Below are 56,424 nucleotides of genomic sequence, written 5' to 3'. Positions count from 1 at the left end.
TTTTCGAGGAAATTGGCGATGTACGGATGGCCGGAGGGGATCATCTTTTCGTAGGCGGCATTCAGCGAAAGCCCCAGGGCCTGGTAACCCAGCACCAGGGTGATCAGCAGGCAGATCAGCGTAATCGCCAGGCGGTTGTTGAACAGCAGCCGTTCGGCGAAGGTGCCCGAGCGCTGATCGAACTTGTTCAAATCGGCAATCACTGCATCGGCAGGTAGGGACGGCATATGGCTCATGGCTTGGCTCCGGCTTCAATCGCCTCGGACTCGATTCGCGACATTCCCCGCGAACTGGAGAGGATCAACGTACCATCGCGCGCTTGCACCAGACCGGTGATCCCGGTGCCTGGGTGCAGGGGCAACGTTGTAAAATGGGCGGCGTTGTCGGTGCTGCGCAGCAGGCGACCGCTCTCGTCCGCCAGCAACAGCGAACCGTCGCGCAGGCGCAGGCCGGCGCTCAGCGTCACCGGCTGGCCGATCTGTGCCTGCTGCCACGTCAGGCCATCGTCCAGGCTGCGCCAGGCGTTGCCGCGCAGGCCATAGGCGAGCACAGCGTGGTCGTCGAGTATCAGCGCACCGAAGAACGTTCCGCTGTAGGGGCTACGGATTTCGGCAAAGCCGCGCCCGCCATCGGTGGAACGGAACAGCGCGCCCTGCTCGCCACACAGGAGCACTTGTTGGTCGCGCAACCGCACCTGATACAAGTGCCGGCCACGCGGATTCGGCACCTGCCCCATCAGCGACTGCCAAGTGGCGCCGCCGTCGTGCGTTTGCAGGGCCAACCCATAGGCGCCCACCACATAGCCCTGGGTGGCGCTCACGAACGCCACATCGAGAAAGGGTTTATCCGGGCCATCCTCGACCAACGCTTCAGCGCTGCGCAGCCGCTGATCCGCCCCCGCCTCGCCTGCCGCCGCGCGCTCACGGGCGTCCTGCACAACGATCTGCGCGACCTGATTGCCTTCCAACTGGCGCGTCCAGCTCTCGCCGCCGTCCGTGCTGTGCAGCACCACGCCGCTGTGGCCCACCGCCCAGCCTTCGCTGGCAGAGACAAACGCCACCGCGGTCAGCGCCACACTCACTGGCACGTGCCTGGCCTGGCGCCAGGTGCGCCCGCGATCGTCGGAAAGCCGCACGATACCGCGCTCGCCCACCGCCACCAGGCGCTCACCGGCAGCGGTGACGGCCAGGTGCAGTGCCTGTTGGGCGCGCTGGCTTTCCAACGCGGGAAGCTCCAGCAGATCGGGAACGGATGGGGTGTTGGCAGACTGGGCAACGCTCGACACGGCGGCGATGAAAAGGGCAACGGCAGCGGACAGCGAGCGCCGCAAAAGCGGATTCTGGGTAAGCATGGTACGTACTCGACTTCAAAACGTCCCCGCGACGTCGCCGCTGTGCGCGGCGCCGGCGGAGCGAGTCATGGCAATGGAACCGGCAACCGGACACGCGCAGGATGCCGGAACCGCAGGTAATAACGGCCTTAGCGCACGCCTTCGGCGGCGACCGCGTCCCCGGTGAAATGGGCCTCGGGATGGCGCGGGACAAGCGTGTAGGTCGCGCCATTGAGCGACTGCGTCGAGCTCATGGTGTTGGCCTGCAAGTTGAAAATATTCGCCGGTTTCATCGCCAGCATCGGCACTTGCGGCAATACGAACGGCGTCACCTGGCTGGTGCGCCAGAGCTTGCCTTCGCTGTCGTAGCCATCGACCAGCAGCACCATCCACGAGTCTTCGTCGATGTAGAACTTGCGCTTGGGCACCGCGTGGCGCTTGCCGCTGGCCACCGTGGCTTCCACTTCCCAGACCCGATGCAGTTCCCAACGCAGCTTGTCCGGGTTCAGGTGATGGGAGCCGTAGGCTTCATCCACCGAAGCGGTGACCAGTGCGTTGTCGTTGTACGGCACATACATCTCGCGCTTGCCGATCAGTTTCCAGTCGAAACGATCCACATGGCCGAGGAAGCCCAGCACCTCGTCAAAGTAGTTGGCGCCGGAAGCGACGAAGTCCGGTGTGTCATAGGCCACGGTCGGCGCGCGACGGACCCGACGCTGCCCGACCAGATACTGCCAGGCCTGGCGCGACTGCTTGACGTCGATGCTGTCGCGGAACACCAGGGATTCACCCGACTTGAAGGGCGGCGCGATGGTGCTGAAGCGCTGGAGGAAGTACTCGCCGTTCCATTTTTCCGGCGAACCGTCTTTGTAGTAATACGGGTATTGGTTGGACTGGTCGTTTTCCGTGGCGATGGTGCGCGAGCCGTCGGCGGTCAGAATGACGTTCTTGAAACTGGCGACGTCAGTGGCTTCGTTCTCCACGCGCAGCAAGTGGTTCCAGATGACTTCTACGCCTTCCTTGGGAATCGGAAACGGCACGCCGCCGTAACAGCCCTGCATCGATTTGCCGCCATCCTTGATCTGGCACTGGGTGGCGTTTTTCGCGGTGTTGTCGTACACGAACTGCGGGGCGAGGCCGGTACGGTGGGTCGGGTACACGTCAAGACGAAAGCTCTGCGCATACTTCTTCAGCAGCGCCTGGGTGCCTTCCGAGAGCTTGTCGGCGTATTGCGCCATGTTCTGCGCATTGATTTGCAGCAGCACTTTTTCGTTGCCGAACACCTGGGTGGGAATATCGCCGACCTTGGCGCTGGCCGCCGCTATCGTCGGGGTCGGGCTCCACGCCGGGATGCTGCCGTCTTTGTTGCCGGCACGCTCGGCCCCCATGGGCGTCAGGGTGGTTTTCAAGGTCGCAGCCTCTTGGGCGCTGACCGCCGCCTGCGCACCGTTGGCAGTGCAGATCAGGGCCGCGAGGGCCAGATAAATCGCTGTTGTCTTAGGCATTGTTATTATCCTTAAACCTGGGAAGGCCCAACTCAAAACGTGCGTTGAATCGACAGCGAAACGAAATCGCGGTCACCGTGGAAGTTCTTGTAGGAGAGCTCGGGCGCAGGGGTGTCGTAGCGGATGATCGAGCCAGCCGGACCGTAGTAGTGAGTGAAGTTCAGGCTGGCCTGGACGGTCTTCTGGTACTCGCCTTTGATGCCGAAGCTGACATTGCCGCCATGCTCGGAAGGAAACAGCACCCCGTTGACCGACGAACGCCCGGACAGCCCGTAACTCACGCCAACAGGGAGTTGCACGTCGAGGCCCGGGAGCACCTGGAAGTACTCCGGCGAAAAGATGAATTGCAGGGCCGTGGCGTCACGGGTGGCTAGCGGGTCGAGTTGGTCCTTGTTGTCCGTGATGCTGAGGCGCCGGTTGAAGGCGATCTCACCGAGAAAGGAGGCGGCGTCCCACATCGGACTTTCGCTCAACACGGAAACGGCCGAGAGGTTCATATGCAGAGTGCGACCCACCGGAAACGCGGCGTGCCTGTAGCCATCAGCCCCCGCGCTCTCGGGCACGATGACGGTGTTGCCGGACGCAACCAGCGGCATGTTGTCGCGAAAGGACATCTCCGCCGCCACGTTGGTTTCGCCCACCAGTGTGCTCACGCTGAAGCCGACGGTGCGAATGTCCTCGCCGTAGACCTGCTCGTACACACCGGTATCCGGGTGCAGGTAGAACTGCGGCATCTTGTCGTGGAACTGCGCGGCGTAAAGGCCGTATTCGAAGTCACCCGACTTGACCTTCAACTGCAGGCCGCCCTGCCCCGAGTTTTTGGCATCGATGTCATCACCGCGCCGCGCGCTGACGCCCGGCCCGAGAATCAGCGTCTCGCCGCCCTCATCGACAAAGTCGGCAAAGCTGAAATAACTGCCCGCGCCAGGCAGCCGGCTCTTGCGCCATTCAAGCTGGTAGTAGGCGCCGATCGACACATCGGGCGTGATCTGCAACTGGCCGGAAAGCTGCCCCACCGGACGCAGGATTTCCTTGAATTGGGAGTTGGGCACCGACAGGGCCTTGATCAGATCCAGGGAAGTCTGCGCTGCTGCGATTCCGTTGCTGCCAAAGAACAGGCTTTCCCCATACAACTGGGTAAAACGCCCTGCTTTGAGATTGAGGCCCATGTCGCCGGGGGCAAAACTGCCGTAGAGAAACGCATCCAGAAACTCGGCCTTGCGACCGTGCAGTTTCTGGGTGGCGTCGGTGAATTGGTTGTAATTGACCGACTTGGAATTGACCAGCGCGCCGGGGTTGTCGTTCGACTTGTTATAGACATCGTCGTACCAGGCTGCGCCACTCAAGCGCAGCCCATAGTTACGCTTGTAGCGCAGGTCGAACTCGGAGAGCAGGTCGAAGCGGTTGGAGATCAGCCCCTTGCCAAAGTTCTGGTCACCATCGTTGGTGTTGGCCTGCACGCCAACTGAATTGTTCGCCACGCTGCCCTTGGCGCCTTCGACGCGCCAGGCCGCACTGTATTTAACGGTGTTGTCCAACGACATACGCAGGTCAGGGTTGCCAGCATCTATCTGGAAAGCAAGGGCCGGTCCCGTGGCACAGGCGCTGGCAAGGGCGAGAACGGTCGTCTTGAGGGGGAATTTGGGCAGACGGGCTCCATGCAGCATGTTGAGATCCTCGACTTGTTATTTTTATGTGGGGGGTCACACACCTAGAAGACGCGTGGCGCGCCTGCTGGTCTGTGCTCTCACTGCACAAATTATTACCGCCGAGGATTACCGTCCAATACCATAAAACCAACGGCTCGATACCTTTTAGGTATCTAGATAGATAGACCAAGACGGCCGTTCACGGCGCTGGCTGGTTCGCGTAGTCTGCTCGAAACGGCTCGCGCGATTGCTTGCAGCGCGCCCGATTCCCCCAGAAAAGGCCTGCCCGATGGACCTTCGTCACCTTCGCTATTTCGTCGCCGTCGCCGAGGAAAAAAATATCGGCCGCGCCGCCGTTCGCCTGCACATTTCCCAGCCACCGCTGACCCGCCAGATTCAGCAACTGGAAGAAGACCTGGGGGTGCAACTGTTCAACCGCACGCCACGCGGGATGGAGTTGACCCCCGCGGGCGAGCTGCTGCTCGAAGAGGCGCGCAACATTCGTTCGGTGGTCGAACAGGCCACCGAACGCACCCAGCGGGCGGGCCAGGGCAAGCTCGGGCGGCTGGACATTGCGGTGTTCGGCTCGGGCATTCTCGATGCGATTCCCAAGCTGTTGCTGACCTTCAGCCGCGCGTTTCCGGACGTGAAGGTGGTGCTTCACAACATGAACAAAGAGGCCCAGATTCAAGCCTTGCGGCAAAAGCGCATTGACGCCGGCTTTAACCGGTTCATCTCACCGTTGAACGACATCGCCAATGAGGTGGTGACGACCGAACGGCTGCTGCTGGCGGTCAACGAAACATCGCCGCTCGCACGCCAGGCATCGATCCCGCTTCGGGTATTGGCTGACTATCCGCTGATCGTCTTTCCGTCCGGGCCGCGTCCCAGTTTTGTCGACAACGTCATGAGCCTGTGCCAGCAGGCGGGCTTCACGCCAAACGTCGCCCAAGAGGTGGGCGACACGGTAACGGGGGTGGCACTGGTAGCGAGTGATTTCGGCGTCTGCCTGGTGCCGGAATCCGCCACCGTGCTGGCGCTGTCCGGGGTCGTGTATCGCCCATTGACTGACCTCCCGGAAAACGCGGGCGTCGACCTGAACTGTATCTATCGATTCGATGACCCCTCGCCGCTACTCAAGTCATTCTTGGACACTGTTCGAGCGTTTCGCAGAGACAACTAAGCAAGATGTGATCCGCCCCAAGGAGGAACCCTGGCCAGCGTTCCTCTCAGGCCACACAAGATCACAGTCACGATCAACGCCCTTGATTTAACGATGGTTCAGATGGTGTGTGGTGTCGCCCCCGGCCCTAGGTCACTTCCTGACGCGGGGCACGGCCCAGCGACCAACCAAAATTCATGCCTGCCGCCGCCAACAGGATCGCGCTCGCGCCAAGCACTTGCAGGGCGCTGAGCGGATGGGCGAAGGCAACCCAGTCGACCAGGATGGCGACGATCGGATAGATGAACGACAGTGCGCCGACCAGCGCCGTGGGGATTTTCTGGATGGCGCTGTACAGCAGGGTCGACATGAGCCCGGTATGGACCACGCCGATAATGATCAGGTAGGTCCAGGCGCCCTCGACCGTATCGACCCTGCTGAAATCCACGAACGGGGCCAGGACCAGCACGCCGACCACCATCTGGATCAGCACGATCAAGTGTGCGGGCAAGTCCTTGAGGCGCTTGGTGATCGCCGCTGCCACAGCGTAGAAAAAGGCCGAAGCCAGGGCCAGGCAGACGCCGAGCACGTAGTCGACGCCGGTGGCCTGCCCACTGCCCTTGGCGGACACGATCAGCATCAGCCCGGCGAAGGCCAACAGCAGCCAGCCAACCTTGGCGGCGCTGAGGCGTTCAGCGAAAAACAGCACACCCAGACCGACCAGCATGAACGGCTGAACGTGGTAGACCACCGTGGCAATGGCGATAGAGGAATGTTTGTAGGCACTGAACAGCAGCACCCAGTTAAGGATCAGCGCCACCCCGCCCAGGCACACCAGCATGAACTGCCGGGCGATGATCAGGGAGCAGCGCAGCACCCCAAGCACCAGGCATGTGACCAGCATCGCCACGGCGCCGAACAAGCAACGCCAGAACACCACGGCCTCCGGGCTCTGCCCCGACATGATGACGAACCAGCCCACCGTGCCGGAGATGACCATGGCCGAAATCATTTCGAGCGTCCCACGGGTTTGCGACTTCATCACTCACTGCTTCCTTGCCGTCGACATTGCCGTAACCTAAGCCGCCGTTGGCAGGGATTGGCTCGGCAAAATGAACTTTATAATGAACTTATGACCATTATAATGAACAATGCACCCCAGAGCGTCAACCCACTTAAGGATGATCTATAAAACAAATGACCGACATAACGAACAACCTGCTGAGAAGTAATCCGAGCCGAATCGATCTGCTGGCGCTTTCAATCAAACGCGAACGCTTGGCCGCAGGACTTTCCTTGACCGAGCTGGCGAAGCGCGCCGGGGTGGCGAAGTCGACCTTGTCTCAATTGGAGTCGGGAATCGGTAACCCCAGCATCGAAACCTTGTGGTCGCTGGCGATGGCAATGGGTTTGCAAGTCACCCGGTTCTTCGAGCAACCCCAACAGCCGTTGCGGGTGATTCGCGCCAACGAGGGCATGACCGCCTATGCCGAGACTGCCGATTACGCAGCGACACTGCTTGCCGATTGCCCGGCGGGAGTACAGCGCGACATCTACCGGCTCAAGGTGCAGCCCGGCGAAGTTCGGCTGTCTCAGCCTCACCCACCGGGAACCGTAGAGCACGTAGTGCTGTGCAGCGGCAGCGCCCATATTGGCCCGGCGACTGGGCCTGTATTGCTGAATGCCGGCGACTACATCAGCTACCTGGCGAATGTGCCTCACGTGTTCGAAGCACTTGAGGCGGACACTACTGCAGTGATGGTGATAGAGCATTCCTGAGGTAGGCGTCATTTTTCGTTCGCTCGTGTATCACGAGCGACCTGGGGGCAACATTGGGGGCATATTTGAAATTTTTCTGCCTGAAAATGTTGTCCTAGAGCCCGGTCAAAATGTTTTTTGGCGATCCTGAGAGTCTTTAGGCGTCGTCGGGCTGGCTGTTCATCTGATCATTTCTGCGTTTTCACGCGCCATGGAGACCCATTCACTTCCAGTGGATTGTCACACGCGGGGGCATATTTGAGGGCGTGCTGTATTCGCCGTTACCCTACCGCGCTCTCCTTTTACCAGTGTGCGCAGTACTCACTACCAGGTAATCGACTGGAGGATTACTGAATAACGCCCTCTCCTCCCGATCTTCAACGGCAACCGCTGCCCGCATGACCGTGTTGTAGCCGAGCTACGTTCTGATCAATACGGTCTTGGATCGTGCGCAAGGTGTCTCGGGTAATCACCTGTGGGCATACGGCGATGGTTGCAAATCGGCTCGCTACATCACAAATGACGTCAACTCGCCAGCGTCTCCATGGAGCACTTGCTGCACTTCGGCGACAAGCTGTTCCAGCGGGATCCTGAACATACGGTCCACCAGCAACATGTTTATATCCTCGACGCTTGAGCAGCAAAAGTTGACAGACCGGTTCAACGGCAGCGTGCTACAGCAAGACACTTTCAATCAACGACACACCCTGTTAAGCACGGACGCTCTACGGCGCCTGCCAACTGCTTTTATTGCGCCAGGCGGAAAACACCGTTACGTCTTTGCCCCCTAATAACGATCGCTCACTATTGTTGCGAAAACGGTAACTAGGCATTCCAGAAAGCAGCATGGTGCCACTCAAAAGCACATGCTAAGTTTCGCGCCCTGTAACAATTTGAAATACTTTCAATGGCCTGAGTGCGTCTAGCTCAACCATCAGACACTCCTTCGCTCAACTTCCCAGGCACTGCCATGCGCTGACTTGCACGGCAGTTGAAAGGCGCCCATGAATCGAAATGAACTGCGAAAATCCGACATCAACCTGATGGTCATTTTCGAAGCGCTCATGCAGGAACAAAACGTCACCCGCGTCGCCGAAAAAATGTATTTGGGCCAACCAACCGTCAGCACAGCACTGGGGCGGCTGCGAACGCTGTTCAATGACCCCCTGTTTGTTCGAGTAGGTCACCGCATGGAACCCACTCGCCGCGCCGAAGAAATCATCCGGCATCTATCGCCCGCCCTTGATGCCATGGCCACAGCGCTCAGCCTCGCACACCAGTTCGATCCGCTGGAAAGCCGCCTGACTTTCAAGATCGGCCTTTCCGACGACGTCGAATTCGCCCTGCTGCCGCCCTTTCTGGCGGCGCTGCGCGATGAAGCCCCCAACGTGGTCGTGATCATCCAGCATGCCGACTATTGGCGCATTCCCGACCTGTTGGCGTCTGGCGACATCACCGTCGGCATTACCGAGACCCGCGAACTTCCCGCCAACGCCAAGCGCAAATTGCTCAGACGCATCGAACCACGCATCCTGCGCGCCAATAACACTGACACGCCTCTGACCCTGGACGAGTTCTGTACCCTCCCCCATGTTCAAGTCTCCTACACGGCCAATGTCCACGGCATCGTCGATGAATGCCTGGCTAAAATCGGCCGCGACCGCAAGGTGGTACTGTCGATCCCGCAGTTCAGCTCGCTGCCGGCGGCCCTCAACGGTACCGATCTGCTGGCGAGCTGCCCCGACTATGCGGCGAAGGCGTTGCTGGGGTGGGGCAACTTGCGCGACGACCCCTGCCCGTTCGAGGTGCCGCCGCTGGAGTTGTCCATGGTCTGGCTGAGCCTGACGGACAACGACCCGGCCGAGCGCTGGTTGCGCACCCGGCTGGAGCAGCACATGGGTAACCTGGCGACCACTGCTGCCCCTTAGCCGGCAATTCAAGGCGCGCTGCCCAGCGTGTTGAAGTCACGCAGCTTGGCCGGCTGGTGGGGGTCACCAATCAGCAGCCGGCCTCGGCGATAGGCCGGGTTGACGATACTTTTCCACGGTTCGAACGTGTCGAAGCGCAGCCCTGCCAGATCCGCCCAGGTGTGAATGAAGTGCGACGTGGTCCACTCGCGGTGCAGCGCATCGTGCAGATCGAGGGGGCTGTCCTCCTTCCAGCTCGGCGAGCGCCATACCAGGAAAGGTACGGTGTACATTGGCCACGTCGGCGCCTCTTCATTGCGCCCCAGCATATGCGGGGCCACCGGGTCGTACACCGACTCACCATGATCTGACAAATACACCAGAAAGCCATGGGGGTTGGTGCGCTTGAAGCGATCAATCAACGAACTGACTACGTGATCGTTGTAGAACACGGCATTGTCATAGTCGTTGTATTTGTGCAGCGTCTTGTCCGTGATATAGCGCGGCACCTCGGCGCGGTCCTGGAAGCGCGCGTAGTTCTTGGGGAACCGGTAGCGGTAGTTCATGTGGGTGCCCAGCAGGTGCACGACAATCAGCTTGCGCGGTGCCTCGTCCTTGAGGATCTGGCTAAACGGCTCCAGCACGTCTTCGTCGTATTGGCTGGTGGAGTTCTGATCCCGGTTGTTATTCAGATAGACCTGCTCGTCCGCCTGCTTGGAGAAGGTGGTGAGCATGGTGTTGCGCTGGGTCATGGTCTGCTGATTGGTGATCCAGAACGTTTTGTAACCGGCCTGCTTCATCACGCTGATCAACGAAGGCGTCGTCAGGTACAGGTCCGGATGCTCCTGGTCGGCAAAGGTCAACACCTGCTGCAGCACTTCGATGGTATACGGTCGCGGCGCTACTACCTGATCAAACACGTCGAGCTCGGGCAGCAAGGCATCCAGTTGTGGCGTGGTCTGGCGAGTGTAGCCGTACAGACTCATGCGCTGGCGGTCAGTCGACTCGCCGATAACCAACACCATTGTCGCTGGCTGCCCGGCATGGGCATCCCTCAGATGCTGCAAGGGCGCAATGGCTTTCCAGTCCTCGAACATACTTGCCATATCGGCCAATTGCTGACGGTACTGCGTGTAGCCAATGACCATCTGCCAAGGCGACGCCGACTGCAGATTCTGCTGAAACTTACCGATGCGCATGTCCAGGTCGCCACGCTTGCGGTACTCATGGAGGGCTGAGTAGCCCACCGATGCAAAGGCAATCAGCAGGCACACCACCACCTTGGCACGCCCCGAGAACGCAACGGGGCGAACCTTGAGCCATAACCCCAGCGCGATGACGGTGTAGGCAAGCAGCGCGGCCAATTTAGACCAGGAAAAATACTGGGAAATATACTCCCTGGACTCACTCATGTTGGATTCGAACATGATGAAGATCGCGCTTTGCGAAAACTCCTGGCCATAGATCAGGAAGTAGGCCAGCGCGGTCAGCGAGCACATCCACAACACCAGCCCTGTCAACCCGACGATGGGCCGTGTCCAGCGCGGAAACAGCAACGGCGGGATCAGCCACAGCAGGCTTGCCGCGCTGGCTTGCCAGAAGCCGCCAAGGCCGGCGACACCGGCATGGTAGATCAACCATTGCAGGGGGCCGGAGAAATACCAGAAAAACAGGTACATGACGGCCAGAGAGCTGGCACTGGAACGGCGCAGGAGCGGTGTGCCAGAGGCATTCGCAAGGGGCTGGGCGCCGAGATGGGGCATAGGCTTATTCAACGCGTGTAACCTGCGGTTCAAGAATTGAGGAAAAGTCCGGGGTCTCACTGAGCAGTATTTCGATGACCTGACGGCAAATGGCGTGCACCTGGGCCTGCGGCAAGCGCGCATCCACCTCGACCACTCGCGCCCCGGGGAACGTCAAGGCCGCAGTGGCGGCCACCTTGCGCTCGATCAGGGCCAGGTCATGGTCGGGCTTGCGCACCCAGGCCGTGTGGGCGTCCACATTGAGCCGGATGACCAGCGTGGGCGGTATCTGGGCCATCTCGATGTAGAGATCGCGCTCACGCCGAGCCAGCCACGCGCTGAACCAGCCCGTGGCGTGGGCGGCCGACAAACCTGGGCCATCGTTGAGCCCGGCGATCTGCGCCTGGGGGTAGCGGTCACAGATCACCAACCGCCCGCTCTCGCGCACCCGCAGCATGCGCAGGAAACGCCGCCAGCGCAGCCGGCCGAACAGGTAGATGACCGCGGCCGTGACAGGCCCGGGAATACGCTCGCCGGGCGTTCGAGCCCGACGGGCCTTGGCGGACAGATGCCGCTCCAGCATCGCGCCTATCCATGGCAACTGCCGGATCTTCAGCCCCAGCGCCCCGGAGCCCAGCCCCAGATAGGCATATTGGCTATTGGCAATGACCGAGCACAGGTAGTGCGCCGTGGTGGTCTTGCCAGCACCGTCCGGGCCGATGATGGCGACCAAGGGCGCCAGGCGCCGGAAGGCGCTAAGGCTGGCCATTACACGGCGCGCTGGCGGGACAGGCATGCGCTGATGGCATGCTTGGCCTGGTCGATGACGGTGTCCAGGGGCTGGGTACTGTCCAGATCAATGATCGGACTGCCCTGGTATTCCAGCTGCGGCACCAACGCGATCTTGGCGGCCAACGACGCGTAGCGGTGGTCCGGTTTGCGTTTGTAGGCCGTTTCCAGATCGACATTGAGCCGAATCACCACGTCAGGGCGATAGCTCACCATGTAGCAGTACAGCAAGCGTTCGCAACGTGCCAGGCAGCGCACCAGCGCATTGCGATGCGGTAGGCCACTGAGGCCCGGGCCATCAATCTTCATTTTGGCCACGGCAATTTGCGGAAAGCGATCGGCGATCACCGCAACACCCTGGCGTCGCAGCGACATCATCTTCTGATAGCGCCGCCAACGCCGCACGGACAGCAGAAAAATCGCGGCCGCCGCCAGGGTACTCGGCGCCTCGATCGAGCTTGGCGACGCTTCGCCTGGCGACACTGTTTTCGGCGAGTTTTTGGCAATCAGACGCTTGAGTACGCCCCCCACCATCGGCAAACCCACCAGCTTCTCGCCCAGAGCCTTGGATTGAATGCCCAGATGGCAGCTTTCAACCTGTCCGGACTCGCGCATCCACGCCAGGATAGCGTCGGAAACGGTGGTCTTGCCCGCTCCGTCGCAGCCGACAAAGGCGATCACTGGTGCCAATTCGTTCTCATGGTTCATCGACATTTCAGCGACCTCCCGTGCCGTGGCTCAGAACAGGACGCGGCACTTGCGCATGCCCACCTGTCACAACTTTGAATTTACCCTCGACCAGCTCGACAACCTTGTCCGCCACCTCGATCAGGCGCGGCCGGTGCGACACGGCAATAATGGTGATGCTTGGCGTCAACGCCTTGAGCGTGGCGCAGATGTCGGCTTCGGATTCGGCGTCCAGTGCACTGGTGGCCTCGTCCAGAATCAGCAGGCTGGGCCGGTGCGCCAGCGCGCGGGCGATAATGATCCGCTGGCGCTGACCACCGGACAGTTGGCCGCCCCGCTCCCCTACCCGCGTGTACAGACCTCGATCCAGGCCCAGCACGAATTCCCAGGCGCCGGCCTGACGCAACGCATGCTCGGCATCGGCCTCGGTCAGTGACGGTTCACCCAGGGTGACGTTGGCCAGCACACTGTCGTGCAGCAGCAGGGTTTCCTGGGTCACGTAGCCGATCATCCGGCGCCAGCTGCGCCGTTGCAGATCGGCCAGCGCCTGACCATCCACGCTGATGCGGCCGTCCTGAGCCACCAGCAAAGCGCACAGCAGGTCAAGAACCGTGGTTTTGCCGGTGCCCGACGGGCCGACCAGGGTTGTCATCGTCCCCACCTCGAAACTCACGCTGGCCTCATCAAGGATGCGTCGACCGCCGTAGGTAAACGAAACCCGATCGAACGCAATGTTCCGCGCCAACGTTGGCTGGAGGCTGCCGCCGGCGGGTTCACGCTGGGCCTCGGCTTCTTCCACCGCCTCGCGCAAGGCCCAGAATGCGCTCTCCTGCCCGACCATGCGGTGGTAGCGCTGCTGGGCCTTGTGCATCAGCCCAAGCACGCGCACGACCATGAAGATCAGCACCATCACCGAGGACATCGGCAGCTTCCAGATCACCAGGCCGGCGTACAGACCGCCTGCGGCCAGCAGCGCCAGCAGCGGCTCCTGCAGGGCGCGCAGGGTCTCGCGGCTGTTGACTTCCTTTTCCATGGCGGTGTTGAGCTCAGTCGCCTGGCTGCGCAGCAGCGAATCGGCGATGTCCTCGCGGGCCATGGCCTTCAGCGGCTTGACCGAACCCAGGGTGTCGCTCAGGTTGATCAGCAGTTCGCGCATCAGCCCGGTCTGGCTTTTGCCGGCCTTGCGCGAGGTTTTCACCAGGCCCCGCAAGGCCAGCAAAATGACCAGGCCCAGGGCAATGCACACCAAGGCGGCCTGCCAGGACACCACTAAGGCAATGATGGCGTAGGCAATGGCCTGAATCGTCAGGGCCATCATATTGGCGGCGTGCTCGTAGGCCGTCGCGGCACGGTACGCCTCGGTGGCCACGGCGTTGGCCAGGGCACCGCCGGGCTGACGCAGGTAATGCTCCCATCGGCTGCCCAGCGTGGCATTGATCAGGTCGACACGCAGGTCCGTGGCGACGCGTGCCACGGTGTAGCCCACCTGACGGTTGGCCAGCAGAATCAACAGGCTGGTCAAGGACATACCGGCCACGATAATAATCAACAGGACGGTGATGGTGGGCTCCAGTCCCACGCTGTTCAGCACACTGGCAACATGGCTGGCCACTATGCTTGAGTGGCCGCTGTCACCCAGCACGACCGACACCAGAGGCAGCATGGTAGTCAGGCTCACGCCCTCCACCACACCGGCAACCACCAGGCTGAGCAGCATCAAAATTGTGCGAAGGGGGTAGGATTTACCGAACGCCAGGATGATTCTCATGCCACCGACTCCAGGATATCGCTGTCGCGCAGGGCGGCGAAGGCCTCCACCATGGCGTCGATTTCCTGTTCCGAATGGGCCGCGCTGACACTGCACCGCACCAGCGTGATGCCCGCAGGCGCGGCCGGCGGCAGCACCAGGTTCACGTAGACCCCGTGCTCGATCAACGCTCGCCAGAAGCGCATGCCCTGCTCCTTGGTGCCGATCATCACCGGCACCACCGGACTGGCATGCGGGCCTACCTGATAACCCAACGCTGCCAGGCCGTTGTACAGACGATGGGCGTTTTGCCACAGCTTGTCGCGCAGCTCAGGGGCTTGCGCAATGGTCTGCAGCGCCGAACGCACGGAGGCAATGGCCGATGGCGATGGCGAGGCGGTGAAGATATAAGGGCGACTGGCATAGCGCAGCACTTCCATGCCGCGGTCATTGCCCACCGCGAAGCCGCCGATGGCCGCGAGGCTCTTGCTGAACGTCCCGAGGATGATATCGACGTCCTGCTCGACGCCCACCGCCTGGGCCAGGCCACGGCCAGTCTGGCCCATCACGCCGAAGGAGTGCGCCTCGTCCACCAGCAGGTAGCCACCCAGGCGGCGCTTGATCTCGACGATGTCCTGCAGCGGCGCCACGTCACCGAGCATGCTGTAGATGCCTTCGACGATGATCAGCGCATCCTTGGCCTGTTCGCCGAGGCGCACCATGCGTCGCTCAAGGTCCGCAGCGTCGTTGTGACGAAAGCGGATGATCTGCGCCCCGCCCAGGGCGCACGCATCGTAGATACTGGCGTGGCAATCGGCATCGAGCAGCACCACCGCCTTGGGAGTCGCCAGGGCGCTGATGACGCCCAGGTTAGCGACGTAACCGGTGGAGAAGACAATGGCGGATGGCCGCTCGAAGAACGCCGCCAACTCCTGCTCCAGCGCCACGTGCCCGCCGTAACTGCCGTTGGCCATGCGCGAACCGGTGGTGCCAGTGCCCTGCTCGACCAGGGCAGCCTGGGCGGCGGCAATGGCCTGAGGGTCAAACGTCAAGCCCAGGTAGTTGTTGGTACCGGCCAAAATGACGCGACGATTGCCGATGCTCCCCTGGGTGGCGGAGTGGACCTCATCGATGCAGGTGCCAAAAGGGTTGAGGCCGCCGTCCTGGAACGCTTCGCGCTCCTGTGCCAGGCGGGAGAAACCGTCATACAACCCCATGATGCTCCTCCAGGTAGATCATCAGTGCATCGGTGAGGTCGGCGGGCGTGCTGACATCGATCAGGATATTGATTGGGATAGACAGGTCGAACTGGTCTTCCAGCATCATCAGCAAGTCCATGATCTTGATGGACTCAAGGCCCAGGTCTTCGATCAGGTTGCTGTGCAGGCCTACTGGCCGTTGCTTGTCGGCGGTCAAGCCGCTCAGGCATTCCAGGATGTAGTCGGTGACGACTTCGCGCTTCAACATAAAAAGAGTCTGATATCTGTATGAAAGTGGGATCAAAACAACCGTTCACGCAACGCGTGTTCAAGCTCGATGGCCGGGTACCAGTCCAGGTCCTTCGAGATAAGGCGGTTGCTGGATGACCAGTCGGGATGGATAAGCTCGTTGACCTTGCTCGGCGTCAGCATGGGCTCGCCACCTGCCAGGCGATGCCAGGCCAGGTTCAGGCGTGACAGCTGCAAGAGTAAGGCGGTGGGAACACCGATCAGACGCACCGGCCCGCCGCGTATCAGCGCCCCCATGGCTGCCAGTTGCTTCCAACCGTAGCCATCTTTGGCACCGTCATTGATTTCGTAGCGCACGGCATGAATGGCCTCCGCGTCCAGCCAGTGCAGGGTGGCCTGGACCAGGTCTTCCACATGCAGAAACGACAACCGTGCATTGGCATGGCCAAGTCGGGGCAGCCAGCCACGCAGCAGTGCCGACAGCACCGGCTGCAATTCGCTGTCGCCTGGGCCATAGACGGCCGTAGGCCGGAAAACACTGATGGGCATGTCGGCGGCCGCCTGGAGGGCGGCGACTTCGGCATCGAACTTGGACTCGGCGTACCACGACAGGTGCGGGTACCTGGCAGCCAGCGAAGAAAACAACAGGAAACGCTCGCAACCGGCGGCCTTGGCTGCCTGCACCAGGCGCCGGGTGCCCTCGACGTTACAGCGCTGAAACACTACGCGGCTGCGACCACGCACCTGGCCAGCGCAATGGATGACTGCACTGGCGCCGCTGACCAGCCTGGCCAGCGATGCCTCATCTTCCAGCGACCCGCGCACCCATGTCACGGCGTCCAGGCTCGCCACCGCTCGGCGGGTCAACGCACGCACGGCGATACCGCGCGCCAACAAGGCGTGCAGAATGCGCCGGCCGATAAAGCCGGTGGCGCCCGTAATTGCCACGGTCTGGCTCATCAGGCGATGGCCGCGGCAGGCAACGCGAGACCGTCGAGCATGCTCAGGTAGCGACGTTTGGCCTCGGCACGTGCCGGTTTGCCGGACGAGGTACGCGGGATGCTTTGCGGCGGTACCAACTGAATGTCGACGCTGACGCCGAACTCACTCTGGATGCGCCCCGACAGCGAGCGGACCATGTGCTCGCGCGATGCGGGCGAGGCCACCCGGCACTGGATCTGCATCACCACCACTGGCTCGTCACCACGCGCCGTCACGAAGGCGATTGCATCGCCCGGGCGCACGCCGGGCTCGCCCTCGGCCACGTGCTCGATATCCTGAGGCCAGATGTTGCGCCCGCGAATGATGATGAGGTCTTTCTTGCGGCCGGTGACATGCAGATCGCCCTCGAACAAGTAACCCAGGTCGCCGGTACCCAGCCATTGGGAGGCCTGCAGTTGCGAGTCAGCGTCGCGGAAATAGCCACTCATCAGGCTGGGGCCGGCAATGAAGATCTGCCCCACCTCGCGCTCGCCGAGGACCTCACCCTGAGCGTTGCGAATTTCCAGGCGGTGCCCGGGCAGGGCCGCCCCGCAGTTCACGAACGTGCTGACGGCACGTGTGCGTGGCGTGGGCGGTACGGCCTTGGCGCTGTGCTCCAGTACATCGCGATCGATCACATCGGCCCGCAGGCCTTTGGTGGTGTCGGCAAAGCTGACCGCCAGGGTGCTTTCCGCCAGACCGAAGCACGGCATCAACGTCCCTTTCGCGAAACCGGTTGCCGCAAAACGTTCGGCAAATTGCGCCAGGGCCTCGAACGGTACCGGCTCGGCGCCCACGCCAGCAACCCGCCAACTGCTCAGGTCAAGCTCGGCCAGGTCCTTGTCGCTGCAACGCCGCAGGCACAGGTTGTAACCGAACGGTGGCGCCACGGACACCGTGCCACGATTGCGGCTGATCAGCTTCAACCATTGCAAGGGGCGCATGGCGAAGTCCTGCGTGCGCAGGTAGTCGACCGACAGTTGAGTGGCAACGGGCGTGAGGACGAACCCCACCAGCCCCATGTCGTGATAGAAAGGCAGCCATGAAACGCAGCGGTCGCCTTCGCGCAGCTTGATGCCGTCACGACTGATCACCTGCAAGTTGGCCATGACCGCGCGCTGGGTAATCACCACGCCACGAGGAAAGCGGGTGCTGCCCGAGGTGTACTGAAGGTACGCGACATCGTCCGCGCCAGGCGCCTGCAGTTCGACCTCGGCCTCTGGCAGCGCGTCGATGTCGACGCCACTGAGCAAGGGCATCGGCGGCAGATCGGCGGCGGCCTCCCGCACCAGGGGGAGCCATTCCTCGCCACCGCACACCGCAGCCGGGCTGCAACTGCTCAGCAACCCACGCAGCTTGTCCACGTAGGATGAATGCTGACCAACCCCCATGGGAATGGGCAACGGCACGGGGATCAGCCCCGCGTATTGGCAGGCGAAGAACACTTCGACGAACGTTGCATTGGTGTCGGCGATCAGCGCCACCCGGTCGCCCCGCACCAGCCCCAGGCCGAGCAGACGACGTGCGCCCATCAGGGCGCGCCGTTTCAGCATGCGGTACTCGAATGAACTGACCAACTGACTGCGTCGGTCATAGAAGTTCATGCCAGTCTGACCGGTGGCAGCATAATCCAATGCTTCTACCAAACTTTCAAAGTTTGCGTGACGCATGGGTATGGAATGATTTGAGCTTGTTTCTGACATATACAACACAGCCATTAGATGTGAACCTTCGGCCTGATCGCATGACGGCAAATCCACCCGCAATGTTTCATTTGGACGATGCATTTATCAGGCGAAAATAAGATAGGAAACAGCGCATTTGCGCCGCAGCCAGCAAGCGATAGTTGCCTGCGCAGTGTTCATGTTCTGGTTGAATTTAATTCGGCGCGAAGATTAACAGGAGTTGATTTCTGAACGACTATTCATTTATCAGATACCCGCCATCTGAAACAGCGATGAAGATTTTATATACAAACTTAGTTAATAACGGTTTCATTTACGCCGCCGTTGCGGTGATCAGCCGTGCATTGCGTTAATTGAGTTAATGCCCCCTCGAAGTTAGTCGGATTTAGATCAGCCATGATTTCCATAGAACAGGTCAGCGACAAGGCTGGTTTGAAAGCCTTCATCTCCCTGCCCTCCCACTTGTACGCAGACGATCCCCACTGGGTCCCCCCCCTGCATGTGGAACGTATCGAGCATCTGTCGGCGAAGAACCCGGCATCGGACCACATTCACTGGCAGGCCTGGATTGCGCGACGTGGCAATGAAGTGGTGGGCCGTATTACCGCTCAGGTTGATTCGCTGCATCGTGATCTGCACGGCATGGACACTGGCCATTTCGGCATGCTCGACGCCATCGATGACGAGGCAGTGTTCAGCCTGCTGACTCATACGGCGGAAACCTGGCTGCGCAAACAGGGCGCCCACCGGATCACCGGCCCGTTTGGCTTGAACATCAATCAGGAAAGCGGCCTGCTGGTCGACGGGTTCGATACACCGCCGTCGGCGCTGATGGAACATGGCAAGCCCTACTACGCCGCACGCCTGGAGCAGCAAGGCTACGCCAAGGGCATGGACCTGCTGGCTTACTGGATGCGCCGCACCGACCTGTCCTTCACCCCAGCGCTGACATCACTGATGGGCTCCATGCGCAACAGAATCAAGATCCGGCAGCTTGATCGCAAGCGTTTCGCACAGGAAATGCAGGTACTACGCGCCGTGTTCAACGATGCCTGGCAGAAAAACTGGGGGTTTGTACCGTTCACCGAACGTGAGTTCGATGAGATGGGCGCGCAACTGAAATTCCTGGTGCCCGAAGACATGATCTACATCGCCGAGGTCGACGGTGAGCCCTGCGCCTTCATCGTTGCCCTGCCCAACATCAACGAAGCCATCGCCGACCTGGATGGGCGCCTGCTCCCATTGGGCTGGGCCAAATTATTGTGGCGCCTGAAAGTCAGTGGCGTACGCACCGCGCGGGTACCGCTGATGGGCGTGCGACAGCAGTACCAGTTCAGCCGACTGGGGCCGATCATCGCACTGCTGCTGATCGAAGCCTTGAAGGCGCCGTTCGAAAAACGTGACATCGAAGCACTGGAAATGTCCTGGATCCTAGAAACCAACACCGGCATGCGGGCTATTCTGGATCGCATCGGTGCCGCCCCCTACAAACGGTACCGTCTGTATGAAAAAGCAATCTGAACGGCCGCGTTTCGACGCACTGGTGCTTGGCGCGGATCGCCATGGCCATGACCCGGTGGCTGCGCTGGGCTCGGCAGGCTGCAAGGCGCTGACGCCAATCGCCGGGGTGCCGATGCTGCACCGTGTGCTGGGCGCTTTGCACGACAGCGCCCAGGTTGACCGGGTCACGTTGATCGGGCCTTCGTTGGCACTGCTGGAGCGGGATGCCCATATGCGGTCGCTGATCCTCGGCGAGCAGGTGAGTTTTCTGCAACCCCAGGCGACCCCGGCTGCAAGCGTCGTCCATGGCCTGGCCATGCGACAACACTGGCCACTGCTGGTGACGACCGCCGACCATGCCCTACTGCGCGGCGACATGGTCGATTACTTCCTCACCCAGGCAGCCACCCTGGATTGTGATGTGGCGGTGGCCGTGACGCCCCTGGCGACAGTGCTGCAACGATTCCCAGGCACGGCCAGAACGGCCATCCGGCTCAAGGGTGGCCCGTATTGCGGCAGCAACCTGTTCGCCTTCCTCACGCCACAGGGCGCCAAGGTGGCGCAGTACTGGCGTGGCATGGAAGAAGCGCGCAAGCGTCCCCGACAAGTGGTGGCCCGTGCGCTGGGCCCGCTGGCCACCGTGCGCTACCTGCTGGGCGAACTGTCCCTCCAGCATGCGCTGAACCAGCTTTCCCGGTTGCTGGGCGCACGCGTGGGCGCTGTGGTCATGCCGTTCCCGGAAGCGGCGGTGGATGTGGACTCAGCCAACGACTTCGCGCTGGTGGAACGCACCCTGCGTGAGATGACCAAGGACCACGGGCGCCCTGCGGCCTGACCGACTCACCCGCTTCATTCCCCTTTTTACTGTGCACGGCTGATGCCGCGTTGAAGGCTTGCGGTACATGCTTACGATCGAGCGCTACATCATTTCCGAAGTACGCCGTCCTGTGACGATGATGGTCGGCTTCCTGACCTTTGTTTTCGCCAGTTACTCGGCCGAACGCTACCTGACCGAGGCCGCCAACGGCACCCTGGCGCTGGGGGTGGTCTTCGACATCGTTTTCTACAAAGTGCTGATCGCGCTGGAGATGCTGCTGCCCGTCGGGCTGTATGCCTCGGTGGCCATCGCGCTGGGTCGGCTATACAACGACTCGGAAATCACCGCCATCATGGCTTCCGGTGCCAGCCCGTTGCGTATCTACCGGGCCATTCTGATCATCGCCACGCCCCTGGCCCTGGCGGTGGCTGCGCTGTCGTTCTACGGCCGGCCCTGGGCCTATACGCAAACCTATCAATTGGAACAGCAATCGCGCTCCGACCTCGACGTCAGCCACCTGCAGGCCCAACGCTTCAACCTCAACGATGACAACGGCCGGATGATCCTGGCCCAGCACATCGACCCGGACACCAACCAGCTCACCGACGCGCTGATCTACGACCCGACCGAAGGCAAAAGCCGCGTGCTGCGCGCCAACGTGGCGACCATCACCGATCCCGATCCCACGGCGCCGGCGCTGACCCTGCAACAGGGCACCAGTTATACGCTGGTGCATCGCGGCAGCAAGGACAGCACACTGAATTACAAAGAGTTGCTGCTACACCTCAAGCCGGTGGGACCGACCGAAGAGTCAAAGCGCAAATCCACCCCCAGCGCGATGCTGGCCATGTCGGCCATGCCCCAGGACAAAGCCGAACTGCAATGGCGTGAAAGCCGCGGCCTGAATGCCATTCTCATGGCCCTGCTGGCCGTGCCGCTGAGCCGGACCGCACCGCGCAAAGGCCGGTTCTCGACCCTGCTGCCGATCGCGATCCTGTTTACGGTGATCTTCTATGCCGGCAACCTGTGCCGCACCCTGGTAGCCAATACCGCCCTGCCCCTTATCCCGGGCCTGTGGCTGGTCCCCCTGCTGATGCTGGTTGGCCTGGGGGCCTTGATGGCCCGTGACCTGCGGCTGCTGCCGAGGTTTTCGCGATGAGCCTTTGGGGTCGCTACCTGGTCAGGAACGTGTTCGTGGGTTTCGGTGCTGCCGCTGCGCTGCTGATTCCGTTGTTCACGACTTTTGATCTGATCAGCGAACTCGACAATGTCAGCGCTGGCGGCTACCGCTGGACCCAGGCGGTGGCGGTGGTGCTGATGACGCTGCCCCGTCGCCTGATCGACCTGGGGCCCTTCATCGCCCTGTTGGGCGGCATCGTCGGCCTGGGCCAATTGGCGGTCAGCCAGGAGCTCACGGCCCTGCGCGCCGCCGGCGTGTCCATCGTGCGTATTGCCCTGGCGGCCGTCACCGCAGGCGTGTTGCTGACCGCCAGCCTGGCAGCACTGGATGAATGGGTGGCCTCACCGTTGCAGCAGCGCGGCCTGCAGATGCGCAACGCCGCCATCACCAGTTCCGATGAGGCAGTCAATGCCAAGGGGACGCTGTGGGCCAGGCGCGGCAATGAAGTCGCCAGGATCGACAGCGTGGCCACGCACAACCGGCCCATGGGCATCGAGATATTCCGCTACAACCCGGACAACACCCTGGCCAGTTACATTCACGCCGACAATGCCAGCGTCTCCCAGGACGGCAGCTGGACGCTCAACCAAGTCAACTTCAAGCAATGGAGCGAGGGCGAAGAAACGGTCCGCGAGTTGGATAGCCTGCAATGGACGTCGATCTTTTCCAGTATTCATCTCAAGGAACTGACCCTGCCCAGCGACAGTTTTTCCATCAAGCAGCTGAGCCGCTACATCCACTTTCTCAAGGCCACCGATCAACCCGTCGATCAGTACAGCATCGCCCTGTGGCAGAAGTTCGGCCGGCCGATCCTGACGCTGGCGATGATCCTGCTGGCGGTACCCTTCACCTTCGTGCAACAGCGCGACCCCGGGATGGGCAGCCGCCTGGCGGTGGGCGCTGTCGTCGGTCTGCTGACCTATGTGGGTAATCAGATCATCGTCAACCTGGGGCTGCTGTTTGCCCTGAATCCGCTGTTGACCACCTTGTTGCCACCGCTGTTTATCCTGGGCGCGGCATTGATGCTGGTCTATCGCTTCGACCGAAACGCCTAGGCAACGTCATGAACATCAACCCACCTTCAATTGCTCAGCCGCGGCGCATCGGCGTTTTGATCAACCCCCTCAGCGGACGCGTTCGTCGCCAACTGGTACGCCTGTGCCGCCTGATCTATAGATTGCCTCGCGCCCAGTTCGCGCAGGTGCGCACCCCTGCCGAGATCGAGACTGCCATCGCCAACTGGGCGCTGATGGAAAACGACTTGTTGGTGGTAGTGGGCGGGGACGGCACGCTGCAGGCGGCGCTGACCAGCCTGCTGCAAACCCCTGGGGCGCAAGTTCCCAAGGTGTTCATCGTCCCCGCGGGCACCACCAACATGAGTGCCAATGCCATCGGGTTGCGTGGCAACCCACTCAAGGCAATCAAGGCACTGACGCGCTGGCTGACCCATGACAACCACACCGCGCTCGAGAGGCCCACGGCCGTGCTGCAAGTGTCGGACTCACACAACCGGCGAACACAATGCGGCCTGTTCTTTGGCGCCGGTTCAATCGTCACCGGCGTTCGCTATTTTCATGAGCGGGTTCGCCCCACCGGCCTCAAGGGGCTGGCGGGGCCATTGACTGCCTTCGTGCGCATGCTGCTGGCGTTGTTTTCCCGCACGGCCAGCCATCTGCTTGCGACCGTTAACGCCCCTATCACGGTGAACGGCGCGACGCGCGAGGCGCCATGGCTGCTGGTATTGGCCACCACCCTGGACAAATTGCTGCTGGGCAGCACGCCATTTTGGGGCACCGAACGCCAGCCCATGCGCCTGACCGCCATTGCCCAGGCCCCTGCCCGCCTGTGCCGGGCCTTGCCCGCTGTACTGCGCGGGCGACCCAGCGCTGCCATGCGCCGGGACCCGGGCTACCTGAGTCACAACGCCCAAAACGCCAGCATTGACCACCTGCGCGAATACCTGCTGGACGGCGAGATATTCCCGGTAACCGGAACACTTGAAATCAAGACCAGCCCGCCCGTGCGCTTCATCACCTTGTAAGGACACTCCATGATCGAGATTGAACGCGACCCGGCGACACGCCCCCTGTTCGAGCTGGTGACCCGTGAACTGGCACGGCCGGTAGGCCAAGACCTGCACGCACTGACCGAGGCGCTGATGGCGCGGTTCGGCGCCGGCATCTCGGCGATCCTGTTCTACGGCTCTTGCCTGCGCACACGCACCACCGATGAGGGGTTGATCGACCTGTACGTCCTGGTGGATCACTACCAGGACATCCACGCCTCCCGGCTCAGTCAATGGGCCAACGCCCTGCTGCCGCCCACGGTGTTTCTGTTCACGGCCACTGATACCGCCGGCAAAACCCTGCGCGCCAAGTGCGCCATTCTCTCAGTGAGCGATTTCGAACAAGGCACCCATAGCTGGTTTCAAAGCTACCTGTGGGCGCGTTTTGCCCAGCCTAGCCGCCTGGTGTTCAGCCGCACGCCCTCCATCCAGCTGCGCGTGGAGCGAGCAGTGTGCCGCGCGGCCTTGCGCATGATCAGCGAAACGGCCCCCCTGCAAGCCCCCTTCTTCAACAGCGACACGTTCTGGACCCGTGCCTTGAGCTTTACCTACGGCACCGAACTGCGGCCCGAAAGCAGCGATCGCCCGGCACTGATCACCCAGCAGAATCAAGACTACCTCGCTGCCCTCCTGGCCGCGGCCGCCCAGGTCGATGGCGCCGGCTTTGTCGGGTCGACGACCGATGAGCTGTATATCAACCACAGCACCGCGGAACAGCAGCGACGCCAGGCGCGGCACTGGCGGACCCGGCGCGTGCAAGGCCGCGCATTGAACCTGGTGCGCCTGATCAAATCGCTGTTTACCGTCAAGGGCGCAGTGGACTACGCCATCTGGAAACTTGAGCGCCATTGGGGCGAGCCGATCAAACAACCGGAGCGGTTGCGCCGCTATCCGCTGGTGTTCTGCTGGCCGCTGCTGTGGAAGCTATTGAAACAACGACCACGTACATGAAACCAACAGGATATTTTCCATGACCGCTAGGAAGACGGCTTTGACCCCCAAGAAAAAACGCAAACATCGCCCCAGCGTCGCCATCGGCCTGTGGATCATCAAACGCCTTGAGAATCTGATACGGCGCAGCTCTACGGTGGGTAACACGCCGTTCTTTGATCCCGCCATCTTCGCCTGGGCCAGGGACCTGGAAGCCAGGTCGGCGGTGATTCGCGCCGAGCTCGATGCCGTGCTACGCAACAGCGACGCCATTCCCAGCTTTCAGCAGATATCCAAGGACCAGGCCAGACTGACCCAGGACGACCGCTGGAAGACGTTTTTCCTCTACGGCTATGGCTACAAGATCGACGGCAATTGCGCGCAGTGCCCACAAACGACCCAGGTCATCGAGTCCATCCCGGGCATGTACACCGCGTTTTTTTCGATTCTCAGCCCCGGCAAGCACATTCCACCCCACCGTGGGCCTTACAACGGATTGCTGCGGGTGCACCTGGGGCTGATCATCCCGCAACAGGCCGAACAGTGTCGTATAGAGGTGGGCGATGAGGTCCGCCATTGGCAGCAGGACAGTTGCCTGGTATTCGACGACACTTACAAGCATCAGGTCTGGAACGACACTGACGAGCGACGCGTGGTGCTGTTCCTGGATGTGCAGCGGCCCCTGACATTACCAGGCCGGTTGCTGAACCGGGTGGTGCTCAAGTTGATCCAGTGGTCACCGTTCATACAGGACGCGCGCAGGAATCAGCAGAACTGGGATCGCGGGATCCTCAACCAGTAAATCATCGCCAATCAGGCTCCGGGGCTCCCCCGACGCCTGATTGGCGCGGTATCACGGCTTGCAATCAGGCTTGAGGGTGTCGAATCGCGACGCATCAACCAAGCCCACGTGTGTAAGCACATCACGCCCCAGCTTGACCGGCGAACCACCTTTGCCGCGGGTTTTCAGCGTAAGGTCCTCGGCGTATACCTTGTCACCCAGGCACAGCGACATCCGCACCAACTGATGCTGACTGCTGCCAAAGGCGGTTTTGGATTTTTCGGTGCGCAGTACTTTCCTCTCCAGCGTCAAATCGCTCGTACCGGTTAATGCGTGCATCACCGGTACACTGAAACGCGCCCAATTCTCGCCATTTTTCTGGAACAGGACGAGGTCATGAACTTCAATGGAAGACTTCGGCGAAGTGGGATTAAGTTCGACCTCCACACTTCCTTGCTCAGGTTGAATCAACGCCTTTTCCTGCCAACCGAAAACGGCGGCCTGGGTCAATTGCGGAATAATCAATGCCAACATAAAGCTGCTTAAAACTGTGGTATAGCGACGCATTATTTCACCCGACGCAAATAGTAATTTCAAATCCTGCAACAATAAAGCCCAATAACTGGCGCCCCGTGTTCAGCGCACTTTATCATTAAGTCTGGCTTTACAATATTAAATTGTAGTCAGCGATAGCGTACACACGCACTGCGGCAAATTATTAACTTATCCGAAATACACTCTTTCACTTCGTTACATAGCTACTTCCATCGGCTGACTGTTAGACAGTGCGCCGACCAACGCCGTGGGGATTTTCTGGATGGCACTGTACAGCAGGGTCGACATGAGCCCGGTATGGACCACGCCGATAATGATCAGGATGGTGATAGAGCATTCCTGAGGTAGGCGCCATTTTTCGTTCGCTCGTGTATCACGAGCGACCTGGGGGCAACATTGGGGGCATATTTGAAATTTTTCTGCCTGAACATGTTGTCCTAGAGCCCGGTCAAAATGTTTTTTGGCGACCGCTACCCGCATGACCTTGTTGTAGCCGAGCTACGTTCTGATCAATGCGGTCTTGGATCGTGCGCAAGGTGTCTCGGGTAATAACCTGTGGGCATAGGTTCTCGGCGATGGTTGCAAACCGGCTCGCTACATCACAAATGCCGTCAATCACTCTGCCTGCAGCGTCCAGGGGCACCTCGGCTTCCTCCGCAAGCCGAAGCATTTGCGCGCGGGAAATCGACAGGGCCTCCCCCATCACATCCATCTGGTGGTATCCACCTGGCCCCTCGCAGAACGTCACGTCGTAAGCCGGCGAGAGTCTCCACTGACCGTCCTGCGACATGATGTAGGCAAAGTTCTTGGGATGATCGTCCCTGTTGTTGAACGCAACGTTGAAGACGGCACGTTCGAAGGCCACCGCCATCTCTCGCACGTCGTTGGTACACATCTGTGTTGCCCGCAAGAAGTTGACGTAGTCCAACACCCCCGGAGACCGGTAATTTGCCCCCGTAAAGGCCGCGAGGCTTTGCATGGGGATGCGCAGACCATCCCGGCGGTCAAATCGCTTACTGGCAAACGCTGCCAAGCCATTAGGCAGACTGAAGTGCTGCGTGTCAGGGGTCTCGATACTGCACCTGCGCAGGCACTCGGCGTAGACCATTTCGATAGCGCACACCTCGGCATGTTCGTCTTTGGCCGGGAACTTAATCAACCATGCTTCAAAGCCCGGCGTGACGGCAGTGGTAAACCCGCCAGTTTTGGGATCGCGATAGACGAGGGCCTTAGGCCTTGCACCTTGAGGCGAGCCGCCCACGAGCAGCAACGTCTGCAGGAACTCGCCACCGTCGCCATGGAGCACTTGTTGCACTTCGGCGGCAAGCTGTTCCAGCGGAATGTGGACCTCGGACTCCTGCCCTTCGGGTGCCACGGGCTCAAACGTCATGGCCCCCATCGCATTGCTACCGATGTAGGCCAGCCGTTCCAGTGAGCCAATGCGCGCCGTGGTGAGCCCGCGGCGCCTGAACATACGGTCCATCAGCAACATGCCCCACCCATCCGGCAACGAGTCGTAAACTGGCCCTGGCAAGTACAGTTGGTGGTCTGGAAAATCTCGGCGCAACTGAGCCCCCGCCAACGGCAACGTGTAGGAGGACAGTTCCAAGCCTCTTTGCCTGGCTTCATTGCTGTACTCGAACACGATCAGCGGGCGACCGGTCAGGGCGGTCGTGGAGACCAGCGTGCCCCATTGCCATCGCTCACCCCAGCCCTCATAGAAGACGTTCACCTGCTCAAGCATTGCCGGACTTCCTCTTTGTACGGAGACGATTGGCGCTGTTTTCGTAGCGCCGAATATCCTCGATGCTTTCCAGCTTTGGCAGGAACAGACCTTCGAGTTCCTTGGTTCGGCCAAGGGCCATCGCCACCCGGACCACGTTCTCGAACCCGACATTGCGCCCAGCTTCAAGGTTGGACACGGTGTTGGTGCCGATGCCGGCACGCCCGGCCAATTCGGCTTGTGTCATGTCCATCGCCAAGCGCTCTGTGCGCAAGCGATCGCAGAGGCGCTTGACGACCTCGCTCGGCTTACTGAAGCTTAAATCCAACATAATGTGTGCCCAGCCTATTTTCGCGCCAGTTAATTCCCAAAATTATAGAATTAACGCTAGGCCCTATCAAGCTGCGTAAATCCCTGATTTTGTGTCTTATCGCAATTTTTCTGGGTTTAGCCACAGCTTGCTGGACTTAATCATCATCAATTCCAGGGAAAGGCTGCTCGCCCAGCAGGTGAGCCACTCCCATCAAATAACGGTGGACCAGCAGCTCGACAGCGTTCAAATACCAGGCAAACACTCATGCGTGGGTGAGGTACCAGCGCCAGTCCTGCTCTCCGACTTCAGCATTGAATTGACGGAACTCGCGCCATTTGATCGCCAGGAACACCCTCAGGAATTCAGCGCCCAGCGCTTCGCGTGCCCAGGTGGAACGCTCCAGTGCCTGCAACGCTGTCAGCCAGTCGGTGGGTAGAAAATCGGTCGCCTGTTCATAGCCATTGCCCACAATCGCTGCGCCAGGATCGCTTTGATGAGTGATGCCGTGGTGAATGCCCGCAAGTAATGCGGCAGCGGCGAGATAGGGGTTGGCATCGGCACCGCAAATGCGGTGTTCGATATGCCGGCTTATCGCAGGGCCGCCGGGCACGCGAAACGACACAGTACGATTGTTGACGCCCCAGCTTTTGGCCAGCGGCGCGTAACTACCGGTCTGGAACCTGCGATATGAATTGGCATGGGGGCAAAATATCGCCAGCGCGTCAAACAAGGTCGCCATCATCCCGCCAATGGAGTGACGTAACAGCGGCGTGCCCTGTGGGTCTTCGCTCGCATACAGGTTGTGACCCTGCTCGTCGGCCAGGCTGACGTGCAAATGCAGACCGCTACCGGCCTGATCGCTGAAGGGCTTGGCCATGAAGCACGCTTGCAGCCCATGCTTGTTGGCCACGCCTTTGACCAAGCGTTTGTAACGGACGCCTTCATCGATGGCTTGGAGCGCGTCGAAACGATGCTCCAGCGTCAACTCGACCTGGCCCGGAGCGTACTCGGAGATCGCCGTTCGTACCGGTAAACCCTGTAGCGCGCAAGCTGCGTAGAGGTCATCAAGAAAAGGTTGAAGCTGCTCCAGTTCGTATACGCCATACACCTGCGGTGCATGAGGGCGTACACCATTGGTCTGCAATGCAGGCTGCGGCCGACCGTTGACGTCGCGCTGTTGGTCCAGCAGGTAAAACTCCAACTCAACGGCCATTACCGGATGGAATCCATCGGCTTTCAGCCGCTCGATGGTGTTCACCAGTACATGTCGCGGGTCGGCCGGTGCGGCAGGAATACCTTGGGTCGGGTGCATGCTCACCTGCACTTGGCCGGTGGGATGGGTGCGCCAAGGTTGCAAGGTCAGGCTTCCCGGTAAAGGGTAGGTCCAGCAGTCGGCGTCAGCGACATCCCAGACCAAGCCTGTCTCGTCGACGTCTTCACCCTGCACGGTCAAGGCGAGAATGGAACTCGGCAGCGGCCGACCATTTGCGTAGATCGCCAGCAGCTCGTCGCGATGCAACAGTTTGCCCCGTGGAACACCATTTGCGTCGATAAGGAACAACTCGATGCTCAGCACTTCAGGGTGGGCGGCCAGATAATCTTCGGCCTCTTTTTTATCAGCAAATTGCATGTCAAACCTCTTAGCGCTCATTCAAGCGACTTGGCAGTATTCGAGAAAAACGGGAGCGTCAAACATCCGGTCATGAAGGGATAACCCGCGCGCCAGGGATGGCAAGCAGTGTGGTCAGCGCGCTATCCAACTCACCGATCAGCCTGTCGATATCGGCATCACTTGTCTGTGGACAGCACAGGGTCATGTTGTGAAAAGGCGTGATCAGGATGCCGCGATTGATTAGATACAGGTGCAGCGCCATTTGAAGGCTGTCATGAAAAGCCGCCTCGGCTTGCGCGCCGGTTCTGGGCGAGGTGGCACAGAATTGAAACTCACAACGAGCCCCCAACTCTGTGACAGACCAGTTCAGTCGGTGCCGCTTGAACAACGCTCGAAATCCCTGTGCCAGTCTTGAGGCCAGGGGCAACATGTGCTGGTAGGCAGACTCGGTCATGACCTCTTCAAGACTGACGCGCATGCAATGCATCGCCAGTGCGTTGGCGGACAGCGTCGTTCCCATACCGCTGTGGCCATGGCCGCCGCCCTCTGCGCTCTTCTGCACGTCGCGCATGGCCAAGGCAACGTGCTCGGTCACGCCAAACACAGCGCAAGGCACGCCACCTGCGATGGGTTTACCCACCACGAAAAAGTCGGGTTTCAAATCCCATTGGCGAGTGCATCCACCGATGCCGGTAGAAATAGTGTGGGTCTCATCAATGATCAGCAGGCTGCCATATTTATGGGTCAACTCTCGGCACTTTTGCATGAATCCCGGATCGGGCAGGACCATGCCTATGTTCGTCATCGCCGGCTCACACATCAGCGCGCACACATCGCCCTGGGCTAACGCAGCTTCCAGTGCGGCGACATCGTTGAAGGGGATAGATCGACTGTATTGGGTCAAGTCGTAGGCTTGGCCCACGAGACCTGAACGATGCACTGTCTTGCCGTCGCGGTACCGCACCATCACGTCATCCACCGTGCCGTGATAACAGCCGTCGAATACCAGCAACACATTGCGTTTGGTGATAGCTCGCGCCCAGCGCAGAACATAACGATTGGCGTCAGTCGCATTGGCGGTGACCTGCCAATAAGGCAGCCCAAATCGCTGAGCCAGCAACTCGCCGCAAACCACCGCGTCTTCGCCAGGCAGCATGGTGGTCAAGCCATTATTCGCCTGCTCGGCTATGGCACGGGCGATAGGCTCGGGTGAATGGCCAAACATCGTGCCGGTATCGCCCAGGCAAAAGTCAATGTACTCATGATCGTCAACATCGGTGAAGCGTGCCCCCTTGGCACGCTTGACGAAGAGCGGCGACGGCATCGACCAATCGCTCATCCAGTGCATGGGAACACCGTTGAACAGATTCGCCTTGGCACGTTTGGCCAGCGCCATTGACGTTGGGTTGTTTTCTATAAAACGGGCACGCTCGGAGGCAGTAAAAGCAGCAACTGCTGATTCAGAAATTCCACTTCTCGACATGATCAAAACCCTATATTAACTATTACATTGATTAAACGTCGTCGCCAGCCAGATAGAAAACAACCCATCGCCACATTCATTCCCCTATCGATTCGCGAATAGCCGGAAACCGCGCCCCCACAACGTACAGCTCGGGCGTTCGCCATCAATATTTGTAGCGCGGATTAACTCATGCCTGGGTATATTGCAGCTAACGCAGAAAACCTTACTTTGGATTATTAATTTATCCCGCGGAACAACCTCATATTTAGCGGATAAACCGAAGTGATTTGAGATCAGGCTTGAGGTGCTTTGTTCTCGACCAGACAGTTCCCGCCATCCACCACAAGGACTTCACCCGTGATGTAACTGGCGTCAGGCGACGCCAGAAATGCAACCGCCGCCGCCACTTCGCGGGGGCTGCCCGCCCGCCCTATTGGGGTGAAGCGCCCCGCCTCTGCTTCAACGGGCGTGGTTGAGCCGGTGGTGATCCATCCGGGAGCCACGCTGTTTACAGTAACCCCCTGCTTGGCGACTTCAAGTGCAAGTCCCATGTTCATACCAATCATCGCGGCCTTAGCGGCGCTATAAGCGGCTTCGCCCGGATTGCTCCCCCGGGTGCCCGTGGTGGAACTAATATTGACAATGCGCCCGTAACTTCGCGCGCGCATACCGGGCAAAATAGCCCGAGTTAAAAGAAACGCAGTGGTTAAGTTTCTTGCCAGTGAAAGATTCCATTCGTGCAGTTCCATAGTTGCCAATTCCGAGAAAACCTCCGGGCTTCCTTGCATGGCCATACCGGCGTTATTCACCAGGATATCGACCCGCCCCCAGACGGACTCTGCCCATAGGCCGAGTTCACGTACCTGGCTTTCATCGGTGAGGTCAGCTGGCCGGCCTTCAACTTCAAACCCTTCAAGGCGTAGCTCTTTAACCCGATCCGCGATGCGGTTGCTGCTGGCGGTGACGATCAACTTCGCCCCAGATGCACCTAGCCTGCGAGCGATCGCCATACCAATGCCAGCTTCACTTCCAGCACCACTGACCAGTGCCACATGCCCCCTCAAATCGGCATTTAACATGGTGTTCTCCACGTACTTAATTTGTATTAGGAGTGGAAATTAGGCTAATAAATCTGATAAATAAAGACAATCATCATCAGGAAAATTGACAACCACGATGGCATTTACCAGCGAGTCACTTAAAATTTTCCTTTCGGTCGTGGACAGCGGCTCCTTTTCAGCCGCAGCACGAAAATTAGGCCGGGTTCCCTCCGCGATCAACATGGCGGTGTCACAGCTTGAAGCAGAGCTGGATCTGTTGCTTTTTGATCGATCGACCCGCAAAGCCATTCCTACCGCAGCCGCCAAAGCACTTGAGCCCCAGGCAAGACAGGTCGCGAGCCAGTTAAACCTGCTGGACGCGCATGCCCTCCAGCTTCATCAGGGGTTGGAGGGGCGCTTGGTCCTTGCGATGGCGCCGGAGCTGCAAACAGGCGTGTGGAATCGTCCGCTGTCCATTATCGCCAAAGAGTTTCCCACGCTTGAAATCGAAATTCGCTCCGCGTCCCATCCGGAGGCGATGCGCATGCTCCATGAAGGACGTGTGCAATTGGCACTTGGATTTGAACGACCAGGGCTTGACGAGCGGGAGACGTTTCTTGAAGCGGGGAGCCAGTTGTTAGTCGCAGTTGCCTCTCCAGATCATCCTACGGCCGCCGGCAAGAAAAGCCCTTTAGGTGAAGAGCAACTGGTGGACGTTCGGCAGATCATAGTTGCGACTGGAGGACCTACGGACTCTGACCCACGTGTTGTGCTGTCGCGGCGGATTTGGCTCAGCGACAGTTATCTGGCAACGCTGGATCTGGTGCAGCAAGGATTGGGCTGGGCTTATCTTCCACAGCCGCTGGTACAACCGCTAATCACTTCGGGCGCATTGACGGAGGTGGTGTTTGACAACATGCCAAGTCAGATGCGGTTATGGGTCGACATCATCTGGGTAAAGAACCGACCTCTGGGGCTGGGAGCGCGTCGTTACCTGAGTCTGATGCGCGAAATTGCCGCGGGCGAGCCTCGGCGTACTTGAATTGACGTCGTGGACAAGCTCGGCTACCCAGTCAGCAAATGCGCGCACGGCTGGCGAGAGAAAACGTTGATGCGGATAGAGCAAGGTGACCGGCACGGACGCAGGCTGCCAGTCCGCGAGAACCTCGATCAGCCGCCCCTCCTAATGTTTTTCGGGGACCTGGATAGTCGGTAAAAAAAACCACCAAGCCCCAAAAAAGCCTTTTATCGACATAAGGTTGTAGGGCAGAACGTAATTACCACAGAGCCTGAATACCATCTGCGTCAGGCTCTGCCCCTCCCTTTGACTAAACGGCGACTTAACCAATGAGCGCTGTAAGCGTGCAATATTGCTTTAGAAACCGGATATGCAGCCCTCTACTTAATTCTCAAGCCATCGGCGAAACAGGACACTGGCATTCACCCCGCCAAAGCCGAAGCCATTGGACAAGGCGTGCTCGATTGCCATTGGCTTGGATTGAAGGGCGACCAGATTCAAACCTGCAGCAGCCTCATCCGGGTTGAGCAAGTTGAGCGTCGGCGGGACGATTTGGTCTCGTAGCGCCAGAACGGTGAAAACGGCTTCGAGGCCGCCGGCCGCACCCAGCAAATGGCCGGTGGCGGATTTGGTCGATGTGACCGCGACCCGTGAGGAAGCGCCGAACAACCCGCGAATTGCCGCCAGTTCACCTTTGTCCCCGACTGGCGTTGAAGTGGCATGGGCGTTGATATGCTGAATCTCTTCAGGTTTGAGCCTGGCCTGATCCAACGCCTGCTGCATCGCACGGCGCGCACCGTTGCCGTCTTCGGGACCTGCGGTCAGGTGGTGAGCATCCGCACTGGTGCCATATCCGATCAGCTCTGCGATCGGTTTCGCTCCCCGCGCCAGCGCATGTTCAAGTGATTCAATGACCAGCATCCCGGCGCCCTCTCCCATGACGAAACCATCTCGGTCCCGATCAAAGGGGCGCGAGGCTTTCTCTGGGCAATCGTTAAAACCCGTGGACAGGGCTCGAGCGGCGGCGAACCCGGCCAGACTGACACGATGAATCGCAGCCTCGGCGCCGCCGCACAACGCGATGTCGGCTTCACCCGAACGGATTAACCTGGCGGCGTCGCCAATGGCCTGCACTCCTGCGGCACACGCAGTGACCGGCGCCCCCAGCGGCCCCTTGAAGTTATATTTAATCGACACATGACCCGCCGCAAGGTTGGCGAGAAATGACGGTATGGTGAACGGCGAAAGGCGACCAGGGCCTCGCTCATCGGTAGTGCGAACGGCATTGGCTATCGCTGTGAAGCCACCAATACCTGTGCCAATTATCGTCGCGGTACGTTCCTGCTCAGTGCTCTGTTCAGGTGTCCAGCGGGCTTGTGTCAGCGCCTCACGTGCAGCTAAAAGAGCAAACTCGATAAACCGATCCATCTTTTTTCGATCCTTTGCCGAGACGGCCAACTCAGGATCGAAACCAGCGACCGGATCCTGCTCCAGTGAAGGCACCTGGCCTCCAACCGCGCATCCCACACCGTTGCTAAATTCTTCTGACAAAGCCCTGATACCGGACTGTCCGTCCAACAAACGGCGCCAGACGTCCTCCACACCACAGCCCAATGGGGAAACGATCCCCATGCCCGTGACTACGATACGTTTGCTTTCCAATGACATTGACTCACCTCATGCTCTCTTCGTCCTGGCCAGATGGATCAGGGCCATCATTTCGCTTTGTTTTCGGCCTGCGCCGAGAAGACGTAACGCTCGCCTGAACGAGCGTTTGTTGCCCAATCAGGCTGGATGTGCGGGCGCCAGGGGCTCCTGTGAAGTGTCAGGTTTGATCTTGAACCAGAGGGCATACATCGCCGGCAGGAACACCAATGTCAGCACAGTGCCAGCAAACGTACCTCCGATCAGAGTGTAGGCCAGCGTCCCCCAGAACACCGAGTGGGTCAGCGGGATGAACGCCAGCATCGCCGCCAGTGCCGTGAGAATGACTGGCCTGGCACGCTGCACAGTGGCTTCGACCACGGCGTCATAAGGGCGCAGGCCAGCCTGCTCATTGGCGTGAATCTGGCCAATGAGGATCAGCGTGTTACGCATCAGAATCCCCGACAGCGCAATCAATCCCACCAACGCGTTGATCCCGAAGGGTTGCTGGAACAGCAGAAGGATCGGCACCACGCCAATCAGGCCCAGAGGTGCTGTGGCAAACACCATCATCATTGCCGACATCGAGCGCACCTGGATGATGATGGTGAGTAACGTCAGCGCGATCATGATGGGGAACAGCGGCAGTAACGCTTTGTTCGCTTTCCCCGACTCCTCGATCGCCCCTGCCAGCTCAATTCGATAGCCCTTGGGCAACTGTTCAATCAGCGGTTGCAGTTGCTTCATCACGGCGCTGGAAACATCGGGCGGCTGAAGCCCTTCAGCCACATCACCCCGAACGGTAATGGTCGGCGTTCGGTCACGACGCCGCAGAATGGGCTCTTCCATTCGAATTTCCACAGTTCCGATCTGAGACAGCGACACCCGTTGGCCCTGCGCTCCGGTCAATGTAAAGGCATTGATTTTAGAGGGGTCCAAACGAGTATCACCGGCAGAGCGGGCAATCACCTGGACGGAGCGAATGTCCTCGCGCACCTGAGTCACTGGCGCTCCCGTCAGCAGAAACTGAAGCTGCTGGGCAACCTCTGCGGAGGTCAGACCGAAGGCCTGCAGACGATCCTGATTCAGTGCCAGGTGAAGTGCCGGAGCACGCTCGCCCATGTCCGTATTGACGGTCCTCATCAGGGGGCTGGCTTTCATGACCTCACGCACTTGCCCGGCGATATTGCGTAGCACTGTCAGGTCCGGCCCCATGACGCGAAAGGCCACCGGGTAAGGCGAGTAAGGACCGAATACCAACTGGGTCGCACGTACACGTGCTTGAGGGGCCAGACCATCAGCAACGGCTTGCCTCAGCCGGATCTTGAGCGCCTCACGCTCTTCCTGGTTAGCCGTTAGCACAACGATTTTTGCAAAAGAAGGATCGGGCAACTCTGGCGCCATCGCCAAATAGAACCGTGGAGCACCCTGACCGATGTAGGCGGTGACTGTCCGTGCTTGCGGTTGTTTTGCAAGCCACGCCTCGACTTCGGACGCCGCGGCATCGGTTTGCTCGATGGACGTGCCATAAGGCATCTGCACCTCAACGAGCACCTCCGGACGGTCCGATGTTGGGAAAAATTGCTTCTTCACCACGCCCATGCCGAGAATTGCGACAATGAACAAGCCGACGACTGCGATCGCTACAAGCCCTTTACGGCGAATCACCACACCCAGCACGCGCCTGAAACGCACGTAATTGGGCGTCCCGTAAATCGCGGTATGCCCGCCTTCTGGCACCTTGGCCTGCGGCAGCAGTTTCGCCCCGAGGTAAGGCGTGAACACCACTGCCACCACCCAGGATGTGATCAGCGCAATGCCGACGATCCAGAACATGTTGGCGGTGTACTCTCCTGCCGTTGATTTGGCGAAGCCGTTGGGCATAAAGCCGATTGCAGTGACCAACGTGCCTGACAACATAGGCGCGGCGGTGTGACTCCAAGCATAAGCAGAGGCTTTGATGCGGTCATAACCCTCCTCCATCTTCACCACCATCATTTCAATGGCAATGATCGCATCGTCCACCAGTAGCCCCAGCGCCAGAATCAGCGACCCAAGCGTTATGCGGTCAAAGTCCTTGCCTGTCGCGGCCATGACAATGAAAACTGCCGCCAGGGTCAGCGGCACCGCCGCAGCGACGACGATACCGACACGCCAACCCATGCTGAGAAAACACACCAGCAGAACCACGCCCAGCGCCGCGAAGAACTTGATCATGAATTCGGTGACGGATGCATCAATGTTCACCGCCTGGTCGGTGACCTTGCTCAAGGTCATGCCTAACGGCAATTGCTCATTGATCGACGTCGTCTCGGCTTCAAGCGCCTTACCTAAATCAAGACCGTTCCAGCCGTCGCGCATCACGATACCGAGCAGCAACGCCGGCTCGCCATTGTTGCGCACCATGAACGTGGAGGGGTCCTCGTAACCGCGCTTGACCTCGGCCACATCGGATAATTTGAGGGTTCTACCCTGCACGACCAGTGGCGTATCGCGAATCTTGCGCAGGTCATCAAACGCGCCATCAAGTCGAATGAACACCTGGGGGCCATTCGCCTCAACTGAACCGGCCGGCGCCATCATGTTTTGCGCATTCAACGCGCTAAATATGTCTCGAGCGGAAATACCCAGCGTCGCCAGACGCTCATATGACAGCTCGACATAAATGCGCTCGGACTGCTCGCCAATGATATTGACCTTCTTCACGCCCGCCACGTGCAGCAGGCGTTGACGCAACGACTCAGCCTCGCGAACCAGTAATCGTTGCGGCTCGCCCTTTGCCTTGAGCGCATAAAGGGCAAAGGTGACATCGGCATATTCGTCGTTGACGATCGGGCCGATGACACCAGGCGGCAAACCCGCCTCTTCATCACGGAGCTTCTTGCGCGCCTGGTAAAACTCCTCGGGAACAGCATTAGGTGGCGTGCTATCGAGCAAATAAACGGTGGTGAGTGCCACTCCCGGACGCGTGAAGGTCTCAGTCCGGTCATACCAACGCAGTTCCTGCATGCGTTTTTCGAGCTTTTCAACCACTTGGTCCTGCATCTCCTGAGCCGTCGCTCCAGGCCATACCGTTACCACGGTCATTTGTTTAATGGTGAAGGCAGGATCTTCCGCGCGCCCTAACTTGAAGAAGGCGTACAGCCCACCGATGGATATCAGCAGGATCAAAAACAGCGTGATCGAACGCTCACGCACCGCCAGCGCGGACAGGTTGAATCCGGTCATCGGCGCACCTCTGCGTTGCCCGCCATCTGGGGCCTGACCTGCTCGCCCTCGCTCAGAAGGTGAGCGCCCAGCGCGACAATACGATCGTGGATATTGAGGTCACCTGTCACACGTGCAGTTTCCGCATCATTCAAACCGAGGAGCGTTACAGGGCGCCAGGTCACCTGCTCAGGTTCCCGACTCACGACCCATACACCCGGACCTTTACCGGCGTCATAGAGAGAGGCGACAGGCACCTGGACTTCACCATCGATGGCCGTTCGCGTGCTGCCGATGGCGACCGAAATGGTCGACCCCAGCGTGGCATTGGCAAGTGCGCTTTCCAGCACGTAACGCGCCTCAAATGTGCGGGTCAACCTGTCAGCCGAATCGGACAGCTGGCGCAGATGCGCCTGCCCTGCGTGCTGGTCCACCCCATAAAGCTGAACTGTCGCCGACGATCCCAGAGCCGGACGTAGCGTTTCGGGTAATTGAATGACCGCCTCGCGTTGCCCGGAATGGGCAACACGCACCACCACCTGGCCCGCACCGACGACCTGCCCCGGTTCTGCCAAGGTCTCCACAACAACCCCGTCGGAATCGGCCAACAAGGTTGAATAACCGGTGGAGTTTTTCGCGATATCCGCCTGGGCTTTGGCTGCATTCAATTGAGCGTTGGCCGAGTCAGCAGCGGCCTTGATCCCTGCATAAGCAGAGGCAGAAACAGCACCGACCGACACCAAATCTCGGTAGCGCAGCTCGTCATCATTGGCCTGCCGCGATCGAGCCATTGCTGCGAGCACCGCTTCCTGCTGCGCTCGTGCTGTCAACGTCAGATCGTTCGCATCAATGTGCATCAGTGGCTGTCCACGCTTGACGCTCTGGCCGGTGTCCACGAGGCGCTCCGTCACCTTTCCGGCCACCCGAAAACCAAGGTCGCTCTGAACCCGTGCCGCAACGACGCCGGTGTATACGCGAGTTTCAGGTGCAGAAGGCTGAACCAGACTGACGCGCACCAGGGCCGCCTGAAGACGAGGATCAGGAGGCGGCGCTTCGCTGCATGCAGCCAAGGCCAACGGCAATAAACCGATGAAGATAAATGAAGTCGAGCGGCGCGGGATCATAAAGACCTCTTGGAAACAGATACGCCATGCTTATTCAAGTGACCATTTATGTCAATGGTCACACTACAAACAAATTAAAGCCGCCTGATGACCAATGTCAGATCAGCAGGGTCGGCCTTGAGTTACGGGTGAAAAGATAAACGTAGAGGTACGCCAGACCTGCCAGCCAGGGCCTTTTTAAGGCATCAGGCTGCGCAGAATGAGGTTGGAGATGAGCCCAGGGGCCTCTTCAACGACGTCGAGGTTGTACTGCAACAACAAAGGATTGATGTAGGGACGTAGCGCGAGATGAATCGACTCCACCGTATCATCCAAGGGTGTCTTGCGCTCAAACTCTCCGAGCTCACGCCCTTCTCGTACAATTTGCTGTACGAAATGTTTGATTCGCGCGTCATATACCTGCGAGCTGGACCAGCGCTCCAACGCCGAGAAGGCCGCGATGTCATACAATTTCCGATCATTGAAAAACAGGTCAACCCCTTTGGTTATCAGGGTTTTGACCAGTCTTCGAAAGCGCTCCGTCGGTGAGATACCCTCGGCATTGATCGCGTGCTCCACCGCCGCAATGATTTGCGACAGGCAATTGCTGCAAATGGCCTCACCAATCGCCTGCTTGGAGTCGAAGAACTTGTAGATATAAGCCTTGGAAAAACCGATCGCTTTCGCGAGGTCGGAGACTGTTGTCTTGCTGTAACCGTATTGACTGAAATGGTCGTTGGCCGCCGCGACGATCTGGTCGCGGATGTCATGTTCGGCGGGACCACGGGTGCTGGACGAGGAAATGGGTAATGGGTTCATGCGATCAGCTTACGCACCCGCAGGACGGTTGACAACTCATGACCAAATCGTAATATGGTCACTAATCGATCATTCCCAAGGTGTCACATGCACCCTCTCCGTTTTGCCGTATTGCTGAGTTTCGGTGTGGTCGCTGGGTGCTCGGTGGGTCCTGACTATTCCGAGCCCAAAGTAGAGCTGCCCGAGCGCTTTTCAGCGATTGCACCTGCAACACCAACGGTTGACGCAACCCCCAGTGATCTCACCGTCTGGTGGAAGACGTTCAATGACCCCGTTCTCAGCCAGTTAATCAATCGAGCTCTTGAACAAAATCTCGATTTAGCCCAGGCAACAGCCAGGATCGAACAAGCTCACGCCGGCTTGGGAGCCGCTAACGCCGCGCTTTTGCCGTCGGCCACCGTCAGTGGCCAAGCGGCTAGAGCACGACAATCCTTGGAAACACCGTTGGGCCAAGCGCTGAATTCAGATCCATCCTATAACCGCTACGGGAGTGCTTATGAGGCTAATCTCAATGCTGGCTGGGAACTTGATGTATTTGGAGGGTTACGCCGAGGCAAAGAAGCAGCCGTCGCCGATTATCAGGCGGCCCAAGCTGCGGCAGTTGCCACACGACTAGCAGTGGTCGCGCAAACCGCTGACCTTTACATCAGCATCCGCGGACTGCAAGCACGCCTGGAGATTGCCCGAAAGCAGGTAGAGACACGACAACAGCTGCTCTCTACCATCGAATATCTCTACGCCAAGGGACTGGCTGCTGAACTGCAGTTGAATCAGACTCAAGGTTCATTGAACCAGGCGCAAGCAACGGTGCCGGTACTGCAGGCTGGTCTTGACTCGGCAATGAACGCTCTGGATGTCATGTTGGGTAAACCGCCAGGGACTTACACTGCGCAGTTGGCGCAATCGACACCCATCCCGGATGTACCACACCTCGCCAGCCTGGGCTCTCCAGCCGATCTACTGCGCCGGCGTCCAGACTTGATCGTCGCAGAGCGCCGACTTGCGGCATCGAGCGCTCGTATTGGCGAAGCCATTTCCGAGTACTACCCCAAGTTTTCCGTAGGGGCTCTGTTAGGCAGCGCCACGTCGGTCTCGAGCACAAATCTGTTCTCCAACGATGCCAGCCAGGCATCGGCGGTATTGGGGTTACGTTGGAGGCTGTTCGACTTTGGCCGCATTAACGCTCAGATTGACTTGGCCAAGGGGCAAGAAGCTGAAGCACTAGCTGCCTATCGCCAATCGGTACTGCGGGCGTCTGAAGATGTAGAAACCGCGTTTTCCGTACTGATCAACCGCGAACAGCAGTTTAAACATCTTGCACAGGGCGAGGCTGCGTTTACAAAAGCTCGAGACAGATCGCTCACCGCTTATGAAAAAGGCGTGGTGAGCCTGATCGAAGTACTCAATGCCGATGAGAATGTGTTAGCCGCGTCCGATGGTAGAGCACAGGCACAAACGGAATCGGCTCGAGCAGCAGTGGCTACATTCAAAGCCCTGGGTGGCGGCTGGCAACACGAGACACCCACTCCTCGCCTTCTCTCGCAAGAGAGTCGTAGGCATCGTCCTCGAGGTCAACCCAAGGTTCTTTAGCCAGGACACCTTGCAACGCATGGCAGCATCCTCCAGTTGCCGCCATGCGTTGCTGACTCAAGGTCTCAAGGGCTCAGCAGATTCTCGGCAATTGTTCGCCCGACAACCAGTCCACCACCCTGCGCCCGCCGAATCGGGTCTGCATCTGCACAAAACCGTGCGCGTCTTCAAGCACCGTGCCGATACGCACCGCATGTTCGCCCAAAGGGTTGCGGCGCATGCAGTCGAGCAGCGGCTGGGCGTCTTCTTCGGCGCAGATTGCGATCAGCTTGCCCTCGTTGGCGATGTAGAGCGGGTCCAGGCCCAACAGTTCGCAGGCGGCTTCGACCTGCGGCTGCACAAGAATCGCCGCTTCGTCCAACAGCATGCCGACGCCGGATTGGCCCGCGATTTCGTTCAGCGTGGTCGCCAAACCGCCTCGGGTCGGGTCGCGCAGTACGCGCAGGCCGGGAGCGACCGCGAGCATCTGCGCCACTAAACCATGCAGTGCCGCACTGTCAGAGAGGATTTCGGTTTCGAACGCCAGCCCTTCTCGCTTGGACATGATCGCCACGCCGTGTTCGCCGATGCTGCCGGACACCAGGATCGCATCGCCGGGACGTGCGCGATGCCCGCCGGTGTCGACCCCGTTGGCGATAATGCCGATGCCGGTGGTGCTGATGAACACACCGTCGCCACTGCCGCGTTCCACGACTTTGGTGTCGCCGGTAATGATCGGCACCCCGGCATCACGGGAGGCGCGGCCCATCGACTCAACGATGCGCTTGAGCTCGGCCAGGGCAAAGCCTTCCTCGATGATGAAGCTGGCTGAGAGATAAAGCGGCCGTGCGCCGCCCATGGCGACGTCGTTGAGGGTGCCATGCACAGACAAGCTGCCAATGTCGCCACCGGGGAAAAACAGCGGCGACACAACGTGCGCGTCGGTGGCCATGACCATGCGTTCGCCGGGTTTGAGTTCGACGCTGAAGGCGGCGCCGTCGTTGCCCTGGCGCAACCACGGGTTGTCGAACGCAGCAACGAACAGCTCTTCAATCAGTTGCGCCGAAGCACGACCGCCAGCACCGTGGCCCATATCGACCACGCCGTCGCGAAAATTGAGGGGGCGTACATAACCGCGTTTTACGGGAGAGCGGCCGGTCATACTGCAACAACCTCGATGTCTTTATAGCGCCCGTAGGCATAGTGAGCGGCGCAGGCGCCTTCGTTGGAGACCATGCACGAACCCATGGGATTTTCCGGGGTGCATACGCTGCCGAACAGGCGGCAGTCCGTGGGCTTTTTCTGGCCGCGCAGGATCGGCCCGCATTCGCAGGCTTTGTTATCGGCCACGGCGCGGTAATGCAGGTCGAAGCGTTTTTCTGCGTCGAAGGCGGCGAATTCCGCACGAATGCGCAAGGCGCTGAACGGCACCTCGCCAAGCCCGCGCCATTCGAAGCTCTCACGCAGTTCGAAGATTTCGTCCATCAATGTCAGCGCGGCGCTGTTGCCATTGCGGCCCACGGCGCGGACGAATTCGTTTTCGACCTCGGCGCGTCCGTCGTTGACCTGACGCACCAGCATCAAAATCGCCTGTATGACGTCCAGCGGCTCGAAACCGGCAATCACCACCGGCTTGCGGTATTGGCGGGCAAACTCGGCGTAGGGTTCCGAGCCAATGATGATGCTCACATGCGCCGGGCCGACAAAGCCGTCCAGTTCCACCGCCGCCGCATCTTGCCCGGGGGCGGCAAGGATATGCTCGATGGCCGCCGGGGTCAGGACATGGCAGCACAAGACGCTGAAGTTTTTCAGGCCGCGAGCGGCGGCGTCGCGGATCACCAAAGCGGTCGGCGGCGTGGTGGTTTCGAAACCGATGGCCAGGAACACCACCTCACGCTCGGGGTTGGCCTCGGCGATTTTCAGCGCATCGCTGGGCGAGTAGATCATGCGGATATCCGCGCCTTGGGCCTTGGCGCGCAGCAGCGAGAGGCCACCGGACGCCGGCACGCGCAGGGTATCGCCATAGCTGCAGAGGATCGCTCCGTCCTCCAGCGCCAGCTTCACCGCGAGGTCGATACGCCCAATCGGCAAGACGCACACCGGGCAGCCGGGGCCGTGGATCATGCGCACATTGGCGGGCAGCAAATCGCTCACGCCGTAACGCGATATCGCATGGGTGTGGCCGCCACAGAACTCCATAAAGCGGTATTGGCGTTCAGGCTGGACTTCGTTGCGGATGCGCTCGGCAATGCGTTGCGCCAATTCACCGTCGCGGTATTCATCGATGTACTTCATAGGGCTTCCGGTTGCAGGCGGTCCAGCTCTTCGAACATGGCCAGGGTCCGCTGGGCTTCTTCGGGGTCGATCAGGCCGAGGGCGTAACCGACGTGGACGATCACGTAGTCGTCGACCTGGGCTTGCGGCACCAGCGCCAGGGAGATTTCCTTGCGGATACCGCCCAAGTCGACGAGCGCGTTATCGCCGTCGCGCAGTTCAATCACGCGGGCGGGAATGGCTAGGCACATGCTTGGGATTCCTTCAATGGCAGAGCGGGTTGGCGCTGCGGGTCGCGCCAGTGCGCGGCAACCCAGGCTTGACCCAGGGCCAGCCCGGCATCGCCGCAAGACACGGCCTGCGCGCTGAAAACCGCTAAGCCCTTGGCGGTCAATCGTTGCGTGAGCCGGGCACTGAGCAGGCGATTGGCAAAGCAACCGCCCCCGAGCAGCACCGGCAGCGTGGTGGATTGGCGCTCGATCCAGTCGGCGAGCGCGGCGGCCAGCGTCAGGTGAAACAGCGCCGCGCCCTCCGCGCTGCGTGCGCCGTCGGCGAGCTCGAACAGACGGGTCAGCAGCGGTAGCAGATCGAGCACGCCGTCAGCGCGGATCTGCCACAGGCCGTCGATGGCGGGCTCGGCGTGGGCTGCCAGGTATTCCGCGGCCAGACGCTCCAGGGCAATGGCCGCTTCGGCTTCGAATTGTTGACGCACGCTGATGCCGAGAATCCCGGCAGCGGCATCGAACCAGCGTCCGGCGCCGCTGCTCGGCGGGCAGTTGAGAGTGCGCGCGAGCATCTGCGCGACCGTGTTGGCGCTTTGTTGGCCGACCAGCGGCCCGAGACGGCTGAGGATTTCAGCGTCGCGACCCAGCAGGTGCAGCGCCGCAGCGGCCAAGCGCCAGGGTTCGCGGGCGGCCACATCGCCACCGGGCAGCGGCAGTGGCAATAGATAGCCGAGTCGGCGCCAGGCATCGCTGGCCACCCACAGCAACTCGCCGCCCCAGGCCGCGCCATCGCTGCCAAGGCCGACGCCGTCCAGCGCCAGGCCGAGTACCGGGCCGTCGAGGCCATGTTCGGCCATCAACGCGGCAATGTGCGCGTGGTGATGCTGCACGGCTACGGCGGGCACGTTGAGTTGTTCCGCCAGCGTCACCGCCAGTTGCGAGCTATAGAAATCCGGGTGCAGGTCGTGGGCGATGGCTTGCGGCGTGACGTCAGCGCATGCCAACAGCGCGTCCAACGACGCCGCCAGGTCCAGGCAGCTTTGCGGGTCGCCCAAGTCACCGTGCAGCGGCGACCACAGCACTTGATCGCCTTGCACCAGGCAGGCGGTGTTCTTCAGCCACGCGCCACAGGCCAGCACCGGCGGCCAGACCTGCGCGCCGGGCAGTTTTTCGCTACGCATGCGGGGCCTCCGTCTGACCTTTGAGGCGGGCCAGTTCAGCTTCCAGTTCGGCGATGCGCGCGGCGCGTCGATCACCCTCGGGGGCGCCGGCCAGCAACCAGTCGAGCCAGGCATCCAGCCCGGTGCCGTCGCGGGCGCTGAGCTGGATGATCTGGATCTGCGGGTTGACCTGTCGCGCGTAGTCCAGGCAGCGCTGCACGTCGAAATCCAGGTGCGGCAACAGGTCGATCTTGTTGAGGATCATCAGGCGCGCGGCGGCGAACATGTCCGGGTACTTGAGGGGTTTGTCTTCGCCCTCGGTCACCGACAGGATCGCCACTTTGCCCGCCTCGCCCAAATCCCATAGCGCGGGGCAGACCAGATTGCCGACGTTCTCGATGAACAGCATGCCGGCCGGCTCGCTGGCGTCATGGGCGCGGTGGCTGTGTTGATGCTGTTGAGTATGAACGTGGGCGTGCGGCTGCGGATCAACGTGGCTATGCACAGGCGACTGATGCGCGTGACCGGCTGCATGCAGCGCGTCATGCAGCGGCAGGCGGCTGTAGGCTTCGGTGATCATCCGGGCGTCGAGGTGGCAGCCTTTGCCGGTGTTGATCTGGATCGCAGGTACGCCGGTTTCGCGGATGCGCTCGGCGTCGTGACGGGTTTGCTGATCGCCCTCGATCACCGCCAGCGGCAAGTCGGCGCGGCGCTGGCGCAGGGCCATGAGGGTGCTGCACAACAGCGTGGTCTTGCCGGAACCAGGGCTGGACACCAAATTGAGGGCCAGTACGCCGTGGGCGGTGAAGTTCTCCCGGTTGCGTGCGGCGTGCCGGTCGTTTTCGCCGAGTATGTCTTGCTCCAGGCGGATGGTGCGGGCCTGGCTCATGCCGGGCACTGAAACCCGCGCCTCGCCTGCGCCGTAATGCAGGTCGCCGGTAGCGTCGACCCGCACATCGCTATCGGTGGCTGGCGCTTCGGTCTTGTCGTGTGAATGTCCGGTTCCGCAACCGCAGACGACGCACATGGTGTACCTCCAAAATCAAACGATTAATGATCCTCGACCTGCAGGTCGAGGATGCGCAGTTCAGTACCGCCGGTAGGTTGCAGCCAGAAGCCGCCGCACTGCGGGCAGCCAGCGCCGCGCTCGGTCAGCGGCACGCTGATGGCGCAATCCAGGCACCAGGCCTGGCCCGGGGGTTGTTCAATATCGATTTGCGCACCGGCCAGCAAGGTGCCTGGCGCCAATGCTTCAAGGGCAAAACGCAGCGCCTCGATTTCAACGCCAGCCAGCTTGCCGGCTTCCAGGCGCAAGCGGCTGACCCGCACGAACGGATCGCGCCTGGCCGCCGCCTCGACGGCGCTGAGAATGCCGCCCGCCAGACTCACTTCATGCATGAATAATCTCCTCGCTCGGTGCGGCTTCAAGCTCGAGGGTGAAGCCGATGCACGGGTCGAAAGCCGCGATCAACAGTTCAGCGCGACGTCGGGTGCGCGGATCGCTGGCGGACAGCTTCGCCACCCCCTGGGCCAGCGCGCCTTGAGGATGAAGGTTCCATTCAGTCGGCGCGATGACCTGATAGTCGCTGATCAACACACCGGCATTCATTCGCTCCAGACAGACCCGGTGCAGCAGCAGACCACGCGAGGTTTCGCTCCAGGCCAACGCCTCGTTTGGCCCCAGCGCCAATGCGCCGAATGCCAAGCCACTGGGCTGTGGCAGCGAGAGCCGCGCCAGTTCGGCCAAGCGCGCCCCCAGGCGCAACCAGACGCTGGCGTAGCGTTGTGGCTCCGCCTCGCGCTCGCGGGTCCAACTGCCCGTCTCACAGGGTAGCCCTAAGACCACCGGATGCAACGCGAAATCGCTGGCCTGCCGCAGTTGTTCGGCCACCGCGCGCAGCGCTTGGGTGTTGCCGGCCAGTGACAGGGCATGCACCGGCAGTTGTAAGGCGTGGGCCTCGTCGCGGCAATCGGCCAGGGCTTGCGCCAGCCAATGAGCGCTGCGTTGGCTCCAGTCATCGAGCGCGCTGAACGGCTCGGCGTCCCATCGTTCAAGCCATTGCGCCGCCGATTCGCCCAGCCAGGCCTGCATCGCCTGTTGCGGGGCGTGTTCCCAGGCATGCAGTTGGCTGAGATCGGGGCGCACCGGCGGGTTACCCAGCAACTGCGGCCATTCGAGCAGCATACGCCGCAGATGCTCGCGGCGGGTTTCGGCCTCCAGCATGCGCTGGGCGTTTGGGTCGATGGGTGTTTCGCCGTGCAGTGCGGTGTTGACGGCCAACTCGGCGGTCAAGCGATGCGCTTGCCCGCACAGGCTATAGAGCAACGGCAAGTGGTGCGCGGCGGTCTGTGGCGGCTGGCCGCGCAACAAAGTGGCGGCCAACGCCGGGCGGCTGCCGACAATGGCGGGCTGCTGACCGGGACGCACCCGCAACGAGCCGCTGAGCCGCGCCAGGGTTGCCGTGGAGGTCATTGCGCGCCCCCGGACGCGCGTCCGAACAACAAGCCACGGCGACTGATGGCCGGGCGTTCGGGTGGGCGTTCGGGCGCGTCGCGCAACAACGCCAACACCTGTTCGGCGGTTTGCCGGGCCGCGTCCTGATCGGCGAATTCAAACATCGGTGAAAACAGCGAGCAGCTCTCGTAACCACCGATGCCCTCGCCCTCTGCGCCAATAAAGCTCAGGCACTGGCCGCCAAATTGATGCTCCCCTGACGCACCCTGGGCCAGGATTGTGCCGGTGTTCTCCGGCAGCCAGATCAGGTTCATGAACCAAGGCGTGATCAGAATGCCGAGCACTCCGGTGGCCGCGTTTTCCCCGGCGATTTGCGCGCTAAAGCCCACCGCCTCGACCACCAGTTGCTGATTGAGAAACGGCAACCCGCGCATGCGTGTGTCAGCGATGCCCTGGAAATGCGCGCACAGCGTTTGTGCCTGTTGCGCCGGGCAGTCTTGCCACTCAGACAGGTTCATCGATCACCATGAACTGCTCCGCATCGCCATCGCAGTTCGGGCAACGCCAATGCTCCGGCAATGCCGAGAACGGCGTGCCGGGCTCGATCTGCCAGACCGGGTCACCTTCGCGCGGGTCATACACCCACCAACAGATTTTGCATTCCAGGCGGGTGGCGTCGCTGATCCGGGCGTTGTCGCCGCCGTAGCTGCCTTCGAAGCCGGTTTTTTCGTTCATCGTGACCTCACTGCCCTTCGAACCACTGGATAACGTCTTCGAAGCGCTCCAGTGAGTCGGCCAGGTCTTCGGGGGCGGCGCAGATCACTTCCGGCAGGTCGGTGATCTCGATGGTGTCGAGGATTTGCGCATCCTGTGAGTTGAAGTACGTGATGCGCCAGCAGTTCTGGATCCGGGTGGCGCTGATCAGGCAATTGCCATAGCCACGGGCCAATGCGCGCACAGGGCCGGCGGGCAAATAGGTGTCGAGGAAGGCGATGTCTTGTTCGGACAACGGCAGTAAGGTCAGGTTGATGACATGCACCTGATCGCCGGGTTGCCAGTGTTGGCTGCGGTCTTGTACCTCGGTCAGGATCGCCGGGGCGTTCATGACGCCGAGCGGCAACGGGGACGACAAGTCGAAATCCGCGGGCCGAGCCGCAGCGCGAGCATTGCCGCGCAGTTGCGAGGGCGCGGCGCCCACTTCGACGTGATCGTAGCCCTGGCCGTAGATGCGCCATACGCCGGCGAAGATCGATTCCTGGATACGCAACGACGGCTGCGCGGCAATGATCGCGCTGACTTCACCCTCGCCCAGCAATTGGTCGAGCAGCTTGCGGTCGCCGATTTCCAGGCCGCTGAGGTCGACGCTTTGCGTGGGCAGGCCGTTATTGCAGTCGCGCAGGCATTGCAGCAACTGTTGCAACGCTTGCCGGGCGCCGGGCAGCGCCTCCAGCTCTTCAGGTTCGGGCAGCACCGGAATGCTATGGGTATACATGCCCTGAGGCATGCTGATGTATTCGAGCACGTCCTCATCGTCAGGTTGCGAGCCGGGGCCGATATCCACCACGGGGATGTAGTTCAGCGGATCGAACTCCACGGCGTGGTTTTGCGCATCGCGGTCATTCAAATCGTGGTTCATTGGCAACCTCCGGGGGCGCTGACCGGGGCACCGGCAAGCAATGGAATGCGCGCATTGCTTTGGCTCACGGCACTGTCCGCCAGGCGCAGGTATTCGTCCCAGTCAAGCATGCCGCTGAAGGTGGTGACGTAACCTGCATCGCGCAGCCAAACCAGCGACGGCCAGCGGCGCACGGCAAAGCGCGCGGCGACGGCGTCTTCATCGGCGCGACTGACCACGCCCAGGCGCAGGGTCACGTGGTGGCGGCGCGCAATTTCCATGCGCAGTTCCGGCAACACCACGGCCACGTCCAGGCATTCGGGATGGCGTACCGGGTCACCGCACAGCAGCAACAGGCAGTCGCCGCCTTCGGCAAGCCAGGCGTCGAGGTTATCGGCGTCGATCCAGGCCGCGTCGAATTGCTCCACCAGCCGGCTGATCAAGGCCGGGATGGCGGGCGTCGCGGGAATGGGCGCCATGAAAACAGCGGAGTCGCTCATGTGGGGTCCTTGACTGACGGTTGAGGTGGGGTGAGCGCAGCAGGCTCAAGGGTTGGCGATGCGTGGCCGAGCAAGGCGGCCAGTTGCCCGGCGCTCATTGCCGAGGGCAAGCTGAAACCCGGCGCGCTGTCTGGCTGCGGGGCCGTGCCGAACAAAGCCGCTTCGAGCAGGCGCAGGGTTGCGTCGATTTCACCGGCGCGTTGGGCGTCGAGGCGTTCACGGGCGGCGTCGAGAAAGATCAACAGCCAGTCGCCGACCGCACACGGGCCGACCAGTGAGAGGTCGATGCGCCGTTCTTCGCCGTTGCGGTCGCGACAGCGGGCAAAGCCCAACTCAACCTCGATCACTTGCATGGGCAGTCCGATGCACATATCAGGCGCGCCTGGCGAGGATGCGTTCGTCGCCGATCCGGCAGGCTTGCTGTTCGGACGGACGTTCGTTTTCGTAGCGTTGCAGCTCAAGGTGCGGCAGTGTCACGGCCTCCTCACCGGTGAGCGGCGTAGCGCGTTTTTGCGGCGCCGCGCCCCAACTGTCGAGCACGCGCAGCGCCTCATCCAGCGCGCCTTCCATGGCGGCCCTGACGCTGGCGCGCAGGCTGCCGCCGTAATCCATCATGTTTTCCGGCTGGCAACCGATCAGCAACACCCGTGTTGGGTAGTGACCGGTCAATTGCGCGAGCATCAGCACTTCCTGGAAGCCGGTCTGGTGCAGGCTGAGCTTTTTGATGCCGAGGAATTTGGGGACATCGTCGTCGGCGATGAACTTCAGTTCGCCAGGCGTGAGGTTGTAGTCCACGGCGTCGAAAATCAGCAGGTAATCGGCTTGCTGAACATGTTGGATCAAGTACAGGCCTTGCGTGCCGCCATCGATCAGCGCCACGTTGTCGGCGAACTCATAACGCTGTTGCAAGGCTTCGACGCAACGCACGCCGAAGCCTTCGTCGGCCCACAAAAGATTGCCGATGCCCAGCACAGTGATCTGCGGCAGTGTCGGTTGGAGAGGACTCATGGCGGTTTCTACCAATGTGGTCATTTTTTGAAGGTCTTGTAGCCGGAAATCATTGACCCGACCAAGCTCAGGCGCCCGTTGATTTCTTCGCGCACGGCGGCATAGATGTGGGACATGACGAATAGCACAATCACCCACATGCCCAAGTGATGCAGGACATGCACATTGTTGGATTGCCCCAGCAGCGGCAGCACCCAACCGAAGGTGCGTTCCTGCCACGAGCCCATTTGCGCGCCTTCGCCATACAGTGCAAAGCCGGTCAGGATCATGAACAGTGAGGTCAGCAGGAAGATGAAAAACATCGCGAAACGCGACAGCGGGTTGTGGCCGAACATCGGTGTTGGAGTAGGCCCGATGAACAGGTAGTAGCGCATCCAAGCGCTCATGTCGGCCCAGTACGCCTTGCTGGTCAGCGGCACCGAGAACAGTTCGCGAGCATGATGATTGCCCACCAGCGCCCAATAGGCGCGCCCGATCATGGCGATGGTGAAAATGTAGGCCGCGCTGAAATGCGCAAAGCGGATGTAGCCCATCACGAAATGCTCGCTGGCTTCGCCCGGCTGGGTGGCCAGCGGCGCGCCAATCAGGTAGCCGGTGATGGCCAGCACCACAATGCAGGCGGCATTGATCCAATGCCACAGGCGCACGGGCGCCTCGTACACGTATTCCGACTGGTCGATGGGGCTTTGAGTAGGTTGGGTCATAGCGTCACCTTTGGATGGGCAGGCGCCGTAGCGCCTGCCAATTGCAGCGTTGAACAATCGATCAACTGACCTTGACTGTGCTCAACTCCGCGCCGTCCTCGCTCATCACGTGGGTGGCGCAGGCCATGCACGGGTCGAAGGAGTGCAACGTGCGCAGGATTTCCACAGGCTGATCGGGGATCGCCACCGGCGTGTTCATCAGCGCGGCTTCGAAAGCCCCGATCTGGCCTTTGGCGTCACGCGGGCTGCCATTCCAGGTGCTGGGCACGACGCACTGGTAGTTCTCGATCTTGCCGTCCTTGATCCGGATCCAGTGGCCCAATGCGCCGCGTGGCGCGGCAACGATGCCGACCCCTTTGGCTTCAGCCGGCCAGGTGGACGGGTCCCACTTTTCAACGTTGGCGGTGGCGCGGTCGCCGTTGCGGATGTTGGTCATCAACTCGTTCCAGTCGTCGACCATCATTTCTGCGCAGTACTCGGCTTCCAGGGCGCGGGTCAGGGTTCGGCCAATCGTGCTTGGCAAGAGTTGCTTGGCACTCAGGTTGGTTTCCGCCAGGCCCAGGGCTTTTGGCAAGTCGTGGTTGACGGCTCGCAGCGAACCTTCCAGTTGCTCCTTGACCCGCTGGCAATGCGGGTTGCCTTTAAGGGCATGGGCATAGCCCAGGATGTAACGCGCCAAAGGCCCGACTTCCATGGCATGGCCGCGCCAGCGCGGCGATTTGACCCACGAATACTTGGCGCTTTCGTCGACTTCTTCGATGTTGGTGCGGGTGCCCTTGGTTTTCGCGCCCAGCTCGTAGTTCGGCTCGGTGATGCCGTCCCACGGGTGCAGGCCCTTGTCGTTGTCCGGGTAGTTGTACCAGGAGTGGGTCACGAACTCTTGCACTTGCTCGGGGTCGCGAGGGTCCACGGGGAGGATTTCGTCCCAGTTGCCATTGAGGATTGCGCCGCCCGGCAATTGGTTGGTGCTGTCGTCGTAATTGACCTTGGCGTAGGTGCCGTAGTCCATCACGTTGGTCGCCGACAACCCACCGCCGTGCAGCCAGCCTTTTTGCTTGTAGATAGTGCCGATGGCCAGCACGTCCGGCACATACACGTTGCGGCAAAAGGTCAGCGCTTCGTCGATGCGCGCCCGCACGAAGTTCAGGCGTTCCATATTCAACGGCGCACCGGCGGCCAGGTCGCCATCGATATTGATCGCGCAGGGCACGCCGCCGACCAGGTAGTTAGGGTGCGGGTTCTTGCCACCGAAGATGGTGTGGATTTTCACCCACTCTTTCTGCAAGTCGAGGGCTTCAAGGTAATGGGTCACGGCCATCAGGTTGGCTTCAGGCGGCAGTTGGTACGCCGGGTTGCCCCAATAGCCATTCATGAACGGCCCGAGCTGCCCGCTTTCGACGAACTTCTTCAGGCGGTTTTGTACGTCGCGAAAGTAGCCAGGCGACGACAACGGGTGCGCCGGCGAAACGGTCTGCTGCAGTTCCGAGGTGCGCTTGGGGTCAGCCTTGAGCGCCGACACCACGTCCACCCAGTCCAGTGCATGCAAGTGATAGAAATGCACGGCGTGGTCATGGACTTGCAGCGTCTTGGCCATCATCTCGCGAATCAAGTGCGCGTTCGGCGGGATGCGAATGCCCAGCGCATCCTCTACCGAGCGCACCGAGGCCAGCGCGTGGCAACCGGTGCAGACACCGCAGATACGCTCCACGAATGCCCAGGCGTCACGTGGGTCGCGGCCCTTGAGGATGACTTCGAGGCCGCGCCACATGGTGCCGGTGGAAACGGCGTTGCGGATGACATTGTTGGCATCGAGGTTAACCTCGACGCGCATGTGGCCTTCGATACGGGTCACAGGGTCGACAACGATACGTCGGCCTGTGTTGTTGAGGTCGAAACCCTGAGTCGAATAGGTGCTCATTGATGCTTATTCCTGTTTTGTCGCTGGGGCGTCGGGCGAGGTGGTGGGCGCCTTGCCGTTACTGGCGCGTTTGAGGGCGGTGACGGCGGCGTGGGCAGTGATCGCTGCGCCTACGGTGACGCCAGCAGCCAGGCCGATTTCATCGGCGTTCGCTTCAACGCCAAACTGGTTGATACCGGTCAGGTGCTGATAGAACGAGCCCTTGTCCCAGAACCCCTCCTCCGAGCAACCGATGCAGCCATGGCCGGACTGGATCGGGAAGCTGGTGCCGCCGTTCCAACGCACGGTCGAGCAGGCGTTGTAGGTGGTCGGGCCTTTGCAGCCGACTTTGTAAAGGCAATAGCCCTTGCGTGCGGCGTCGTCGTCCCAGGACTCGACGAACTGACCGGCGTCGAAGTTCGGACGGCGGTAGCACTTGTCGTGAATGCGCTGGCTGTAGAACATTTTCGGCCGGCCCTGACGGTCCAGCTCGGGAATGCGGTCGAAGGTCAGCATGTAGGTGATCACCCCGGTCATGACTTCGGCGATGGGCGGGCAGCCCGGCACTTTGATGATCGGCTTGTCGGTGATGACCTTGTGAATCGGCACGGCCTGGGTCGGGTTGGGCTTGGCGGCCTGTACGCAGCCCCAACTGGCGCAGGAGCCCCAGGAAATGATCGCCTTGGCATCGCGTGAAACACGCTTCAACTGCTCGACGAAGGGCTTGCCGCCAATGATGCAACTCATGCCGTCCTGGTTCAGGGGCGGGTTGCCTTCGACGGCCAGGATGTAGTTGCCCTTGTACTTGGTCATGACCTCGTCAAGGATCGCCTCGGCCTGATGCCCGGCGGCGGCCATCAAGGTGTCGTCGTAATCCAGGGAGATCATCGACAGCACCACGTCCTTGGCCAGCGGATGCGCGGAGCGGATGAATGACTCCGAGCAGCAGGTGCATTCCAGGCCGTGCAGCCAGAGGACGGGGGTGCGCGGCTTGTTCTCCATGGCCCAGGCGATTTTGGGCATGAATGCCGGGCCCAGGCCCAGCGAGGTTGCGGTCAAGGAACAAAATTTGAGAAAGCTGCGGCGCGAGATGCCTTGTCTGCGCATCACCTCGTAAAACGTTTCCATTACTTTATTTCTCCTCCCCGCGAATGTTCTTCAACGGGGGCTGCACTCGGTGTGTTGGAAATCTGTGCCTGACCAGGTGAGTCAGGCGCCATGCCGTCGGCTACAAAGGCCATCAGTTCTATGGGGTGTTGAGGCTGCAGCCTTGGTCATGATTGCGACGGCGGCTGGAAACATGCGGATAACCCATGACGTTCAGTCATCTGGTAAGTACAAGACCTGTGCCATTTCGCCGCGGCATGGGTGAATTGTTCAATAATTAACTTATCTATATGTTTTTAAAGGGTTTTTACTTTTTCACCGAGCACACTGATACACCTTGCAACAAACCCGAGATGGAATATTTGTTTCCACTATTTATGCAGCCTGGAAACCATGTGTCCGGCTTGGCAAGTGACTGGCGAGAGAACCTCGCCAGCCACTGAAAGGAAGAGAAGGCTCAGGCAGGCGTCACGTCCAGGCGGTCGTAACCTTTGAAGCGGTAGAACAACACGGAAACGGCCCAGGTCAGGATGAATATCCCGACGATCAGGTAGCCGATCATGCCGAAGTTGTCGGTCATCTCGGTGATGAAATCCCACACGCCGCCGTGCAGATCCCAACGCGCAGCAATCAGCCCGAGCACTTCCACCCCGCCCACCAGCAAGGCCACCAACACCGACATGGAGGTGATGGTCAGGTTGTAATAGAGCTTGCGTGCCGGGTTGACCAGTGCCCAGTGGTAAGCCCCGGTCATCATCACGCTGTCGGCGGTATCGACCAGCGCCATGCCGGCCGTGAAGAGCGCCGGGAACACCAGAATCGACCAGATCGGCAGGCTCTGCGAGGCTTGCACCGCCGCAATCCCCAGCAGGCCGATTTCCGTGGCGGTGTCAAAACCCAGGCCGAACAGCAGGCCCAGCGGATACAGGTGCCAGGGACGGCTGATCAGCCGGAACAGCGGGCGCAACAGTCGGGCAATCGGGCCGCCGCCGGTGAGTATCGCGTTCATTTCTTGCTCGCCGATCCGTTCGCCGCGCCGTACTCGGTTAAACGCCTGGTACACCGAGCGCAGGATGAGCAGGTTGATCAGCGCCACCAGCAACAGGAACGCAGCAGACACCGAGGTGCCAATCAGCCCGCCGATGCCGTGAAAGGCTTCGATTTCACTTCTGAACGCCGTGGCCGTGAGGGCGATGCCAAGCGAGGCAAGGATCACCACGGTGCTGTGCCCGAGCGAGAAGAACAGGCCGACACTCGCGGTTTGTCGGCCTTCCTGGATCAGCTTGCGGGTGGCGTTGTCGATGGCGGCGATGTGATCGGCATCCACGGCATGACGCAGGCCGAAGCTGTAGGCCAGAAAAGCGGTGCCCAGCAGCAGCGGATAGTCATGGAAGGCCGTGAAAGCCCAGGCCCAGGCCAGCAGGTTGGCAGCGATCAGGCCGGCGAAAATCGCCAGGACGCGACGCTTGAACGTCATAGGCGCAAGAGCCGGTGAAACAGGATGCAAGGGCATGCGAACTCCAGAAAGATGGGTTCAAGTATGAAGAAACTGAAAAACTTCATACAAACCCTGTGCCAGTTTACGTGCCGAGTGCCATTCAGGCGTGGTCGGGCGACGGTCTGGCGCTCGCAGAACATGGCGGCTGGACAGTGACTGTCCAGCCGAGCTGATAAGTGGACAATGAACTTCCAGCACCGGTGCTGGCTTATCGGCTCAGGCAAGCCCGGCTTCGGGCAGCGTCACGGTGA

General features: G+C 60.6%; 53 protein-coding genes and 2 pseudogenes (2 of these 55 running past the window's edge). 12 read left to right on the top strand and 43 right to left on the bottom strand.

Annotation, left to right across the window (positions count from 1 at the left end; genetic code table 11):
* The 4 genes from U5A08_RS13800 to U5A08_RS13785 form a co-directional block, all read right to left on the bottom strand.
* A protein-coding gene (locus U5A08_RS13800; RefSeq protein WP_321851988.1) for an efflux RND transporter permease subunit crosses the window boundary here: on the bottom strand, positions 1–236 show its 5' portion. The gene continues 2,167 nt to the left of window position 1, outside the view; 236 of the gene's 2,403 nt are visible here — the first part of the coding sequence; the start codon lies at positions 234–236; the stop codon falls past the left edge of the window.
* Positions 233–1,351 carry a WD40/YVTN/BNR-like repeat-containing protein gene (locus tag U5A08_RS13795; RefSeq protein WP_321851986.1) on the bottom strand — a complete coding sequence of 373 codons (1,119 nt, stop codon included), beginning with the start codon at positions 1,349–1,351 and terminating at the stop codon, positions 233–235. The genes U5A08_RS13800 and U5A08_RS13795 overlap by 4 nt, the downstream gene beginning before the upstream one ends.
* A gap of 128 nt (positions 1,352–1,479) precedes the next feature.
* Positions 1,480–2,835 (bottom strand): DUF1329 domain-containing protein, encoded by a 1,356-nt coding sequence (locus U5A08_RS13790; RefSeq protein WP_321851985.1) that lies wholly within the window; start codon positions 2,833–2,835, stop codon positions 1,480–1,482.
* A 32-nt stretch (positions 2,836–2,867) separates the two neighbouring features.
* Complete coding sequence (locus tag U5A08_RS13785) at positions 2,868–4,502, bottom strand: DUF1302 domain-containing protein (protein ID WP_321851983.1); 1,635 nt, start codon at positions 4,500–4,502, stop codon at positions 2,868–2,870.
* Positions 4,503–4,773: 271 nt separating this feature from the next.
* Here U5A08_RS13785 and U5A08_RS13780 point away from each other — a divergent pair, with 271 nt between their 5' ends.
* Positions 4,774–5,667 carry a LysR family transcriptional regulator gene (locus U5A08_RS13780; protein ID WP_253395665.1) on the top strand — a complete coding sequence of 298 codons (894 nt, stop codon included), beginning with the start codon at positions 4,774–4,776 and terminating at the stop codon, positions 5,665–5,667.
* A 127-nt stretch (positions 5,668–5,794) separates the two neighbouring features.
* Here U5A08_RS13780 and U5A08_RS13775 read toward each other — a convergent pair whose 3' ends face one another.
* Positions 5,795–6,688 carry a DMT family transporter gene (locus U5A08_RS13775; protein WP_321851980.1) on the bottom strand — a complete coding sequence of 298 codons (894 nt, stop codon included), beginning with the start codon at positions 6,686–6,688 and terminating at the stop codon, positions 5,795–5,797.
* A gap of 155 nt (positions 6,689–6,843) precedes the next feature.
* Here U5A08_RS13775 and U5A08_RS13770 point away from each other — a divergent pair, with 155 nt between their 5' ends.
* Complete coding sequence (locus U5A08_RS13770; protein WP_321851978.1) at positions 6,844–7,425, top strand: helix-turn-helix domain-containing protein; 582 nt, start codon at positions 6,844–6,846, stop codon at positions 7,423–7,425.
* 356 nt (positions 7,426–7,781) lie between these two features.
* Here the strand turns inward: U5A08_RS13770 and U5A08_RS13765 are convergent.
* Positions 7,782–7,934, bottom strand: a pseudogene (locus U5A08_RS13765) (type II toxin-antitoxin system HipA family toxin); the annotation flags it as partial.
* Positions 7,935–8,408: 474 nt separating this feature from the next.
* Between U5A08_RS13765 and U5A08_RS13760 the strand changes: the two are divergent.
* Positions 8,409–9,332 (top strand): LysR family transcriptional regulator, encoded by a 924-nt coding sequence (locus U5A08_RS13760; protein ID WP_253395654.1) that lies wholly within the window; start codon positions 8,409–8,411, stop codon positions 9,330–9,332.
* Between the two features lie 8 nt (positions 9,333–9,340).
* On the opposite strand, the gene cptA is transcribed toward U5A08_RS13760, so the two are convergent.
* Genes cptA through U5A08_RS13720 form a run of 8 tightly spaced genes read right to left on the bottom strand, consistent with a single transcriptional unit; the run spans position 9,341 to position 18,408 of the window.
* Positions 9,341–11,074: a phosphoethanolamine transferase CptA gene (gene cptA / locus U5A08_RS13755; RefSeq protein WP_321851975.1), complete on the bottom strand. Its 1,734-nt coding sequence runs from the start codon at positions 11,072–11,074 to the stop codon at positions 9,341–9,343.
* A 4-nt stretch (positions 11,075–11,078) separates the two neighbouring features.
* Positions 11,079–11,822, bottom strand: a complete 744-nt coding sequence (locus U5A08_RS13750; RefSeq protein ID WP_253395649.1) for a nucleoside/nucleotide kinase family protein — start codon at positions 11,820–11,822, stop codon at positions 11,079–11,081.
* The gene (locus U5A08_RS13745) at positions 11,822–12,556 is read right to left on the bottom strand and encodes a nucleoside/nucleotide kinase family protein (protein WP_247404166.1); all 735 of its coding nucleotides are present in this window, start codon (positions 12,554–12,556) and stop codon (positions 11,822–11,824) included. The genes U5A08_RS13750 and U5A08_RS13745 overlap by 1 nt, the downstream gene beginning before the upstream one ends.
* A gap of 1 nt (position 12,557) precedes the next feature.
* On the bottom strand, positions 12,558–14,297 hold the full coding sequence (locus tag U5A08_RS13740; RefSeq protein WP_321851972.1) for an ABC transporter ATP-binding protein: 1,740 nt from the start codon (positions 14,295–14,297) through the stop codon (positions 12,558–12,560).
* Positions 14,294–15,493, bottom strand: coding sequence for a serine palmitoyltransferase (spt, locus tag U5A08_RS13735; protein ID WP_247404158.1), 1,200 nt, complete (start codon positions 15,491–15,493; stop codon positions 14,294–14,296). Before spt ends, U5A08_RS13740 begins: the two co-directional genes overlap by 4 nt.
* Entirely contained in the window at positions 15,480–15,743 is a 264-nt protein-coding gene (locus U5A08_RS13730) for an acyl carrier protein (protein ID WP_017845645.1), read from the bottom strand. The genes spt and U5A08_RS13730 overlap by 14 nt, the downstream gene beginning before the upstream one ends.
* Positions 15,744–15,775: 32 nt before the next feature.
* A complete protein-coding gene (locus U5A08_RS13725) occupies positions 15,776–16,684 on the bottom strand; it encodes an NAD-dependent epimerase/dehydratase family protein (protein WP_253395643.1) in 909 nt (302 codons plus the stop codon).
* Positions 16,684–18,408, bottom strand: coding sequence for a fatty acyl-AMP ligase (locus tag U5A08_RS13720; protein ID WP_321851969.1), 1,725 nt, complete (start codon positions 18,406–18,408; stop codon positions 16,684–16,686). The genes U5A08_RS13725 and U5A08_RS13720 overlap by 1 nt, the downstream gene beginning before the upstream one ends.
* Positions 18,409–18,786: 378 nt before the next feature.
* Between U5A08_RS13720 and U5A08_RS13715 the strand changes: the two genes are divergently transcribed.
* The 7 genes from U5A08_RS13715 (at position 18,787) to U5A08_RS13685 (ending at position 25,684) form a co-directional block, all read left to right on the top strand.
* Positions 18,787–19,911, top strand: a complete 1,125-nt coding sequence (locus U5A08_RS13715) for an N-acetyltransferase (protein WP_253395639.1) — start codon at positions 18,787–18,789, stop codon at positions 19,909–19,911.
* Positions 19,895–20,725 (top strand): nucleotidyltransferase family protein, encoded by an 831-nt coding sequence (locus tag U5A08_RS13710; RefSeq protein ID WP_321851967.1) that lies wholly within the window; start codon positions 19,895–19,897, stop codon positions 20,723–20,725. The genes U5A08_RS13715 and U5A08_RS13710 overlap by 17 nt, the downstream gene beginning before the upstream one ends.
* A 67-nt stretch (positions 20,726–20,792) precedes the next feature.
* Complete coding sequence (gene lptF / locus U5A08_RS13705; protein ID WP_253395613.1) at positions 20,793–21,866, top strand: LPS export ABC transporter permease LptF; 1,074 nt, start codon at positions 20,793–20,795, stop codon at positions 21,864–21,866.
* Positions 21,863–22,942: an LPS export ABC transporter permease LptG gene (gene lptG, locus U5A08_RS13700; protein ID WP_253395611.1), complete on the top strand. Its 1,080-nt coding sequence runs from the start codon at positions 21,863–21,865 to the stop codon at positions 22,940–22,942. Before lptF ends, lptG begins: the two co-directional genes overlap by 4 nt.
* Before the next feature lie 8 nt (positions 22,943–22,950).
* On the top strand, positions 22,951–23,928 hold the full coding sequence (locus U5A08_RS13695; protein ID WP_253395609.1) for a diacylglycerol/lipid kinase family protein: 978 nt from the start codon (positions 22,951–22,953) through the stop codon (positions 23,926–23,928).
* Positions 23,929–23,937: 9 nt separating this feature from the next.
* A complete protein-coding gene (locus U5A08_RS13690; protein ID WP_253395607.1) occupies positions 23,938–24,903 on the top strand; it encodes a hypothetical protein in 966 nt (321 codons plus the stop codon).
* 19 nt (positions 24,904–24,922) lie between these two features.
* Positions 24,923–25,684, top strand: coding sequence for an aspartyl/asparaginyl beta-hydroxylase domain-containing protein (locus tag U5A08_RS13685; RefSeq protein WP_247403471.1), 762 nt, complete (start codon positions 24,923–24,925; stop codon positions 25,682–25,684).
* Positions 25,685–25,735: 51 nt separating this feature from the next.
* On the opposite strand, the gene U5A08_RS13680 is transcribed toward U5A08_RS13685, so the two are convergent.
* The 7 genes and pseudogenes from U5A08_RS13680 to U5A08_RS13650 all read right to left on the bottom strand — a co-directional run bounded on the left by U5A08_RS13680 (position 25,736) and on the right by U5A08_RS13650 (position 32,410).
* Positions 25,736–26,230, bottom strand: a complete 495-nt coding sequence (locus U5A08_RS13680; protein WP_253395605.1) for a putative ATP-dependent zinc protease — start codon at positions 26,228–26,230, stop codon at positions 25,736–25,738.
* Between the two features lie 198 nt (positions 26,231–26,428).
* Positions 26,429–26,545 (bottom strand): annotated as a pseudogene (locus U5A08_RS13675) (EamA/RhaT family transporter); the annotation flags it as partial.
* 121 nt (positions 26,546–26,666) lie between these two features.
* Positions 26,667–27,962: a type II toxin-antitoxin system HipA family toxin gene (locus U5A08_RS13670; protein WP_321851962.1), complete on the bottom strand. Its 1,296-nt coding sequence runs from the start codon at positions 27,960–27,962 to the stop codon at positions 26,667–26,669.
* Complete coding sequence (locus U5A08_RS13665; protein WP_253395600.1) at positions 27,955–28,272, bottom strand: helix-turn-helix domain-containing protein; 318 nt, start codon at positions 28,270–28,272, stop codon at positions 27,955–27,957. The genes U5A08_RS13670 and U5A08_RS13665 overlap by 8 nt, the downstream gene beginning before the upstream one ends.
* Before the next feature lie 244 nt (positions 28,273–28,516).
* On the bottom strand, positions 28,517–29,884 hold the full coding sequence (locus U5A08_RS13660) for a glutamine synthetase family protein (RefSeq protein WP_321851961.1): 1,368 nt from the start codon (positions 29,882–29,884) through the stop codon (positions 28,517–28,519).
* 70 nt (positions 29,885–29,954) lie between these two features.
* Positions 29,955–31,349 (bottom strand): aspartate aminotransferase family protein, encoded by a 1,395-nt coding sequence (locus U5A08_RS13655; RefSeq protein ID WP_253395596.1) that lies wholly within the window; start codon positions 31,347–31,349, stop codon positions 29,955–29,957.
* 275 nt (positions 31,350–31,624) lie between these two features.
* Positions 31,625–32,410 carry an SDR family NAD(P)-dependent oxidoreductase gene (locus U5A08_RS13650; RefSeq protein WP_321851959.1) on the bottom strand — a complete coding sequence of 262 codons (786 nt, stop codon included), beginning with the start codon at positions 32,408–32,410 and terminating at the stop codon, positions 31,625–31,627.
* A 97-nt stretch (positions 32,411–32,507) separates the two neighbouring features.
* Here U5A08_RS13650 and U5A08_RS13645 point away from each other — a divergent pair, with 97 nt between their 5' ends.
* A complete protein-coding gene (locus tag U5A08_RS13645; RefSeq protein ID WP_321851958.1) occupies positions 32,508–33,413 on the top strand; it encodes a LysR family transcriptional regulator in 906 nt (301 codons plus the stop codon).
* A 360-nt stretch (positions 33,414–33,773) separates the two neighbouring features.
* On the opposite strand, the gene fabF is transcribed toward U5A08_RS13645, so the two are convergent.
* From fabF to U5A08_RS13620, 4 genes are all read right to left on the bottom strand, one after another.
* Positions 33,774–35,057, bottom strand: a complete 1,284-nt coding sequence (gene fabF, locus U5A08_RS13635) for a beta-ketoacyl-ACP synthase II (protein ID WP_253395590.1) — start codon at positions 35,055–35,057, stop codon at positions 33,774–33,776.
* Positions 35,058–35,174: 117 nt separating this feature from the next.
* Positions 35,175–38,261 (bottom strand): efflux RND transporter permease subunit, encoded by a 3,087-nt coding sequence (locus U5A08_RS13630; protein ID WP_321851955.1) that lies wholly within the window; start codon positions 38,259–38,261, stop codon positions 35,175–35,177.
* Complete coding sequence (locus tag U5A08_RS13625; protein ID WP_321851953.1) at positions 38,258–39,364, bottom strand: efflux RND transporter periplasmic adaptor subunit; 1,107 nt, start codon at positions 39,362–39,364, stop codon at positions 38,258–38,260. Before U5A08_RS13625 ends, U5A08_RS13630 begins: the two co-directional genes overlap by 4 nt.
* A gap of 177 nt (positions 39,365–39,541) precedes the next feature.
* On the bottom strand, positions 39,542–40,162 hold the full coding sequence (locus tag U5A08_RS13620; protein ID WP_253395584.1) for a TetR/AcrR family transcriptional regulator: 621 nt from the start codon (positions 40,160–40,162) through the stop codon (positions 39,542–39,544).
* An 87-nt stretch (positions 40,163–40,249) separates the two neighbouring features.
* On the opposite strand from U5A08_RS13620, the gene U5A08_RS13615 reads away from it, so the two are divergent.
* Positions 40,250–41,752, top strand: coding sequence for an efflux transporter outer membrane subunit (locus tag U5A08_RS13615; RefSeq protein WP_321851952.1), 1,503 nt, complete (start codon positions 40,250–40,252; stop codon positions 41,750–41,752).
* A 73-nt stretch (positions 41,753–41,825) separates the two neighbouring features.
* On the opposite strand, the gene hypE is transcribed toward U5A08_RS13615, so the two are convergent.
* The 18 genes from hypE to U5A08_RS13525 all read right to left on the bottom strand — a co-directional run.
* Entirely contained in the window at positions 41,826–42,893 is a 1,068-nt protein-coding gene (gene hypE, locus U5A08_RS13610) for a hydrogenase expression/formation protein HypE (protein ID WP_253395580.1), read from the bottom strand.
* Entirely contained in the window at positions 42,890–44,026 is a 1,137-nt protein-coding gene (gene hypD / locus U5A08_RS13605; protein ID WP_321851950.1) for a hydrogenase formation protein HypD, read from the bottom strand. Before hypD ends, hypE begins: the two co-directional genes overlap by 4 nt.
* Positions 44,023–44,256, bottom strand: a complete 234-nt coding sequence (locus U5A08_RS13600; protein ID WP_046383288.1) for a HypC/HybG/HupF family hydrogenase formation chaperone — start codon at positions 44,254–44,256, stop codon at positions 44,023–44,025. Before U5A08_RS13600 ends, hypD begins: the two co-directional genes overlap by 4 nt.
* A complete protein-coding gene (locus U5A08_RS13595; protein ID WP_321851947.1) occupies positions 44,247–45,410 on the bottom strand; it encodes a Kae1-like domain-containing protein in 1,164 nt (387 codons plus the stop codon). The genes U5A08_RS13600 and U5A08_RS13595 overlap by 10 nt, the downstream gene beginning before the upstream one ends.
* Complete coding sequence (gene hypB, locus U5A08_RS13590; protein WP_425262838.1) at positions 45,403–46,416, bottom strand: hydrogenase nickel incorporation protein HypB; 1,014 nt, start codon at positions 46,414–46,416, stop codon at positions 45,403–45,405. Before hypB ends, U5A08_RS13595 begins: the two co-directional genes overlap by 8 nt.
* Before the next feature lie 23 nt (positions 46,417–46,439).
* A complete protein-coding gene (locus tag U5A08_RS13585) occupies positions 46,440–46,787 on the bottom strand; it encodes a hydrogenase maturation nickel metallochaperone HypA/HybF (RefSeq protein WP_253395577.1) in 348 nt (115 codons plus the stop codon).
* Positions 46,780–47,862: a HoxV gene (locus tag U5A08_RS13580; RefSeq protein ID WP_321851946.1), complete on the bottom strand. Its 1,083-nt coding sequence runs from the start codon at positions 47,860–47,862 to the stop codon at positions 46,780–46,782. Before U5A08_RS13580 ends, U5A08_RS13585 begins: the two co-directional genes overlap by 8 nt.
* Positions 47,859–48,362 carry a [NiFe]-hydrogenase assembly chaperone HybE gene (gene hybE / locus U5A08_RS13575; protein ID WP_321851945.1) on the bottom strand — a complete coding sequence of 168 codons (504 nt, stop codon included), beginning with the start codon at positions 48,360–48,362 and terminating at the stop codon, positions 47,859–47,861. The genes U5A08_RS13580 and hybE overlap by 4 nt, the downstream gene beginning before the upstream one ends.
* Positions 48,349–48,579, bottom strand: coding sequence for a rubredoxin (locus tag U5A08_RS13570; RefSeq protein ID WP_219806718.1), 231 nt, complete (start codon positions 48,577–48,579; stop codon positions 48,349–48,351). Before U5A08_RS13570 ends, hybE begins: the two co-directional genes overlap by 14 nt.
* 7 nt (positions 48,580–48,586) lie before the next feature.
* A complete protein-coding gene (locus U5A08_RS13565) occupies positions 48,587–49,480 on the bottom strand; it encodes a hydrogenase expression/formation protein (RefSeq protein ID WP_321851941.1) in 894 nt (297 codons plus the stop codon).
* Positions 49,477–49,959 carry a thioredoxin domain-containing protein gene (locus U5A08_RS13560; protein WP_321851939.1) on the bottom strand — a complete coding sequence of 161 codons (483 nt, stop codon included), beginning with the start codon at positions 49,957–49,959 and terminating at the stop codon, positions 49,477–49,479. Before U5A08_RS13560 ends, U5A08_RS13565 begins: the two co-directional genes overlap by 4 nt.
* Entirely contained in the window at positions 49,956–50,330 is a 375-nt protein-coding gene (locus U5A08_RS13555; RefSeq protein WP_321851937.1) for a HypC/HybG/HupF family hydrogenase formation chaperone, read from the bottom strand. Before U5A08_RS13555 ends, U5A08_RS13560 begins: the two co-directional genes overlap by 4 nt.
* Before the next feature lies 1 nt (position 50,331).
* Entirely contained in the window at positions 50,332–50,967 is a 636-nt protein-coding gene (locus U5A08_RS13550) for a HyaD/HybD family hydrogenase maturation endopeptidase (protein WP_253395568.1), read from the bottom strand.
* A 20-nt stretch (positions 50,968–50,987) separates the two neighbouring features.
* On the bottom strand, positions 50,988–51,671 hold the full coding sequence (gene cybH / locus U5A08_RS13545; RefSeq protein WP_253395566.1) for a Ni/Fe-hydrogenase, b-type cytochrome subunit: 684 nt from the start codon (positions 51,669–51,671) through the stop codon (positions 50,988–50,990).
* A gap of 61 nt (positions 51,672–51,732) precedes the next feature.
* Positions 51,733–53,589: a nickel-dependent hydrogenase large subunit gene (locus tag U5A08_RS13540; RefSeq protein ID WP_253395564.1), complete on the bottom strand. Its 1,857-nt coding sequence runs from the start codon at positions 53,587–53,589 to the stop codon at positions 51,733–51,735.
* A gap of 6 nt (positions 53,590–53,595) precedes the next feature.
* Positions 53,596–54,696 carry a hydrogenase small subunit gene (locus tag U5A08_RS13535; RefSeq protein WP_253395562.1) on the bottom strand — a complete coding sequence of 367 codons (1,101 nt, stop codon included), beginning with the start codon at positions 54,694–54,696 and terminating at the stop codon, positions 53,596–53,598.
* Positions 54,697–55,132: 436 nt separating this feature from the next.
* Positions 55,133–56,188: a HoxN/HupN/NixA family nickel/cobalt transporter gene (locus U5A08_RS13530; RefSeq protein ID WP_321851934.1), complete on the bottom strand. Its 1,056-nt coding sequence runs from the start codon at positions 56,186–56,188 to the stop codon at positions 55,133–55,135.
* A 201-nt stretch (positions 56,189–56,389) separates the two neighbouring features.
* On the bottom strand, positions 56,390–56,424 hold the end of the coding sequence (locus tag U5A08_RS13525; RefSeq protein WP_321851932.1) for a PAS domain-containing sensor histidine kinase. 1,291 nt of this gene lie beyond the right edge of the window; the window shows 35 of its 1,326 coding nt (coding positions 1,292–1,326); its start codon lies beyond the right edge, outside the window; the stop codon is at positions 56,390–56,392.

Origin of the sequence: Pseudomonas paraveronii (assembly GCF_963681955.1) — a bacterium.
Lineage (GTDB): Bacteria > Pseudomonadota > Gammaproteobacteria > Pseudomonadales > Pseudomonadaceae > Aquipseudomonas > Aquipseudomonas paraveronii.
This window is presented reverse-complemented; position numbering and strand designations above follow the sequence as displayed.

What these genes read in the sequence shown, in the direction of transcription:
- U5A08_RS13745 (WP_247404166.1), bottom strand. Translation starts at nt 12,556, where the DNA reads ATGTCGATGAACCATGAGAACGAATTGGCACCAGTGATCGCCTTTGTC.
- U5A08_RS13670 (WP_321851962.1), bottom strand. Translation starts at nt 27,962, where the DNA reads ATGCTTGAGCAGGTGAACGTCTTCTATGAGGGCTGGGGTGAGCGATGG.
- U5A08_RS13695 (WP_253395609.1), top strand. Translation starts at nt 22,951, where the DNA reads ATGAACATCAACCCACCTTCAATTGCTCAGCCGCGGCGCATCGGCGTT.
- U5A08_RS13550 (WP_253395568.1), bottom strand. Translation starts at nt 50,967, where the DNA reads ATGAGTCCTCTCCAACCGACACTGCCGCAGATCACTGTGCTGGGCATC.
- U5A08_RS13555 (WP_321851937.1), bottom strand. Translation starts at nt 50,330, where the DNA reads ATGTGCATCGGACTGCCCATGCAAGTGATCGAGGTTGAGTTGGGCTTT.
- U5A08_RS13760 (WP_253395654.1), top strand. Translation starts at nt 8,409, where the DNA reads ATGAATCGAAATGAACTGCGAAAATCCGACATCAACCTGATGGTCATT.
- U5A08_RS13730 (WP_017845645.1), bottom strand. Translation starts at nt 15,743, where the DNA reads ATGTTGAAGCGCGAAGTCGTCACCGACTACATCCTGGAATGCCTGAGC.
- hypB (WP_425262838.1), bottom strand. Translation starts at nt 46,416, where the DNA reads ATGTGCGTCGTCTGCGGTTGCGGAACCGGACATTCACACGACAAGACC.
- U5A08_RS13625 (WP_321851953.1), bottom strand. Translation starts at nt 39,364, where the DNA reads ATGATCCCGCGCCGCTCGACTTCATTTATCTTCATCGGTTTATTGCCG.
- U5A08_RS13650 (WP_321851959.1), bottom strand. Translation starts at nt 32,410, where the DNA reads ATGTTAAATGCCGATTTGAGGGGGCATGTGGCACTGGTCAGTGGTGCT.
- lptF (WP_253395613.1), top strand. Translation starts at nt 20,793, where the DNA reads ATGCTTACGATCGAGCGCTACATCATTTCCGAAGTACGCCGTCCTGTG.
- U5A08_RS13790 (WP_321851985.1), bottom strand. Translation starts at nt 2,835, where the DNA reads ATGCCTAAGACAACAGCGATTTATCTGGCCCTCGCGGCCCTGATCTGC.
- U5A08_RS13530 (WP_321851934.1), bottom strand. Translation starts at nt 56,188, where the DNA reads ATGCCCTTGCATCCTGTTTCACCGGCTCTTGCGCCTATGACGTTCAAG.
- U5A08_RS13665 (WP_253395600.1), bottom strand. Translation starts at nt 28,272, where the DNA reads ATGTTGGATTTAAGCTTCAGTAAGCCGAGCGAGGTCGTCAAGCGCCTC.
- U5A08_RS13595 (WP_321851947.1), bottom strand. Translation starts at nt 45,410, where the DNA reads ATGCGTAGCGAAAAACTGCCCGGCGCGCAGGTCTGGCCGCCGGTGCTG.
- U5A08_RS13615 (WP_321851952.1), top strand. Translation starts at nt 40,250, where the DNA reads ATGCACCCTCTCCGTTTTGCCGTATTGCTGAGTTTCGGTGTGGTCGCT.
- U5A08_RS13690 (WP_253395607.1), top strand. Translation starts at nt 23,938, where the DNA reads ATGATCGAGATTGAACGCGACCCGGCGACACGCCCCCTGTTCGAGCTG.
- spt (WP_247404158.1), bottom strand. Translation starts at nt 15,493, where the DNA reads ATGGGGTTGTATGACGGTTTCTCCCGCCTGGCACAGGAGCGCGAAGCG.
- U5A08_RS13685 (WP_247403471.1), top strand. Translation starts at nt 24,923, where the DNA reads ATGACCGCTAGGAAGACGGCTTTGACCCCCAAGAAAAAACGCAAACAT.
- U5A08_RS13795 (WP_321851986.1), bottom strand. Translation starts at nt 1,351, where the DNA reads ATGCTTACCCAGAATCCGCTTTTGCGGCGCTCGCTGTCCGCTGCCGTT.
- lptG (WP_253395611.1), top strand. Translation starts at nt 21,863, where the DNA reads ATGAGCCTTTGGGGTCGCTACCTGGTCAGGAACGTGTTCGTGGGTTTC.
- U5A08_RS13560 (WP_321851939.1), bottom strand. Translation starts at nt 49,959, where the DNA reads ATGAGCGACTCCGCTGTTTTCATGGCGCCCATTCCCGCGACGCCCGCC.
- U5A08_RS13535 (WP_253395562.1), bottom strand. Translation starts at nt 54,696, where the DNA reads ATGGAAACGTTTTACGAGGTGATGCGCAGACAAGGCATCTCGCGCCGC.
- U5A08_RS13540 (WP_253395564.1), bottom strand. Translation starts at nt 53,589, where the DNA reads ATGAGCACCTATTCGACTCAGGGTTTCGACCTCAACAACACAGGCCGA.
- U5A08_RS13600 (WP_046383288.1), bottom strand. Translation starts at nt 44,256, where the DNA reads ATGTGCCTAGCCATTCCCGCCCGCGTGATTGAACTGCGCGACGGCGAT.
- U5A08_RS13645 (WP_321851958.1), top strand. Translation starts at nt 32,508, where the DNA reads ATGGCATTTACCAGCGAGTCACTTAAAATTTTCCTTTCGGTCGTGGAC.
- U5A08_RS13715 (WP_253395639.1), top strand. Translation starts at nt 18,787, where the DNA reads ATGATTTCCATAGAACAGGTCAGCGACAAGGCTGGTTTGAAAGCCTTC.
- U5A08_RS13740 (WP_321851972.1), bottom strand. Translation starts at nt 14,297, where the DNA reads ATGAGAATCATCCTGGCGTTCGGTAAATCCTACCCCCTTCGCACAATT.
- hypD (WP_321851950.1), bottom strand. Translation starts at nt 44,026, where the DNA reads ATGAAGTACATCGATGAATACCGCGACGGTGAATTGGCGCAACGCATT.
- U5A08_RS13750 (WP_253395649.1), bottom strand. Translation starts at nt 11,822, where the DNA reads ATGGCCAGCCTTAGCGCCTTCCGGCGCCTGGCGCCCTTGGTCGCCATC.
- U5A08_RS13710 (WP_321851967.1), top strand. Translation starts at nt 19,895, where the DNA reads ATGAAAAAGCAATCTGAACGGCCGCGTTTCGACGCACTGGTGCTTGGC.
- U5A08_RS13780 (WP_253395665.1), top strand. Translation starts at nt 4,774, where the DNA reads ATGGACCTTCGTCACCTTCGCTATTTCGTCGCCGTCGCCGAGGAAAAA.
- hypE (WP_253395580.1), bottom strand. Translation starts at nt 42,893, where the DNA reads ATGACCGGCCGCTCTCCCGTAAAACGCGGTTATGTACGCCCCCTCAAT.
- U5A08_RS13620 (WP_253395584.1), bottom strand. Translation starts at nt 40,162, where the DNA reads ATGAACCCATTACCCATTTCCTCGTCCAGCACCCGTGGTCCCGCCGAA.
- U5A08_RS13680 (WP_253395605.1), bottom strand. Translation starts at nt 26,230, where the DNA reads ATGCGTCGCTATACCACAGTTTTAAGCAGCTTTATGTTGGCATTGATT.
- hybE (WP_321851945.1), bottom strand. Translation starts at nt 48,362, where the DNA reads ATGAACCTGTCTGAGTGGCAAGACTGCCCGGCGCAACAGGCACAAACG.
- U5A08_RS13580 (WP_321851946.1), bottom strand. Translation starts at nt 47,862, where the DNA reads ATGACCTCCACGGCAACCCTGGCGCGGCTCAGCGGCTCGTTGCGGGTG.
- U5A08_RS13785 (WP_321851983.1), bottom strand. Translation starts at nt 4,502, where the DNA reads ATGCTGCATGGAGCCCGTCTGCCCAAATTCCCCCTCAAGACGACCGTT.
- U5A08_RS13570 (WP_219806718.1), bottom strand. Translation starts at nt 48,579, where the DNA reads ATGAACGAAAAAACCGGCTTCGAAGGCAGCTACGGCGGCGACAACGCC.
- U5A08_RS13725 (WP_253395643.1), bottom strand. Translation starts at nt 16,684, where the DNA reads ATGAGCCAGACCGTGGCAATTACGGGCGCCACCGGCTTTATCGGCCGG.
- U5A08_RS13585 (WP_253395577.1), bottom strand. Translation starts at nt 46,787, where the DNA reads ATGCATGAAGTGAGTCTGGCGGGCGGCATTCTCAGCGCCGTCGAGGCG.
- U5A08_RS13565 (WP_321851941.1), bottom strand. Translation starts at nt 49,480, where the DNA reads ATGAACCACGATTTGAATGACCGCGATGCGCAAAACCACGCCGTGGAG.
- U5A08_RS13775 (WP_321851980.1), bottom strand. Translation starts at nt 6,688, where the DNA reads ATGAAGTCGCAAACCCGTGGGACGCTCGAAATGATTTCGGCCATGGTC.
- U5A08_RS13660 (WP_321851961.1), bottom strand. Translation starts at nt 29,884, where the DNA reads ATGCAATTTGCTGATAAAAAAGAGGCCGAAGATTATCTGGCCGCCCAC.
- U5A08_RS13770 (WP_321851978.1), top strand. Translation starts at nt 6,844, where the DNA reads ATGACCGACATAACGAACAACCTGCTGAGAAGTAATCCGAGCCGAATC.
- cybH (WP_253395566.1), bottom strand. Translation starts at nt 51,671, where the DNA reads ATGACCCAACCTACTCAAAGCCCCATCGACCAGTCGGAATACGTGTAC.
- U5A08_RS13655 (WP_253395596.1), bottom strand. Translation starts at nt 31,349, where the DNA reads ATGTCGAGAAGTGGAATTTCTGAATCAGCAGTTGCTGCTTTTACTGCC.
- U5A08_RS13720 (WP_321851969.1), bottom strand. Translation starts at nt 18,408, where the DNA reads ATGTCAGAAACAAGCTCAAATCATTCCATACCCATGCGTCACGCAAAC.
- cptA (WP_321851975.1), bottom strand. Translation starts at nt 11,074, where the DNA reads ATGCCCCATCTCGGCGCCCAGCCCCTTGCGAATGCCTCTGGCACACCG.
- fabF (WP_253395590.1), bottom strand. Translation starts at nt 35,057, where the DNA reads ATGTCATTGGAAAGCAAACGTATCGTAGTCACGGGCATGGGGATCGTT.
- U5A08_RS13630 (WP_321851955.1), bottom strand. Translation starts at nt 38,261, where the DNA reads ATGACCGGATTCAACCTGTCCGCGCTGGCGGTGCGTGAGCGTTCGATC.